Annotated in this window: 56 protein-coding genes and 2 other annotated features (2 of these 58 running past the window's edge); of the genes, 55 read left to right on the top strand and 1 reads right to left on the bottom strand. The window is 28.7% G+C overall.

Features of this window, described 5'->3' with window-relative positions:
• The 55 genes from lgt to ABCP60_RS06060 form a co-directional block, all read left to right on the top strand.
• A protein-coding gene (gene lgt / locus ABCP60_RS06330) for a prolipoprotein diacylglyceryl transferase (RefSeq protein WP_271892706.1) crosses the window boundary here: on the top strand, window positions 1-658 show its 3' portion. It extends 107 nt beyond the left edge of the window; only the last 658 of its 765 coding nucleotides appear in the window; the start codon falls outside the window, past its left edge; its stop codon occupies window positions 656-658.
• A gap of 24 nt (window positions 659-682) precedes the next feature.
• Entirely contained in the window at window positions 683-1618 is a 936-nt protein-coding gene (gene rsmH, locus ABCP60_RS06325; RefSeq protein ID WP_343101476.1) for a 16S rRNA (cytosine(1402)-N(4))-methyltransferase RsmH, read from the top strand.
• A gap of 283 nt (window positions 1619-1901) precedes the next feature.
• The gene (locus ABCP60_RS06320; RefSeq protein ID WP_343101475.1) at window positions 1902-2255 is read left to right on the top strand and encodes a hypothetical protein; all 354 of its coding nucleotides are present in this window, start codon (window positions 1902-1904) and stop codon (window positions 2253-2255) included.
• 15 nt (window positions 2256-2270) lie between these two features.
• Window positions 2271-4250, top strand: coding sequence for a stage V sporulation protein D (locus tag ABCP60_RS06315; protein WP_240275606.1), 1980 nt, complete (start codon window positions 2271-2273; stop codon window positions 4248-4250).
• 221 nt (window positions 4251-4471) lie between these two features.
• Entirely contained in the window at window positions 4472-5845 is a 1374-nt protein-coding gene (gene murF / locus ABCP60_RS06310) for a UDP-N-acetylmuramoyl-tripeptide--D-alanyl-D-alanine ligase (protein ID WP_271892495.1), read from the top strand.
• A gap of 37 nt (window positions 5846-5882) precedes the next feature.
• Window positions 5883-6854 (top strand): phospho-N-acetylmuramoyl-pentapeptide-transferase, encoded by a 972-nt coding sequence (gene mraY / locus ABCP60_RS06305; protein WP_092924153.1) that lies wholly within the window; start codon window positions 5883-5885, stop codon window positions 6852-6854.
• A 16-nt stretch (window positions 6855-6870) separates the two neighbouring features.
• On the top strand, window positions 6871-8232 hold the full coding sequence (gene murD / locus ABCP60_RS06300) for a UDP-N-acetylmuramoyl-L-alanine--D-glutamate ligase (protein ID WP_195581381.1): 1362 nt from the start codon (window positions 6871-6873) through the stop codon (window positions 8230-8232).
• A gap of 33 nt (window positions 8233-8265) precedes the next feature.
• Complete coding sequence (gene spoVE / locus ABCP60_RS06295; protein ID WP_092924157.1) at window positions 8266-9396, top strand: stage V sporulation protein E; 1131 nt, start codon at window positions 8266-8268, stop codon at window positions 9394-9396.
• Between the two features lie 14 nt (window positions 9397-9410).
• On the top strand, window positions 9411-10649 hold the full coding sequence (gene murG / locus ABCP60_RS06290; RefSeq protein ID WP_092924160.1) for an undecaprenyldiphospho-muramoylpentapeptide beta-N-acetylglucosaminyltransferase: 1239 nt from the start codon (window positions 9411-9413) through the stop codon (window positions 10647-10649).
• A 75-nt stretch (window positions 10650-10724) separates the two neighbouring features.
• Window positions 10725-11993: a UDP-N-acetylglucosamine 1-carboxyvinyltransferase gene (murA, locus tag ABCP60_RS06285; RefSeq protein WP_166505899.1), complete on the top strand. Its 1269-nt coding sequence runs from the start codon at window positions 10725-10727 to the stop codon at window positions 11991-11993.
• A gap of 103 nt (window positions 11994-12096) precedes the next feature.
• The gene (locus tag ABCP60_RS06280) at window positions 12097-12819 is read left to right on the top strand and encodes an FtsQ-type POTRA domain-containing protein (RefSeq protein WP_092924166.1); all 723 of its coding nucleotides are present in this window, start codon (window positions 12097-12099) and stop codon (window positions 12817-12819) included.
• 539 nt (window positions 12820-13358) lie between these two features.
• Window positions 13359-14528: a cell division protein FtsZ gene (gene ftsZ, locus ABCP60_RS06275; protein ID WP_092924169.1), complete on the top strand. Its 1170-nt coding sequence runs from the start codon at window positions 13359-13361 to the stop codon at window positions 14526-14528.
• A 405-nt stretch (window positions 14529-14933) separates the two neighbouring features.
• Entirely contained in the window at window positions 14934-15770 is an 837-nt protein-coding gene (locus ABCP60_RS06270; RefSeq protein WP_092924172.1) for a sigma-E processing peptidase SpoIIGA, read from the top strand.
• 28 nt (window positions 15771-15798) lie between these two features.
• The gene (sigE, locus tag ABCP60_RS06265) at window positions 15799-16521 is read left to right on the top strand and encodes an RNA polymerase sporulation sigma factor SigE (RefSeq protein ID WP_092924175.1); all 723 of its coding nucleotides are present in this window, start codon (window positions 15799-15801) and stop codon (window positions 16519-16521) included.
• Between the two features lie 79 nt (window positions 16522-16600).
• Entirely contained in the window at window positions 16601-17374 is a 774-nt protein-coding gene (gene sigG / locus ABCP60_RS06260) for an RNA polymerase sporulation sigma factor SigG (RefSeq protein ID WP_092924178.1), read from the top strand.
• Between the two features lie 118 nt (window positions 17375-17492).
• Window positions 17493-17969, top strand: a complete 477-nt coding sequence (locus ABCP60_RS06255; protein WP_092924181.1) for a hypothetical protein — start codon at window positions 17493-17495, stop codon at window positions 17967-17969.
• 2 nt (window positions 17970-17971) lie between these two features.
• Window positions 17972-18637, top strand: a complete 666-nt coding sequence (locus ABCP60_RS06250; protein WP_092924184.1) for an accessory gene regulator B family protein — start codon at window positions 17972-17974, stop codon at window positions 18635-18637.
• Window positions 18638-18676: 39 nt separating this feature from the next.
• A complete protein-coding gene (locus ABCP60_RS06245; RefSeq protein WP_092924187.1) occupies window positions 18677-18796 on the top strand; it encodes a cyclic lactone autoinducer peptide in 120 nt (39 codons plus the stop codon).
• A gap of 65 nt (window positions 18797-18861) precedes the next feature.
• The gene (locus ABCP60_RS06240) at window positions 18862-20535 is read left to right on the top strand and encodes a diguanylate cyclase (protein ID WP_343101474.1); all 1674 of its coding nucleotides are present in this window, start codon (window positions 18862-18864) and stop codon (window positions 20533-20535) included.
• A gap of 69 nt (window positions 20536-20604) precedes the next feature.
• Window positions 20605-20868, top strand: coding sequence for a YlmC/YmxH family sporulation protein (locus ABCP60_RS06235; RefSeq protein WP_092924192.1), 264 nt, complete (start codon window positions 20605-20607; stop codon window positions 20866-20868).
• A 21-nt stretch (window positions 20869-20889) separates the two neighbouring features.
• Window positions 20890-21348 carry a transcriptional regulator NrdR gene (gene nrdR, locus ABCP60_RS06230; RefSeq protein WP_092924195.1) on the top strand — a complete coding sequence of 153 codons (459 nt, stop codon included), beginning with the start codon at window positions 20890-20892 and terminating at the stop codon, window positions 21346-21348.
• 1 nt (window position 21349) lies between these two features.
• Entirely contained in the window at window positions 21350-22060 is a 711-nt protein-coding gene (gene pgeF / locus ABCP60_RS06225) for a peptidoglycan editing factor PgeF (protein ID WP_092924198.1), read from the top strand.
• A gap of 17 nt (window positions 22061-22077) precedes the next feature.
• On the top strand, window positions 22078-22767 hold the full coding sequence (locus tag ABCP60_RS06220) for a response regulator transcription factor (RefSeq protein WP_092924201.1): 690 nt from the start codon (window positions 22078-22080) through the stop codon (window positions 22765-22767).
• 23 nt (window positions 22768-22790) lie between these two features.
• The gene (locus ABCP60_RS06215) at window positions 22791-24086 is read left to right on the top strand and encodes a HAMP domain-containing sensor histidine kinase (RefSeq protein WP_092924204.1); all 1296 of its coding nucleotides are present in this window, start codon (window positions 22791-22793) and stop codon (window positions 24084-24086) included.
• A gap of 87 nt (window positions 24087-24173) precedes the next feature.
• Complete coding sequence (locus tag ABCP60_RS06210) at window positions 24174-25103, top strand: YIEGIA domain-containing protein (protein ID WP_092924207.1); 930 nt, start codon at window positions 24174-24176, stop codon at window positions 25101-25103.
• An 18-nt stretch (window positions 25104-25121) separates the two neighbouring features.
• Window positions 25122-26051, top strand: coding sequence for a YIEGIA family protein (locus tag ABCP60_RS06205; protein WP_092924210.1), 930 nt, complete (start codon window positions 25122-25124; stop codon window positions 26049-26051).
• Between the two features lies 1 nt (window position 26052).
• Entirely contained in the window at window positions 26053-26253 is a 201-nt protein-coding gene (locus tag ABCP60_RS06200; protein ID WP_092924213.1) for a hypothetical protein, read from the top strand.
• 107 nt (window positions 26254-26360) lie between these two features.
• Window positions 26361-27689, top strand: coding sequence for a DUF512 domain-containing protein (locus tag ABCP60_RS06195; protein WP_092924216.1), 1329 nt, complete (start codon window positions 26361-26363; stop codon window positions 27687-27689).
• Window positions 27690-27704: 15 nt separating this feature from the next.
• A complete protein-coding gene (der, locus tag ABCP60_RS06190; protein WP_092924219.1) occupies window positions 27705-29033 on the top strand; it encodes a ribosome biogenesis GTPase Der in 1329 nt (442 codons plus the stop codon).
• Between the two features lie 24 nt (window positions 29034-29057).
• Window positions 29058-29663 (top strand): glycerol-3-phosphate 1-O-acyltransferase PlsY, encoded by a 606-nt coding sequence (gene plsY, locus ABCP60_RS06185; protein WP_166505897.1) that lies wholly within the window; start codon window positions 29058-29060, stop codon window positions 29661-29663.
• A gap of 24 nt (window positions 29664-29687) precedes the next feature.
• Window positions 29688-30710, top strand: coding sequence for an NAD(P)H-dependent glycerol-3-phosphate dehydrogenase (locus tag ABCP60_RS06180; protein ID WP_166505896.1), 1023 nt, complete (start codon window positions 29688-29690; stop codon window positions 30708-30710).
• A gap of 132 nt (window positions 30711-30842) precedes the next feature.
• Entirely contained in the window at window positions 30843-32315 is a 1473-nt protein-coding gene (gene spoIVA, locus ABCP60_RS06175) for a stage IV sporulation protein A (RefSeq protein WP_092924228.1), read from the top strand.
• A gap of 230 nt (window positions 32316-32545) precedes the next feature.
• The gene (locus ABCP60_RS06170) at window positions 32546-34027 is read left to right on the top strand and encodes an alanine/glycine:cation symporter family protein (RefSeq protein ID WP_343101473.1); all 1482 of its coding nucleotides are present in this window, start codon (window positions 32546-32548) and stop codon (window positions 34025-34027) included.
• 171 nt (window positions 34028-34198) lie between these two features.
• Window positions 34199-35287: an HlyD family efflux transporter periplasmic adaptor subunit gene (locus ABCP60_RS06165; protein ID WP_343101472.1), complete on the top strand. Its 1089-nt coding sequence runs from the start codon at window positions 34199-34201 to the stop codon at window positions 35285-35287.
• An 8-nt stretch (window positions 35288-35295) separates the two neighbouring features.
• Window positions 35296-35997, top strand: a complete 702-nt coding sequence (locus ABCP60_RS06160) for a YggS family pyridoxal phosphate-dependent enzyme (protein WP_166505894.1) — start codon at window positions 35296-35298, stop codon at window positions 35995-35997.
• Between the two features lie 47 nt (window positions 35998-36044).
• On the top strand, window positions 36045-36497 hold the full coding sequence (locus ABCP60_RS06155) for a cell division protein SepF (protein ID WP_092924241.1): 453 nt from the start codon (window positions 36045-36047) through the stop codon (window positions 36495-36497).
• Between the two features lie 25 nt (window positions 36498-36522).
• Window positions 36523-36783 carry a YggT family protein gene (locus tag ABCP60_RS06150; RefSeq protein ID WP_343101471.1) on the top strand — a complete coding sequence of 87 codons (261 nt, stop codon included), beginning with the start codon at window positions 36523-36525 and terminating at the stop codon, window positions 36781-36783.
• Between the two features lie 12 nt (window positions 36784-36795).
• Window positions 36796-37581 (top strand): YlmH/Sll1252 family protein, encoded by a 786-nt coding sequence (locus tag ABCP60_RS06145; RefSeq protein WP_166505892.1) that lies wholly within the window; start codon window positions 36796-36798, stop codon window positions 37579-37581.
• A 13-nt stretch (window positions 37582-37594) separates the two neighbouring features.
• A complete protein-coding gene (locus ABCP60_RS06140; protein ID WP_195237234.1) occupies window positions 37595-38122 on the top strand; it encodes a DivIVA domain-containing protein in 528 nt (175 codons plus the stop codon).
• A 70-nt stretch (window positions 38123-38192) separates the two neighbouring features.
• Window positions 38193-38426: a binding site (T-box leader), on the top strand.
• Window positions 38427-38530: 104 nt separating this feature from the next.
• Window positions 38531-41638 (top strand): isoleucine--tRNA ligase, encoded by a 3108-nt coding sequence (gene ileS, locus ABCP60_RS06135; RefSeq protein WP_166505890.1) that lies wholly within the window; start codon window positions 38531-38533, stop codon window positions 41636-41638.
• Between the two features lie 568 nt (window positions 41639-42206).
• Window positions 42207-43895 (top strand): AbgT family transporter, encoded by a 1689-nt coding sequence (locus tag ABCP60_RS06130; RefSeq protein WP_195581373.1) that lies wholly within the window; start codon window positions 42207-42209, stop codon window positions 43893-43895.
• 528 nt (window positions 43896-44423) lie between these two features.
• The gene (locus tag ABCP60_RS06125; protein ID WP_166505887.1) at window positions 44424-45452 is read left to right on the top strand and encodes an ABC transporter substrate-binding protein; all 1029 of its coding nucleotides are present in this window, start codon (window positions 44424-44426) and stop codon (window positions 45450-45452) included.
• Window positions 45452-46534 carry an iron ABC transporter permease gene (locus tag ABCP60_RS06120; protein ID WP_092924262.1) on the top strand — a complete coding sequence of 361 codons (1083 nt, stop codon included), beginning with the start codon at window positions 45452-45454 and terminating at the stop codon, window positions 46532-46534. Before ABCP60_RS06125 ends, ABCP60_RS06120 begins: the two co-directional genes overlap by 1 nt.
• Window positions 46535-46536: 2 nt before the next feature.
• Window positions 46537-47406, top strand: coding sequence for an ABC transporter ATP-binding protein (locus ABCP60_RS06115; RefSeq protein WP_343101470.1), 870 nt, complete (start codon window positions 46537-46539; stop codon window positions 47404-47406).
• 214 nt (window positions 47407-47620) lie between these two features.
• Entirely contained in the window at window positions 47621-47800 is a 180-nt protein-coding gene (locus ABCP60_RS06110; protein WP_092924268.1) for a hypothetical protein, read from the top strand.
• A 377-nt stretch (window positions 47801-48177) separates the two neighbouring features.
• Window positions 48178-48402, top strand: a binding site (T-box leader).
• 57 nt (window positions 48403-48459) lie between these two features.
• Window positions 48460-49158: a 5'-methylthioadenosine/adenosylhomocysteine nucleosidase gene (locus ABCP60_RS06105; protein ID WP_343101469.1), complete on the top strand. Its 699-nt coding sequence runs from the start codon at window positions 48460-48462 to the stop codon at window positions 49156-49158.
• Between the two features lie 15 nt (window positions 49159-49173).
• Window positions 49174-50184, top strand: a complete 1011-nt coding sequence (gene trpS / locus ABCP60_RS06100) for a tryptophan--tRNA ligase (RefSeq protein WP_166505885.1) — start codon at window positions 49174-49176, stop codon at window positions 50182-50184.
• A gap of 122 nt (window positions 50185-50306) precedes the next feature.
• A complete protein-coding gene (locus ABCP60_RS06095) occupies window positions 50307-50690 on the top strand; it encodes a DUF5665 domain-containing protein (protein ID WP_166505884.1) in 384 nt (127 codons plus the stop codon).
• 3 nt (window positions 50691-50693) lie between these two features.
• Window positions 50694-51194, top strand: a complete 501-nt coding sequence (locus ABCP60_RS06090) for a TraR/DksA C4-type zinc finger protein (protein WP_166505883.1) — start codon at window positions 50694-50696, stop codon at window positions 51192-51194.
• 6 nt (window positions 51195-51200) lie between these two features.
• Entirely contained in the window at window positions 51201-51971 is a 771-nt protein-coding gene (locus ABCP60_RS06085; protein WP_195581370.1) for a polysaccharide deacetylase family protein, read from the top strand.
• A gap of 65 nt (window positions 51972-52036) precedes the next feature.
• The gene (gene lspA, locus ABCP60_RS06080; protein ID WP_195581369.1) at window positions 52037-52492 is read left to right on the top strand and encodes a signal peptidase II; all 456 of its coding nucleotides are present in this window, start codon (window positions 52037-52039) and stop codon (window positions 52490-52492) included.
• Entirely contained in the window at window positions 52492-53403 is a 912-nt protein-coding gene (locus ABCP60_RS06075; protein WP_195581368.1) for an RluA family pseudouridine synthase, read from the top strand. Before lspA ends, ABCP60_RS06075 begins: the two co-directional genes overlap by 1 nt.
• A gap of 228 nt (window positions 53404-53631) precedes the next feature.
• Entirely contained in the window at window positions 53632-54165 is a 534-nt protein-coding gene (pyrR, locus tag ABCP60_RS06070; protein ID WP_092924293.1) for a bifunctional pyr operon transcriptional regulator/uracil phosphoribosyltransferase PyrR, read from the top strand.
• A gap of 104 nt (window positions 54166-54269) precedes the next feature.
• Entirely contained in the window at window positions 54270-55514 is a 1245-nt protein-coding gene (locus tag ABCP60_RS06065) for a uracil-xanthine permease family protein (protein WP_195581367.1), read from the top strand.
• Window positions 55515-55787: 273 nt separating this feature from the next.
• Window positions 55788-56807 (top strand): BMP family ABC transporter substrate-binding protein, encoded by a 1020-nt coding sequence (locus tag ABCP60_RS06060; protein ID WP_166505879.1) that lies wholly within the window; start codon window positions 55788-55790, stop codon window positions 56805-56807.
• Window positions 56808-56886: 79 nt separating this feature from the next.
• On the opposite strand, the gene ABCP60_RS06055 is transcribed toward ABCP60_RS06060, so the two are convergent.
• Window positions 56887-57671 carry the 3' end of an NFACT RNA binding domain-containing protein gene (locus ABCP60_RS06055; RefSeq protein ID WP_195237237.1) on the bottom strand. It continues 988 nt past the right edge of the window, so the window shows 785 of its 1773 coding nt (coding positions 989-1773); the start codon falls outside the window, past its right edge — the gene reads right to left on this strand; its stop codon occupies window positions 56887-56889.

Raw genomic sequence — 57671 nt, 5'->3', positions numbered from 1 at the left:
AGCTTTAAGGGAAGCTAAAAGAGTTGGAATTAAAGAAGATGATGTACTAGATTTAGCCATAGTTGCTATACCAACAGGCTTATTATGTGCAAGGCTGTATTATGTAATATTTAATTGGGAATATTATTCTCAATATCCTTCTCAAATACTAAACTTTAGAGGTGGAGGAATGGCTATACATGGAGCCTTAATAGGTGGAGTATTAGCTGGGTACATATTTACAAAAATAAGAAAAATAAATTTCTTAAAAATGGCAGATACAGTTATAATAGGTATGCCTTTAGCTCAATCTATAGGTAGATGGGGCAATTTTATAAATGGAGAAGCTCATGGAGGACCAACAACGCTACCTTGGGGCATAATGGTAGATGGTGTAAAGGTTCATCCAACATTTTTATATGAATCTATTTGGGATTTAGGTATATTTTTATTCCTATGGTTATTTAGAAAGAAAAAGAAATATGAAGGGCAAATAATAGTATATTATATTATATTATATTCAACAGGAAGATTCTTTATAGAAGGTCTTAGAACGGATAGTTTAATGCTAGGGCCTATAAGAATGGCACAAGCTATTAGTTTAATAGGAATTATAGGTGGTATTATTTGTCATATATACTTATCAAAAAAATCAAAAAAAGAAAACACAGAAGAATAAAGTTAGGTTAAGGAGAATATCAAAATGGAATTTAATCACGTATCAGTACTCTTAAATGAGTGTATAGATAATTTAAATATAAAACCAGATGGAGTGTATGTAGACTGTACAATGGGTGGTGCTGGACACTCAAAGGAAATAGTAAAAAGATTATCAGATAAAGGATTATTTATAGGATTTGACCAAGATAAAAATGCTATAGCTACAGCAAAAGAAAGATTAAGTGAATATAGCGATAGAGTAAGATTTGTTCATAGTAACTTTGAAAATATAAAAGAAGAATTAGAAAAAATCGGTGTAAATAAAATAGATGGAGTTTTAGCTGATTTAGGAGTATCATCTCATCAATTAGATGAAGCTGATAGAGGATTTTCATATATGCAAGATGCACCACTTGATATGAGAATGGACGTAAGATGTGATTTTTCTGCATATGATGTTGTAAATACATATAGTGAAGATGAATTACACAAAATAATAAAAGAATACGGAGAAGAAAATTGGTCAAAGCGTATTGCTAAGTTTATAGTTGAAGAAAGAAAAGAAAAACCTATAGAAACAACAGGTGAACTTGTAGAAGTAATAAAAAAGGCAATACCTAAAAAAGCTAGAATAGATGGACCACATCCAGCTAAAAGAACTTTCCAAGCTATAAGAATAGAAGTAAATAATGAATTAGGTGTAATAACTAAAATGATAGATGATGCAGTATCTATAATGAATAAAGGTGGAAGAGTTTGTATAATAACATTCCATTCATTAGAAGATAGAATAGTAAAAAATGAATTTAGAGACTTAGCATTAGATTGTGTATGTCCATCTCATATACCAATGTGTCAATGTGACAAAGAATCACTTGTAAAAGTAATAACAAGAAAACCAATATTACCAAGTGATGAAGAAATAGAAGTTAACCCAAGAAGTAGAAGTGCAAAACTAAGAGTATGTGAAAGAATATAATATAAAAAGAGTGTGTTGTGATTATAAAATCATAAAACACTCTTTTTTATTTTCATAAAGACAAAATTTTATTAAATAGATTATGTAAATTAATGTAATAAGAAAAAATTATTTTGTTATATATAATCATTTCCTAGTTTTTTTGTTTGTTATTGTATTTATTTTACGATGAAAGTTTAAAGGAAGGTAGTGCATAAACTTGAAATATATAAATAATTTACAAATTTAAACTTAGAAAGAATTTTATATAAAATAAATCAGAAGATAAAGTGAAGGTGGATTAATGGAAAAAAATAATAAAATCAAGGATATAAACGAATATAAAAAGAGAAAAAAGAATAAACATAAAATTATAAGAGTAAAAAAAATAAAAAAAATGATTTTTATTTTTTCATTAGTAGTAGGAGTTTTTATGACATTAATAATAAATATATGTGGCTATTCAGTAATAGGGGAACTTAAATATAGCATAGGTAATCTTAAAAAAGAATTGAGAAAAGAAGAAATAAGGCTAGAGGAAGCAAAAGCTAATGCAGATACTAAAACCTCAATACAGGAAATAGAAAAAAGAGCTAGAGAAGAACTTAATATGGATTATCCTACAAAGAATCAAATAAGATACATACAGATTAAGTAGTAAGGGGGGAAACAATTGAGTAAAAAAGTAAAAAGAATAAGCAAAAAGAGGTTAGTGCTTGTTCTTATGTTAGCATGTATTCTTTTTTTGGGACTAACATTTAGAACAGGATATCTTCAACTCGTAAAAGGGGAGTGGTTAAGTACTAAGGCAATTGAACAACAAACTAGAGAAATTCCTATAGAGCCTAAAAGAGGAACTATATATGATAGAAACATGAAAGAACTAGCCGTAAGTGTTACAAAATACACTGTGTGGTGTAAGCCTGTAGAAGTCAAAGACAAAAAAAGTGCAGCAACACAAGTAGCTGAAATTTTAGACAAAGAATATGAAGACGTATATAAGCAAGTAAATAAAAAAAATATGGCATTAGTTAAAATAGAAAGATGGATAGATGATGAAAAAGCAACAAAAATAAGAGAAGCTAAAATACCTGGTATATGGGTAGCAGAAGACAATCAAAGGTACTATCCATATGGAAACTTTGCTTCTTATGTATTAGGGCATACATCAAGTGATTCCCAAGGAATAGCAGGTATTGAGATGCAATATGATAAGTATTTAAAAGGTCAGGCAGGAAAATTAATAGTAAGTACTGATGCATCAGGAAGAGAAATACCAAGAGGAATGGAACAATACTATGAACCTGTTCAAGGTAAGGGGTTAGTACTTACAATAGATGAAGTAATACAACATTATACTGAAAAAGCTGTTCAAAAAGCTTATGAAATTAATAATGCTAAAAGGGTAACAGTTGTAGCAATGGATCCTAAAACAGGAGATATATTATCTCTAGCATCTAAGCCAGATTATGACCCAAATGACCCAAGAACTCCAATATATCCATACTATCAAGAAGAATTAGATAAATACAGTGAAAAAGATAAGATACAAGGATATTATAAAATGTGGAGAAATCCAGCTATAAGTGATACATATGAACCAGGTTCAACATTTAAACTTATAACATCATCATCAGGATTAGAAGAAAATGTAATAAAAGAAAATGATAAGTTCACATGTACAGGTGGAGTAACTATCAAAGGTCAAAGAATAAAATGTTGGAGACATTATAGACCTCATGGAGAGCAAAGTTTTAAAGAAGGAGTGCAAAATTCTTGCAACCCTGTATTTATAGAAGTTGGTAATAGATTAGGAGTATCAAAGTTATATGATTACATAGAAGGATTTGGATTTATGGATAAAACAAATATAGATCTTCCAGGAGAAGCAAAAGGTATACTATATAATGAAAAAAATGTTGGTCCAGTAGAGTTAGCTACTATATCTTTTGGCCAATCTATATCTGTAACTCCAATACAACTAATAACTGCAATATCATCTATAGCTAATGATGGTAATAGAATGGAGCCTAGATTTGTAAAAGCTTATACAGACAATCAAGGGAATGTAATTGAGGAAATAAAACCTACGAAAGTTAAACAAGTAATATCAGAAGAAACATCAAAGAAGATGATGGACATAGTAGAATCTGTTGTAAGCCAAGGATCAGGTAAAGCTGCATATATCCCAGGGTATAGAATAGGTGGAAAAACAGGTACTGCTCAAAAAGTTATAGATGGAAGGTATGCACAAGGAAAATATATATGTTCATTTATAGGCATAGCTCCAACTGATGATCCACAAATAGTAGTACTTGCAATAGTTGATGAACCAACAGGGGTAAGTGCTTTTGGTAGTACAACAGCAGGACCTATAGTAAAAGAAATAATGAATGATGCACTACCTTATTTAGGAGTAGAGCCAAAATATAGTGAAGAAGAAAAAGAAGAATTTGAAAAAAATAAAGTTACAGTTCCAGACGTAAGGGACTTAGCTATAGAAGATGCTGTTAAGGCATTAGAAGATGTTAACTTAATACCTAACTTAGACACAGATATAGAAATTCCTAAAGGGACTAAGGTTATTGATATGTTTCCAAAACCTGGTATAAAGGTAGATGAAGAATCTAGTATAGCACTTTATTTTAAATAATTAATAGATATAAAAGAACTATAATACTTCTGGAGGGAAATGTAAAAATTTGTAATTGAAAAGCAAAAGATTATTAACATCTGTTAGAAATACCTTCAAAAAAACAATAATATATTATATAATTATAAAGTTAAGAGTAGAAGGGGGGCAATGTATAACACATACATTGCCCTTTATTCAGAAAATTAAGTTAAATTTAATAACTTAAAGGAGGTTGAAAGATGAAAAGTCTAACAGTAGCTGATATAGTTATTGCAACGAAAGGTAAATTAATACTAGGCGATGAAAATTTCTGTATTGAAGATATAGTTATAGACAGTAGAAATGCAAATGACAAAAATGCATTTGTTGCTATAGTAGGTGAAAACTTAGATGGACATAAGTTTATGTGCTCAGCATATGAAAATGGATGCAAAACTTTTATAAAAAATGAAAGTAGTAGCATAAAATTAGATAGTTCGGACATAAATTTAATAGAAGTCAAAGATACTGAGGTAGCACTTGGTGATATAGCGAAATATTATAAAGAGCAATTTGATATACCATATATAGGAATAACAGGTAGTGTTGGTAAAACAACTACAAGGGATATGGTATACTCAGCAGTATCATCAAAGTTTAATACTTTAAAAAACGAAGGTAATTTAAATAATCAATTAGGAGTTCCATTAACATTATTTAAATTAGATGACAGTCATGAATGTGCAGTTATAGAGATGGGGATGTCAGGTTTCAATGAAATAGAATACCTAGCTAATATAGTTAATCCCAAAATAGGAGTAATATCTAATATAGGGTTATCTCATATAGAAAATTTAGGATCTCAAGAAGGTATATTAAAAGCTAAACTTGAAATAGCCACAAATTTTGATTCTTCATGCACATTAATAGTTAATGGAGATGATAAGTTTTTATCAACCTTAAAAAACAAAGAACTTAACTATAATCTAAAAACTTTTGGATTTACAAAAGACAATGATATATATTGTGAGAGCTATGAAATGAATGAAGATAGTATAACATTTACATGTATAATAAATGGTTCTAAAGAAGAAATATTTATACCTACAGTAGGTGAACACAATATATACAATGCAATGGCAGCAGTTTTAGTTGGAATGAGTTTAAATATTTCACTAGATAAGATAAAAGAAGGGTTAAAAAACTTCAAAGCTACAAAAATGAGACTAGACATAATAAAAAATGAAAACCTAACAATCATAAATGATGCATATAATGCTAGTCCAGATTCTATGAAAGCAGCTCTAAAAATATTAGGAAGATATAATAAAAGAAGAGTAGCTATACTTGGAGACATGTTTGAAATGGGTGAACATGCAGAGTATGGACATAGATTAGTAGGAGAAGAAGCAGTTAAAAATACTGACTTATTAATAACTATAGGTAATGATTCAAAGTTTATAAAAGATGAGGCAGTAAAATTAGGATTTAATAGCCAAAATGCATATCATTTTGAAACTAAAGAAGAAGCTATAAGTAAAATAGATAGTTTAGTAAATAAAGAAGATGTAGTTTTAGTTAAAGCATCTAGAGGTATGAAATTAGAAGAAATAGTAGAACATCTTAATAAGTAATTAACAAAAGAAATAGCCAGCAAGGGAGAGGAGATATATTATGTTAGGAATAACAGAACTTACGTATACATCATTGATTTCATTTCTAATAGTAATAATATTAGGACCAATTTTTATACCAATGTTAACAAAATTTAAGTTTGGGCAGACGGTTAGAGATGATGGTCCTCAAACACATTTAGCAAAAAATGGAACACCTACTATGGGTGGAATATTAATGATGGTAGCAATACTAATAACAGGGCTTACTAGAAGTCAAATTGGAAATGATTTAATAATAGGTCTTATATCAATAATAGGATTTGGTATGGTAGGATTTTTAGATGACTTTATAATAATAAAGAAAAGAAGATCTTTAGGTTTAAAGCCTTGGCAAAAAATAGTGCTTCAATTTGCACTTGCTATATATATATCATATTATCAATATAGTGCATCGCCAAGTGCAGCGCAGCTTATAATACCATTTACAGATGCATATATAAACTTAGGACCATTATACGTACCTATAATGACATTTATAATAATAGGTATAGTAAATGCAGTAAACTTAACTGATGGATTAGATGGGTTAGCATCAGGAATAACTTTAATAGTTTCAATATTCTTTATGTTACTTGCATCATACACTACAGTTGCAAATCCTGATGTTGCAGTATTAGCAGCAGCTACAGTAGGAGCATGTTTAGGATTTTTAGGATTTAACTCATACCCAGCTAGAATATTTATGGGTGATACTGGTTCTATGGCATTAGGTGGAGCAGTTGCGGCATTTGCAGTGTTAACTAATTCAATATTATTAATACCATTAGTTGGAGGAGTATACTTTGCAGAAGCATTATCAGTAATACTTCAAGTAGGATCTTTCAAACTAAGAGGAAAAAGAATATTCAAAATGGCACCTATACATCACCACTTTGAACAATGTGGATGGCCTGAAACTAGAGTGGTATTTACATTCTGGATAGTTACTGTAGTTTTAGCATGGATAGGAATAATAGCAATATTCTAATTGTGGGGGTAATAAAATGAACCTTAATGGAAAAAAAGTTCTATTAGTAGGGCTTGCAAAAACTGGTATATCAACAATAAAGCATTTAAATAAATTAGGTGCTAATATAATAGTAAATGATATAAAAGAAAAAGAAAAACTAGAAGATATATTAAATGAATTAAAAGACTTAGACAATATAGAATATATCTTAGGATATCATCCAGAAAATATAGATGATATAGAATTAGTAGTGGTATCTCCTGGAGTTCCTCTAGATTTACCATTTATACTAAAGATAAAAGAGAAAAATATAGAACTAATTGGAGAAGTAGAATTAGCTTATAGACTATCTACTAATAATCCAGTATTTATAGGTATAACAGGAACAAATGGAAAAACTACTACAACAAGTTTAGTAGGAGAAATATTTAAAGCTAATAGCAATGATACATATATCGTTGGAAATATAGGTAATCCTGTTATAGATACAGTGGAGGTTACTACTAAGGATTCTGTATTAGTAACAGAGCTAAGTAGCTTCCAATTAGAAAGTATAGACACTTTTAAACCACGTGTTAGTGCTATATTAAACTTTACAGAAGATCATTTAAATAGACACCATACGATGAAAAACTATATACAAGCAAAATCTAGAATATTTATGAATCAAGGTGAAGAAGACTTTGCTATACTAAATTACGATGATGAAAATGTAAGAGCATTAGAAGATAAAGTTAAAGCTAAGAAAATATTCTTCTCAAGAACTACAGAATTAAAAGAAGGAATATTCTTAGATAAGAATAACAATATAGTTATAAGATTAGATAAAGAAATAGTACTTTTAAACAAAGATGAGCTAAGTTTACCAGGAAATCATAACTTAGAAAACTGTATGGCAGCAGCAATGATTGCATATGTTCTAAAAGTTGACATAGAAGTTATAAGAAAAGTACTAAAAACATTTAAAGCGGTAGAACATAGACAAGAATATGTTAAAACGCTAAATGGAGTAACATTTGTAAATGACTCTAAAGCTACTAATCCAGATTCATCTATAAAGGCAGTACAGTCTTACAAGGAGCCTATAATATTAATAGCAGGTGGTATGGATAAGAAAAGTACTTTTGATGAATTTTTAGAAGTAGCTAAAGAAAATGTAAAAGCATTAGTTCTTTTAGGGGAAACAGCAAATTTAATAAAAGAATGTGCAATTAAAAAAGGATTTAAAGAAATATATCTAGTAAAAGATATGGAAGAAGCAGTTAATACATCTTATAAAATAGCAAAAGAAAATGATGTAGTACTTCTTTCTCCTGCTTGTGCAAGCTGGGATATGTATAAGAGTTATGAAGTAAGGGGTAATGACTTCAAGGATAATGTAAACAAATTAAAGTAACCTCTTAGTCTTGGGAATGGAGGTAAGTCTTTAATGACTAAGGAAGCTTTAAAAAAACAAATTGAAAAAAATGTTAAAACAGAGTTTGATAGTGTGATATTTTACACTACAATGACTTTAGTATTTATAGGAATCATCATGGTGTTTAGTGCGAGCTTTGTTCAATCCTCCTTTAAGCATCATGATGCTTATTATTTTCTAAAGAGAAATGTAATTTATGCAATACTAGGATTTATTTGTATGATTACTATTTCAAATGTAGATTATAAGGTCTGGAAAAAGAATACAAAGCCTATAGGTATAGTATCTATAATACTACTTATATTAGTACTTACTCCACTTGGAATAAAAGCAAACGGAGCTAGAAGATGGTTAGGGGTAGGTGCATTTACAATACAACCTGCTGAAATAGCTAAATTTGCAACTATAATAATTACAGCTAAATTAATAGAGAAAAAATATGAAAATATAAAGTCTTTTAGAAAAGGGCTTATACCACTAATGTTAGTACCACTTTTATTTTTTACACTTATAATGGGTCAACCAAACATGTCAACAGCAGGAACTATAATATTAGTAACATTTGTTATGATATTTGTTGCAGGGATGAGTATGAAAATAGTTGGATTTATGTTTGGTAGTGGTATTGCATTATTCTTAGCACTTGGATTAACTTCAGAGTATAGATTAAAGCGTATATTATCATTTCTAGACCCTTTCCAAGACCCATTAGGTAATGGGTATCAAGTCATTCAAGGGCTTTATGCATTAGGCTCTGGAGGACTATTTGGCATGGGACTAGGAAAGAGCCAGCAAAAGTGGTTTTACATACCAGAGCCCCAAAATGACTTTATATTTGCTATAATAGGAGAAGAGCTAGGTCTTATAGGTTGTGCAGTAGTTATAATGTTATTTGTTATACTAGTGTATAGATGCGTAAGAATAGCATTAAAATGCGACAATATATTTGCTTGTATGGTAGTTATAGGAATTGGTGCACAAATAGGAATACAGGCAGCTTTAAATATTGCTGTAGCAACATCATCAATGCCAGTTACAGGAGTTGCATTACCATTTATAAGTTATGGGGGAACTTCCCTTGTAATATTTATGAGTGCTATAGGAATAGTCCTAAATATCTCAAAACATGTCAAAATTAATTAACAGGAGAGGATAAAATGAGAGTTTTATTATCAGGCGGTGGAACTGGGGGACACGTTTATCCAGCCATAGCCATAGCAAATAAAATAAAAGAGGAGCATCCAGAAGCAGAAATACTTTTTGTAGGAACTCAAAAGGGTATAGAATCAGAAATAGTACCTAAATATGGATATAGATTAGAAACAGTAACAGTACAAGGATTTAAAAGAAAAATAGATTTGGATAATGTAAAAAGAGTATTTAAGTTATTTAAAGGATTAGAGCAATCAAGAAGAGTTGTTAAAAAATTTAAGCCAGATGTTGTAATAGGAACTGGTGGATATGTAAGTGGTCCAGTTTTATTTAACTCAGCTATAAACAAAGTTCCAACAGTAGTACATGAACAAAACTCTTTCCCAGGCGTTACTAATAAAATACTTTCTAAGATGGTTACAAAAGTATTAACAAGCTTTGAAGATTCTCATCAAAGATTCCCTGAAGATAGTAGAGAAAAATTAACACTTACAGGAAATCCAGTAAGAAAAGAAATACTAAATGCTAGAAAAAATATAGCAAGAAGAAATTTAGGGATAACTGAAGATAAGAAAATGGTACTTTGCTACGGAGGTAGTGGAGGAAGTGAAGATATAAACAATGCAATGAGATTAGTCATAGATAATATGGTAAAAGAAGACGTAGCATTTATATTTGCTACAGGAAAGTATTACTATGAAGAATTCTCTCAGACTATAAGTCACTTAAATTTAAAGCCATACCAAAAAGTAGTACCATATTTAGAAGATATGGCTAATGCATTAGCAGCAAGTGATTTAGTTATAGGAAGCGCAGGGGCTATATCTTTAGCTGAAATAACAGCACTTGGAAAACCATCAATAATTATACCAAAAGCATATACAGCTGAAAATCATCAAGAGTATAATGCTAAAAGTATAGAAAATCAAGGTGCTGGAATAGCGATACTTGAAAAAGACTTAACTCCTGAAAAATTAAATGAAACAGTGTTTAGGCTTTTAGGAGATAAAGAAAAATTAATAGATATGGCAAATGCAAGTAAAGAAATAGGAAAGCCTGAGGCTATTGAAATAATATATGATGAAATACTAAAAATTTATAATGCTAATAACAAGCAAAAATCACCATCTAAAAAAGAAAATAAAAAGATAAAAACAAATAATCAAGCAGAAGAAGTACAAAATGCTTGTAATAAAGATACAGAACAAGAACAACCAAAAGTAATTGGAATAAAGAAAAAGTAACATATATCCCCTCTAGTACATAATATTTAAATTATAGACCTTATGATTTAACATACAGCACTAGGGGGGATAATTTTGTCTAAGTATATAATTAAAGGTGGCAACAAAATAGAAGGAAAGCTTAGTATAAGAGGAGCTAAAAATGCTATATTACCAATAATGGCAGCCACCATACTTAATGAAAGTGTGAGTATTATCCATAATGTACCTGATATATCAGATGTACATTTTATGATAAAAATATTAGAAAGCATTGGATGTAAAGTAAGTTATAGCGATGGTACACTTATTGTAGATAGCTCATTTGCTGATCAAGTGGAGATAGAGGAGTGCTACGTTAGAAAAATGAGATCTTCCATAATTATAATGGGAGCAATGATTGGTAGATTTGATTATACTAAAATAAGTTACCCAGGAGGATGTGCAATTGGTTCAAGACCAATAGATTTACACCTTAAGGCTTTAAAAAAATTAGGTATAAGGATAGAAGAGGACGAAGGTTTTATAAAGTGTTATAAGGATAGTTTAGAGGGAAATATAATAAACTTTGAGTTTCCAAGTGTTGGAGCTACCGAAAATGCAATTCTAGCTGCAGTTAAAGCAACAGGAATAACAAAAATATATAATGCAGCTAGAGAACCTGAAATAGAAGATTTACAAAATTTTTTAAATAAAATGGGTGCCAAGGTAAAGGGAGCCGGAACTAATTATATAGAAATTGAAGGTGTAAAAAAACTTCGCAGAGTAGAACATGATGTCATACCAGATAGGATAGCAATAGGAACATATATGATAGCATCGGCATTAACTAATGGTAAACTTGAAGTAGATAATGTAGTAATATCACATATGGAGCCTATAAGTGATAAGCTAAGAAGTGCAGGGTGTGAAATAGAGTATAAAAATGGTGGGTTATTACTTAAACCACCAAGTAAAATAAAATCAATAGATTTAGTTAGGACTTCACCTCATCCAGGATTTCCAACAGATATGCAAGCTCAACTTATGACATTTATGACCCTTTCGGATGGGATAAGTGTATTTCATGAGACTATTTTTGAAAATAGGTTTATGCATTGTGCTGAATTAACTAGGTTAGGAGCTAATATTAAATATATAACAGAAAATATATGTATGATAAAGGGTGTAGAAAAGTTAAGAAGTGCAAAAGTTAAATCTCCAGACCTAAGAGGAGGGGCAGCTTTAGTATTAGCGGCATTGACTATTCCACAGGAAACAGAAATAAGTAATATATATCATATTGAGAGAGGTTATGAAAATATAGAAGATATCCTAACAAGATTAGGTGCAAATATATTAAAAATAGAGGAAATAGAAAAATAAAAGGCTTTTAAGCCTTTTTTTCATGAAGATTATATTGTATAAAGGATAAATTATATTATTAGTTGTATTAATATTATATACGATTTTTAAGGAGATATATTTTATGAAAAGATTAAAAAAGGGAGCTTTAATAAATATTCTAATATTAATACTAATAATTATAGTAATTTTATACACACTACTGAATAGCAAGATTTTCAATAGTAATCAAATAAGAATTGAAGGAAATGAGAAAATTTCAAAGGACTATATAGTTAGAATTCTAGATCTAAGAGAAGATAAAAATATATTTATGTACAACTTAAAAGATATGGAAAAAGAACTTGAGGAAAATAAGTACATAGAAGATGTAAGGGTAAAAAGGGAATTTCCAAATAAGCTACATATAATAATTATAGAAAAAGAAATATCAGGAATAATTCAAGATGATGGTTTAAAATGTTATATTGATAATAAAGGTAAGTTTATAGATAAAGTTAAGAAAGATGAAGAAATAGATAATTATCTTATGATAGATATTGGATATAAGCTAGATAAGAATAATAATATAAAGTTTAAAAAAGAAAGATATAAAAATAATTTATTGGAAGTATTAAAAAATATAAAAAGTTGCACTTTATACAAAAAAATAAATAAGGTTAAAATAGAAGAAGATTCTATAAGAATGTACACTCCAAAAGGTTTAGAAATTATATTTTTAAACAATAAAGAGATAGAAAAAAATATAAAAAAAACAGAAGCAATATTAATAGATTTACAAAGTAGTAAAATAAGTAAAGGAACAGTTGATTTTAGACAGGGTAAAAATCCAATTTACATGCCATAGGTATGAGTGATTTTACCAAAAATAATATAAAAAGGCATAGTGATTTTTAATATGCAATTAAAAGTTATGAATGAGGAAAATAATATAACAAAAAATTCCTACAAAAAATATAAATAAAAAGTATTAAAAAACTTGAAAAATATAAGTGTTTCAAAGTAAAATAAAGAGGGTAAGCATTTATGATATGGATATTAATAAGATTAGCCTTATGTATAGTAGATTGATATTATATAACGTTTACTTATCCTATAGATTATTTTTTATATATCTGTAGAAATACTTATAAGTAAGGATTTTATATTTGGTGCAATAAAGTCTTGGTTTTAAGGTAAATATGTCACTAAACTAGTGTTTAGGTCGAGATTATATGACAACTTATCAGTTATTAGAAGACATATTGTTACAAATTTAAGAAATAAAAAAAGAGGAAATTGAATATTTTTGTGGAATAACTTAGTTAATTATTAACAAAAACAAGAATTAAATGATATAATTAATACATACATTTACTTATAATCATAAAATAGGGAGGTTACGCGATGCTAAACTTTGACGTTGAAACAGATGGACTTGCACAAATCAAAGTAATAGGTGCAGGTGGCGGTGGAAACAATGCTGTTAATAGAATGGTTGAAGCACAGCTTCAAGGTGTTGAGTTTATAGCTGTTAATACTGATAAACAAGCTTTACTTACATCAAAAGCAGAATATAAAATTCAAATAGGTGAAAAATTAACAAGAGGGCTTGGAGCGGGAGCAAATCCTGAAGTAGGAAAAAGAGCCGCTGAAGAAAGTAAGGATGAAATAGTAAAGGTACTTCAAGGTGCTGATATGGTATTCGTTACAGCTGGTATGGGTGGAGGAACAGGAACAGGTGCTGCTCCAGTTATAGCTCAACTTGCTAAAGAAATGGGAATACTTACAGTAGGAGTAGTTACAAAGCCGTTCTTATTTGAAGGTAAAGTAAGAATGAAAAATGCAGAAAATGGGATAGCTGAATTAAAGTCAAAAGTTGATACATTAATAACTATACCTAATGATAGACTTTTACAAATAGTACAAAAGAATACATCTATGCTAGACGCATTCTCTATAGCAGATGACGTATTAAAGCAAGGTATACAATCTATATCTGATTTAATAGCTGTACCAGGACTTATAAACTTAGACTTTGCTGACGTTACTTCTGTAATGAAAGAACAAGGACTAGCTCATATGGGTCTAGGAAGTGCTTCAGGTGAAAATAGAGCTATAGAAGCAGCTAGACTAGCTATACAATCACCACTTCTTGAAACATCAATAAGAGGTGCTAGAGGAGTCTTACTTAACATAACAGGAGGACCTAACCTAGGATTACTTGAAATAAATGAAGCATCAACTCTAGTTAATGAGTCATGTGACCCAGAAGCAAACATAATATTCGGTGCATCTATAAGAGAAGACTTAGGTGAAGAAATAATGATTACTGTTATAGCGACTGGTTTTGATGAAAATAATCATGACTTAGGTTACAAGATAGCTGAAAAACCAAAGGCTACTTCAAGACCTACTTTAAATACACAACCAACACAACCAGCACCACAAATGCAAAAAACATCAATAATAGAAGAGAAAGAAGAGATCATAGCTCCAAAAGAAGAACCTAAAAGATCTAGCTTTATGGAAGAGGATGAAATGGAGATACCAACTTTCTTAAGAAGAAGAAGATAAAGAAGTCTAAATGACTTCTTTTTTTGTATATAAAAAATTTTTATTAAGCTTAAAATATTAAAAAATATATAGATAGCATATATAAATCTAAAAAATACTTGAGAAATTAGCAAATTAAGTAGAGATATGAATAAAGTAAAATTTTTATATAAAAAATTAGTTATTATAATTTTAAGAATAAAGATAGATAACTTTGAATAAATATTAGTATAGAGAATAACAAAGTTAATTAAATAAAAACAATATAACAATACTATATAAATATTAAATAGAAAAGAAAGCAGAATGCTTTCTTTTTTTGTGAATTTTTACACTAAAATAAATGGGTTTCGACCATTAAAAATGACATAAAATTATAAACTATCTAACTTATAATATACACAAAGGTTAAAGGAGGTTAGCTTAATGTATATAGAGTACTACATTATAGAAAACCTATTAATAAATTATATTATTATAAGTTGTACATCTATACTAACAAAAAAATATAATAACAATAAAAAAAAATGGATATGTGCATCTGTAGGTACATTGTATTCAATTGCGTACATTTTTCCACAACTAGATATATTATTTACGCTACCACTAAAGATTATTATCATAGGACTAATAACATTATTTTTATTTGATTATAAAAATAAAAAAGAATACTTTAGAGTATTGTTGGTATTTTTATTAGTTAATATATTTATTTCTGGAACTACATTTTTTATAATTTATTTCACAGGTATAAGTCATTTAAAGATATCATTTTTAATCATTTGTGCATATACAAGTTGTGAACTTTTAAAATATATCTATAATGATATAAGTTTAATGAGGCAAATAAAGGAGAGTACAAAAGAAATTGAAATAACATTGCTTAATAAGACATGTAGTTGCAAGGCATTATTAGATACTGGAAATTTATTAAAAGATCCTTTAAGTAATAATGACATAGTAATAGTAAAATCCAAAGCTTTGAGAAATATAATTCCAAGCTATCTATACGATTATGAATACGATGATATAGATATAGTTGAGATTGAAAGTATAATAGATAATTTAGAAAGTGATATTGCATCTAGGGTAAGAGTTATACCTTATAAGCATGGTGGAAGTAGCAAAAATAATATAATGCTTGGTATAAAAGCTGATTATATAGAAATTGATAAAACAAAAATAGGTAATATAGTGGTTGGAATATCAGATTTTGATGATGATAAATACAATGCTATACTAAATCCTAGTATATTATCGTAAATAAAACAAACAAAAGGGGGAGATTATTATGAAGTCATTAATTGCAAAGTTATCTATCAGAATTAAGAAAATACTAATTAAATTTAAAATCTTAAAACCAAAAGGTGTGTATTACATGGGGGGCGTAAATGTATTACCACCACCATTAAATTCAGATGAAGAAAGTGAGCTATTACAAAGGTTAGAAAAAGATGAAGAAGTAAAAACAATTTTAATAGAGAGAAATTTAAGATTAGTAGTATATATATCTAGAAAATTTGAAAACACTGGAATTGATATTGAGGATTTAATATCAATTGGCACGATAGGACTTATTAAAGCTGTAAATACATTTAAGTTAAATAAAAATATAAAATTAGCTACTTACGCATCAAGATGTATCGAAAATGAAATCCTAATGTATCTTAGAAAAAATAATAAAAAGAAGGTAGAAGTATCCTTTGATGAACCTTTAAATATAGATTTAGATGGAAATGAACTACTACTTTCAGATGTATTAGGAACAGAAAATGATGAAATCTATAAAATAATAGAAGAAGAGATAGATAAAGATTTATTGGTTATGGCTTTAGATAGATTATCAGATAGAGAAAAGCAAATTATGGAATTAAGGTTTGGGTTAATAAATAGGGGAAGGGAGAAAACTCAAAAAGAAGTAGCTAATATACTTGGAATATCTCAATCTTATATATCTAGATTAGAAAAAAAAATAATATCAAGATTAAAAAAAGAAATGAAAAAATTTATATAATTATCTCTTAAAAGTATAAAAAAATATGATGTGTAAATAATTTCATATAGATAAAACTTTTAAGAGAGGACTGAAATTTATGCAAATTAATAAAGTTGAAATCTGTGGTGTAAATACATCTGAACTTCCAGTACTTAAAAATAATCAGATGACCGAACTTCTTCACAAGATAAAAGATGGGGATGAAGAAGCAAGACAGCAATTTGTAAGAGGTAATTTAAGACTAGTTTTAAGTGTAATACAAAAATTCAACAATAGAGGGGAAAATATAGACGATTTATTTCAAATTGGATGTATAGGACTTATAAAGGCTATTGATAACTTCGACTTAAGTCAAAATGTAAGATTCTCAACTTATGCAGTCCCTATGATTATAGGTGAGATAAGAAGATATTTAAGAGATAACAATCCAATAAGAGTAAGTAGGTCATTAAAAGATATTGCATATAAGGCCTTACAAGTAAGAGAAAGACTTGTTAGATCAAATTCAAAGGAACCTACAGTATCTGAGATATCTAAGGAATTAGAATTACCTATTGAAGATGTTGTAATGGCATTAGATGCAATACAGGATCCTATATCATTATTTGATCCAGTTTATCAGGATAATGGAGATGCAATATTTGTTGTGGATCAAGTTCAAGATAAAAAAGATACAGATGAAAATTGGTTACAAGAAATTGCCTTAAAAGAGGCCATAAAAAAATTAAATAGCAGAGAAAGGTTAGTTTTAGATCTTAGGTTTTATAAAGGAAGAACTCAAATAGAAGTAGCTGATGAGATAGGTATATCGCAAGCGCAAGTATCGAGAATAGAAAAAAACGCATTGAAAAATATGAGAAAATATATATAATATATAGTATAAGAAAAATCGTTGGTATATAATGCCAACGATTTTTCTTAGAACTGAGAAAACATTTTTAAAAATTGAAAAATTTTTCTTAATATGTGATAAGAATAGGAGTTAGACCATGTTAACATCATCAATAGGATATATGATCTTGCGTACATTTCCAGAAAGTCTAGTAACTATATTTTGTGGGATGTTGCTTATGGGAATAAAATTAGATAATAAAGAAATCCTAAAAAAAGGATTTTTATTAGGTGTGATAGTAATAGCGATAAGATCTTTACCTATAAATTTTGGAGTACATACAATATTATCTATGATAGCTTTAGGAATAATGTTATACAAAATGTCAAATGGTGATTTATTAAGAACAGTAATATCAACATGCTTATTTTTTATAGCACTTGCCATGAGTGAAGGGATATATATTTTTATAGCAACAAGTTTATTAAATATACCAATAGAAATTTTAACTAATCAAGACGGACCAATTTCAGCTATAAGAACGTTACCGTCACTTTTAATAGCTATAGGAATTGTATTTTTACTAAAAAAAATAGTTATGGAAAATGTGAACCAATATATTAAGAGGGGATAATTATGGGGATAATAGAGGAGTTATCGTTAAAAGCGTCGAATAAGTTAGGGAAGAAGCTTGATAAAAATGATGAAGAAATAGCAGTTATAAACTATGGGCTATTTACAATATTACATACTAGTTTAGCAATAGTTGTAACGATAATAGTAGGTTTATTAACTAAAACATTAATTGAAATTATGACAATATCTATAACATCCGCTATTTTAAAAAGGTATTCTGGAGGTGTGCATGCAACTAGCCCAGAGAGATGCACTTTAATAGGAGTTATATTAGCATATATACTATCTTATATATCAATAAGTATAATGGATATTGATATGAGTATTACTATATTAATGATAATATCTATAATAGGATTTTCTTATTATATTTTATATAAAAAATGTCCAGTACCATCAAAGAATAAACCTTTGAAAAAAGAAAGTACTAGAAAAAAATTAAGAAAAAAAGCCTTTAATCTAATTAATATATATGTAGTTTTAATTATAATATTACTTAGTATATATTCAATAAACAATGTTACAATTGCAAAAAGTATAGCCTTATCAATGGTACTAGGAATAGGACTTCAAGTGTTTGTATTAACTAGCCTAGGGGGCAGACTTATCAACTTGTTAGATAATTTTTTTAATATAAATAAGTTTTTATCTAAAAATATGTCTTAAATATATTTAGGGCAAAATAAAATGTAAGGGGGAAATAAGATGGATTTCTTATTAGGTTCAGTATCTGATTTATTAACTAAAGTTGCAGAAGGAGCATCAACATATTGTATGCTTATATTCTTTGAACCAGAAGTACCAAAGTCATTAAGAGAAGAATAATAAAAAATCATGAGGATTTACTCCTCATGATTTTAATTTAATAAAGACAATTCTAGGTGAAATCTATGCAAAATTTTGATAAAAAAAGAAATAAAAAAGTTTTTGAGATAATAGTTATACTAAAGGTTATATACGTTATATCAAGTTTATTAGCTATAGCAAGTTTTGTAACTTTTGAAGAACAAGCAAAGGATGCAATAACTATTACAATATCAATAAGTATAATATTAACAATATTAATGGGTTACTTTTTATGGATATCTATTTATACTAAAAATAGAATAGATAAGTCTCCTAAATTTTTAGATTACTTAGAAACATCTATACTGATAGGAATGTTTATAATAGTAGTATTTTTCACAGGAAAAGCAGAAAGTGGATATAAATTACTTAGTATATTTATAGTTATAATATCCTCAATACAGTTTGGGAAAAATTATGGTGTAGCATCTTCTATTATTCAAATAGTAGCAATACTAGCTATTAGTATAATGTTTACAAGTGGAAATGAAGAAATGTTAAGGTTATATTTTGAAAGAGATTTAGTTCTTAGTGCAGCCTTATTTGTTATAGCTATTATACTAGGTATGTATGTTGATACAGAAAGAGAACATAGTAAGGAATTAAGAGAATTAGCAAATAAAGATGAATTAACTGGATTATACAATCATAGGTATTTTCAAGAATATCTTAATAATACACTAATAGAAGCAGATAAAAATGATAAAGAAGTTTCTTTATTATTTATGGATATAGATTACTTTAAAAATTATAATGATGTAAATGGGCATCAAGCTGGGGATTTATTACTTGAAAAGATTGGGAAAATATTAAATGAAAATATGAGAGAAAATGATATAGTTGCAAGGTATGGTGGAGAAGAATTTGCAGCAGTACTTCCTGACACAACAGAAGAGGATGCTATAAAAATTGGTGAAAATATAAGAAATGCAATACAACAGACTGAGTTTGAAGGTCAAGAAAATCAACCAAACAAAAATATTACTATATCAATAGGTGTCTCATCTTATCCAAATAGTGCTATTAATAAACATCAGCTTATAAACACAGCAGATGATGCCTTATATAGAGCAAAATCTTTTAATAAAAATAGAGTAGAGTCATACCACAGTATATTATATGACTTATGCAGAGAAATAAATATACCAGAAGAAACAATAAAATCATTAAAAACATTTATAAATATGATAAATATAAAAGATAGATATACATATGGCCATACAGAGAGAGTGGTTATTTATTGTAAGTGGTTTGCACAGTCTATTGGATTAAGTGAACACGACCAAGCACAAATACAGATAGCAGCATATTTACATGATATTGGTAAGCTAGAAATTCCTGAAGAAGTTTTAAATAAAAAAGGTAGACTTACAGACGAAGAACTTAATATGCTTAGAAATCATCCTCAAGCAGGAGTTGACCTTATACACCATATAGTGCCACTAAAGGATTTTAGATCTATAATAAGACACCATCATGAAAGGTATGATGGGAAAGGTTATCCAGATAAACTTCAAAAAGAGGAGATTCCATATTTGGCAAGAATGATTACTATTGCAGATAGTTTTGACGCAATGACATCTAATAGACCATATAACACAAGGAAGAGCCATGAAGAAGGAATACAAGAATTGAGAGCTAATGCTGGTACTCAATTTGATCCATATTTAGTTGAGAAGTTTATAGAGATGTTAGAAAAATATAAAGATAATTTTTAAAAAATAGCCTATAAAGGTTATTTTTTTTTGTACAAGTACATATTTATTTTTGTAAGGGAGGGGATTATAATGTTAAGAGTATCTGATATAATGGAAAAGGAAATCATAAACATTAAAAATGGAAAAAGAATGGGATTTATAACTGATATAAATTTAGATATAAATGAGGGAAAAATAATGTCTTTTACAGTTAGTGGAGATGGAGGAAGAAGTCTATTTTCAAGAGGTGATGAAGGACAAGTTATATTTTTTAATGATATACTAAAGATAGGTTGTGATACTATAATAGTAAATATAGGTTCAGAACTAAATATAGACGATTTTAATATATAGCCAACAAAGGAGGATATAGATATGCAATGCCCTTACTGCAACTATAAAGAATCTAAAGTAGTAGATTCAAGACATACAGACAGAAAGTCTATAAGAAGAAGAAGAGAGTGTGAATCTTGTAAAAAAAGGTTTACTACTTATGAGAAAATAGAGATGACACCTGTAATGGTAGTTAAAAAAGATAATAACAGAGAATATTTTGATAGAGAAAAGTTAAAAAATGGAATACTAAAGTCTTGTGAAAAAAGACCTGTATCAGTAGAGCAAATAGATGACATAGTATACTATATAGAAAACGAAATAAATAAGCTTTATATATCTGAAATAGAAACTGGGGAAATCGGAGAAATGGTAATGGATAGGCTAAAAGAGGTTGACGAAGTAGCTTATGTTAGATTTGCATCTGTATATAGACAATTCAAGGATATAAATACTTTTGTAGCAGAGCTAAAAAATATATTAACAGAGAAAGGTAACTAGCATGGAAAAATTCATAAGAGTAAATGAAATAGATAAAAATTTAGACTTTGTAAATTTAGCTGTAACTCTTAAAAATGTAGATGCAAAGTCAAAAGATGATATGTTAACTGTTTGTAAAGAAGGGAACTTTAATTTTAAAAACTTAACAAGTAATGTACAAATACATTCAGATATAGTTAATGTAGTTGAAAAGTTTGATATAGGATTAAAGAAGGATGGAGATGCACTTATAACAAACTTAACAAATACTCCACTATTAATATTTACAGCAGATTGTGTTCCAATAGCTTTAATAGACAAGAAAAATAAAGCTATTGGGCTTATCCATGCTGGATGGAGAGGGACTTATTCAAAAATAGTTAAAAATACTATAGATAAAATGATAGAAAAATATAACACTAATCCAAAAGATATAGTAAGTGTTATAGGACCATCTATAGGTAGATGTTGTTATGAAGTTTCAGAAGAGCTTATAGAAAAATTTAACACAATTCTTACAAACAAAGATGAAAAATTTTATATAATAAAAGAAGGGAAGTATCATTTAGATTTATGGAATGTTAATGAACAAATATTAAAAGAATGTAATGTTAAAAAAGAAAACATAATAAACTTAAATATTTGCACAAGTTGTGAAAGTGATAGATTCCATTCTTACAGAAAACATGATAAAACAAATGAAAGAATAGGTATGATACTAGAGATAAAATAAAGAGGTGAATTAATACCATGAAAGTAAAAGTACTTGTTATAGATGATGAAATGCATATAGTAGAGCTTTTAAAGTTCAATTTAGAAATGTCAAACTATGAAGTTGACTATGCATACGACGGAATAGATGGATATATAAAGGCAAGAGAATTAAAGCCTGATTTAATATTATTAGACTGGATGTTACCTAATATAAGTGGTATTGATGTACTTAGAAAGATAAGAAGTGACAAAGAATTAGCTAATACACCAGTTATAATGCTTACTGCTAAAAATATGGAAAATGATAAAGTAGAAGGGCTTGAATTTGGTGCTGATGATTATATGACAAAGCCATTTAGTATAAAAGAACTACTTGCTAGAATAGGTACTGTACTTAGGAGGTGTAATATAAAAGTAAAGACTAAAGAATCTACATTATCTACTGGAGACTTAAAAGTTGATTTAAGTAAACATGAGGTATATAAAGGAAGCGAAAAAATAGAACTTACTCTTAAGGAATTTGAATTATTAAAACTTTTACTAGAAAATAAAGGAAAGGTTCTTTCTAGAAATTATTTATTAGATAAAATATGGGGATATGAGTATTATGGTGAGACAAGAACAGTAGATGTTCATATAAGATATCTTAGAAAAAAAATTGAAAGTGAAAATGAATCGGACAAGTATATTCAGACAATTAGAGGTGTTGGATATAAAATAGATTAAAATATAACTTAGGAGATAACAACATGGAACAGTTAAGTACACTAGGGTATTCTATTTTATTAATATCTATAATAATCTCTATATTGTCAATACGATATACTTTAAGATTAAGAAAGTATTTAGAAGAATTTATATATGTTTCTAAAAAAATAAGTAATAAAGAATTTCATTCAAGAATAAGTAGTACAGCTAAAGGTGATTTAGGTGAATTAAGCAGAAACTTTAATGAAATGATAGAAATAATGGACAAAACCATAAGTGATTTGGACTATAGCAATTTACAAAAAACTTCTATACTAAAAAGTATATCTCATGGAATTTTGGCTATAGATATAGATGGAAATATAATGCTTATAAATGAAGAAGCTAAAAGAATGTTAAAATGTGATAATGGTATATTGGTAGAAGGAAAAAATATAAAAAATGTAATAAAAGAAGAAAAGTTATTAGAAGAAATAAATACGTTTAAAGGTTGGAAGCAAAATAAAACCGATGAACTAAAAATTAATGATGATTTAGTATATAAGGTTAGCATAGACCCAATATATCTTGAAAGTATAAAGCACATAATAATAGGTTCTATAATAAATATACAAGATATAACTGAAAAAGTTAAATTAGAACATATGAGAAGTGATTTTGTAGCAAATGTTAGCCATGAATTAAAAACACCTTTAACATCAATAAGTGGTTTTGTAGAGACCTTAAGGCTAAATGAAAATATTGATGTACAAACTAGAAATCGATTTTTAAGTATAATCGAAACTGAATCAGATAGATTAAAAAGATTGATTGATGATATATTATTACTTTCATTTATCGAAAATAATGAAAAGATAGTTTACGAAGGTGTATCCTTATATAATGTCTTTTTAGAAGTATATGAAATGACTAATTATATAGCGAAATCTAAAAATATAAACTTAACTTATGAGTTTGATGATAAATCGATTGTAGTATTTGCAAATAGAGATTATATAAAACAAGTATTTTTAAATCTAATAGATAATGCAATAAAGTATACTCCAGAAAATCAAGGTAAGACAGTAAAGGTAAGTGTAGGTACAAAACAAGATAAAATCATAATAAAAGTAAAAGATGAAGGTATAGGTATACCTAAAGAAGATATAAATCGTATATTTGAGAGATTTTATAGAGTTGATAAAGCAAGAAGTAAAGAAGTAGGCGGTACAGGTTTAGGTCTTGCTATAATAAAGCATATAGTTAAGTCTTTAGGTGGAACAATAGAAGTAAAAAGTGAATTAAGACATGGTAGTGAATTCATAGTTAATATACCTGAGAAAATTTCCTTTAAATAAAGGAAATTTTTTTTTGTTTTTGCACAAACTATTATCATGATATTTTAAATTAGGAACAATAGTTGTAAAAACAAAGGAGTTGATATGATGGAAGAGAGTGTATTAAGGGAAGGTGTTTTTAGACATTCGTTTATGGTAGCATCTATTCTAGGTATATTATGCAGAGCATTAGTTCTTAGGGTTGTAGATAAACAATATCCAAGAAGGCCTCAGGATTATCTAGAACAAATAATAACATCAGCACTAGCTGCATTTTTAGGAGCAATAGCCCTTCCGGCTCTTTTAGAAAATGAATTCTCTGCATTAACATTTTTTGCAATAGCAATACAACAATTTCAAGGCCTGGCAGAGCAAGAAAGAATAACCTTAAAAAATATTGACGAAGCAGAGATAGTGCCAAAAGGATCAGCTTATGTAGAAGAGATAGCTTCGACTTATGAATCTAGATGTTATATAAGTTTACTATCATCATTAATGGCATCAGGCTTATTTATACTATTTAATAACTATTTATTATATGGATTTTTAGTATCAACGATAGCAGCAGCTATAGGTGCTGGAATTATAGGGCTTATAATAAGAAGATATTTAAGAAGAGATAGTATAGCAGATGTAGCAGAAGTTAGAGAAGCTAAGATTCATTTTGATAAATCAGTTCTTAAAGTAAATGGAGTTTATATAGGGAACATAGGTTTAGAAGATACTAGAAATAGATATTTAAATGAAGGATTGGCAATAGAAATAATTCCTAAAAGCTTAGGTGATTTTGGTATAGTAAGTGATATAGGACAAAGACAAGCTATAATACATAATATATTTATTCATATGGGTGTAGATAAAGATGTAGATGAAAAAGACATATTAACTATATCAGAAACAGATTTTGATAAACGTTCAGTAGTAATACCTTTTATTCCAATAATGAAGGATATAGAAACTATGATTGAAATAGCAAGAAGTACTCCTATTATAGAAACAGCAAAAGGCAAAAATAGTGATTACAAAAAAACTATATAAAAATAAAGAGGTGGTATTATGGATACAGCATTTGTAGTGGCCTTATCAATAGGTGTGCTATCTAGGTTAATAATGTTAAATGTAGATAAAAAACAATACCCTACACAACCAAACGTGCTTTTAACACAACTTGTGTTAGCATTTGTAGCTTCAGCATTAGGAGCATTAGTTGTTCCTGCTTTACTAGAGAAGTCATATACATCAATTACATTTTTATCATTGGCAGCAGAACAGTTTAGAAAAGTAAGAGAAAGTAGAAGAAATACACTTCAAAACTTAGAAGATATTCAATTAGTTAAAAGAGGAAGTGCGTTTATAGAAGAAATAGCAAGAACATATGAAGTAAGAAATTATATGTGTATAGTAACATCTTTTTCAACTATATCTTTGTATCATTTTATGATAAAAGAATTTAATATATCTCAAAATAGTAGCTTACTTATAAGTGGGGTATTTGGACTTATATTAGCTATAATACTTAAAAAATTATTAAAAAGAAAGTCTATTGAAGACATAGCAGATGTTCGACAAGTAGAAATAAAATTTGTTGATGAATCAATTCTTCAAGTAGGAGATTTAAAGGGAATAACAAATGTAGGTCTTGAAAGTGATAGACAAAGATATTTAGAAAATGGAATAGGTATAGAAATTATCCCAAAAGACAACAATTATATAAATGCAAGTGTATTATACGATGCAGGACAAAGGCAAGCTATAGTATATAATATATATTCAAGAGTAGGACTTTTTAGAGATGATAATGAACCGGCATTTGTACCTCTTCCAAGAAGACATCCTCAGAAACAAAGTATAATGATAGCTTATGTACCAATAGAGAGAGATGTAGAAAAAGTATTAGAGGCTGTTAGGTCTTGTCCGATATTATCTAGTTCAAAAGGTAGAAATCTATCTATTAATTATAAAATAGGCGAGAAAGGAAGTGTATAATATGGGAGAAAATATGGGTTTAACAGAATATACATTAGCAGTAATAACTACAGATAAAAATATGAAATTTGGTGGAGGATGTCCTATATTTTATGCAGAGGATGATAAAGATCTTCAACATAAAGCAATGCTTATGGCAAAGAGCGTTGGAGGAATGGTTCATGATATGACAAATGGAACATTAATCGTAGTTAAACATTAAAGGTACCTTTTAGGGTACCTTTTAACTTATTGCAAATATTGACTAATTTCAGCAAACCGTGGTATTATAAAACGATGTAATCATATGGAGAAAAGTGGTGAAAGTTCATGGAAGTAAACGTAAAGAAAATGAATAACGTAGTTAGCAAAGTTTATAATAATAGTATTGCAGAGGAACTAGGAATAGAGGTAGGAGACATACTTATTTCTATAAATGGCCAACCAATACAAGATATAATAGAATATAGATTTTTATTAAGTGATGAATACTTAGAAGTTGAGATACAAAAAATAAATGGTGAAATATATGTATATGAGATAGAAAAAGAATATGATGATGATTTAGGTATAGAATTTTCTAACCCTATAATAGACAAAGCTAAAAGTTGTAGAAATAAATGTGTATTTTGCTTTATAGATCAACTTCCAAAAGGAATGAGAGAAACTCTTTATTTTAAAGATGATGACTCAAGATTATCATTTTTACAAGGTAACTTTGTAACTCTTACAAATATGAGTGAAGAAGATATAGATAAAATAATAAGATACAGAATAAGTCCAATAAATATATCAGTTCATACTACAAACCCAGAACTTAGACAGAAGATGATAAAAAATAAGTTTGCAGGTAAATTATATGATATAATGAAAAGATTAGCAGATGCACAGATACAAATGAACTGTCAAATAGTTTTATGTCCTGGATATAATGATAAAGAAGAATTAGAAAGAACAGTATCTGATTTATCTAAATTATATCCATATGTAAATAGTGCAGCAGCAGTTCCAGTAGGTATAACTAAGCATAGGGATCATTTACCTAACTTAGAGATATTTAACGAGAAAACTGCAAGAGAGACTATAGAACAAGTTGAAAAATTACATGAAAAATATCTAAAGGAATTAGGAACAAGATTTATATTCTTATCAGATGAATTTTATGTAATGGCTAATAAAAAATTATTAGACTATGATGAATATGAAGGATTTATACAATTTGAAAATGGAGTAGGAATGATTAGTAAGCTTGAAAGAGAAATACAAGATCAACTAACTACTTTATCTGAAGAAAAGATAAATATAAAAAAGAAAGTTTCTATAGCAACAGGGCATTCTGCATATGAATTTATATGTAAAATGGCAAAAGAAATAATGGATAAGTGTCCTAATATGGAGATTAACGTTTATAAGATAATAAATAATTTCTTTGGAGAGACAATAACTGTTTCTGGACTTATAACAGCAACAGATATAATGGATCAATTAAAAGGTATAGATTTAGGAGAGACTCTTTATATACCAAGAAGTATGCTAAAAGCAGATGAAGATATATTCTTAGATAATATAACTTTAGAAGAATTAAACAATAAAATGGGAATTGAAGTAATACCTTGCTTAAATGAAGGTAAAGACTTTGTTGATAAAATATTAAAGTAGAGAAGGGAGATTATTATGAGCAATAGCAATAATAGACCGATAGTTGCAGTAGTAGGAAGACCTAATGTTGGTAAATCAACATTATTTAATAAACTAGCAGGAAAAAGAATATCTATAGTAGAAGATACTCCAGGAGTAACTAGAGATAGAATATTCACTGAAGTTGAGTGGTTAGACAGATACTTCACATTAATAGATACAGGTGGTATAGAGCCAGATAATGGAGATATAATACTATCTAAAATGAGAAATCAAGCAATGCTTGCTATGGACATGGCTCACGTTATAATGTTTGTAGTTGATGGAAAGGCAGGACTTACAGCAGCAGATAAAGAAGTTGCACAAATACTTAGAAAGACTAGTAAACCAGTTATATTAGTAGTTAACAAAATAGATAATATAAATCAATTTGATAACATATATGACTTTTATGAATTAGGATTAGGAACTCCATTTGCAATATCTAGTGCTAATGGAATGGGACTTGGAGACTTACTAGATGAAGTAATAGCATTTTTCCCTAAAGGATTAAATACAGAGTATGACGAAGATATAATAAAGATAGCTATAACAGGAAAGCCTAATGCAGGAAAGAGTTCTATAGTTAACAAGATGTTAGGAGAAGAAAGAGTTATAGTAAGTCCAATAGCTGGAACTACTAGAGATGCTGTAGATACTTATCTAGAAAGAGATGGACAACAGTTCATGCTTATAGATACGGCAGGTATAAGAAAGAAAAGTAAGATATATGAAACAGTAGAAAAATATAGTGTTATAAGATCTATGGCAGCAGTAGATAGAGCAGATGTTGTAATGATAGTAATAGATGCAGCAGAAGGTATAACTGAACAAGATACAAAAGTTGCAGGTATAGCACATGATGAAGGTAAAGGATGTATATTCGTTGTTAATAAGTGGGACTTAATAGAAAAAGACAACAAGACTTTAGGAAATTACACAAAAGAAATAAGAGAAAAGTTCCCATTTATGATGTATGCACCAGTGCTATTTGTTTCTGCTAAAACTAATCAAAGAATGAATAAAATATTAGAAACTGCAGAATTTGTAGCAAACGAAAATGCTAAGAGAGTATCAACATCAGCATTAAACGATGTAATAGGTGAAGCTGTAATGTTAAATCAACCACCATCAGACAAAGGAAAGAGATTAAAAATATACTATGGTTCTCAAACAGGAGTTAAGCCACCTAAGTTTACGTTATTTATAAATGACAAGCAGTTAACTCACTTCTCATATCAAAGATATCTTGAAAATAAGATAAGAGAGAACTTTGGATTTGAAGGAACTCCTATACACTTTGAATACAGAGAAAAAAGAAGGTAATAAAATTACTTAAGGGGGATTAGTATGCTTAACTATTTAATAATTTTTATAATTGCTTATCTTTTAGGAAATATATCAACATCATATATTATTGCTAGAAGATTAGCAGGAGTGGACATAAGAACTCAGGGATCGGGAAATGCAGGTTCTACTAATGTACTTAGAACTCTTGGAAAAAAGGCAGGTCTTATGACATTTGTAGGAGACTTATTAAAAGGAATAATAGCCGTATTATTAGCAGGTATAATTGCTAAATATATTGGACTAGACCCACTTACAGCTAAGTATATAGCTGTTGTAGGAGTTGTTAGTGGTCATAACTGGCCAGCATTTTTAGGATTTAAAGGTGGAAAAGGAGTTGCTACATCTTTAGGTTCTATGATAGCAGTTAATCCTATAATGGCCTTAAGCTGCTTTTTAGTATTTTTAATAATAGTTTATATAACTAAATACGTATCACTAGGATCAGTACTTAGTATATCACTTTCTCCAGTAATAATGATATTTAGTCAAAATACAAAAGGTGTACTAGTTACATTATTTTTAACTCTATCAGTTATATATACTCATAGAGAAAATATAAAAAGACTTATAAATAAAACAGAAAGAAAAATTGGAGAAAAAAAATAAAATAGTATCTAGGTGGTGTTTTTAATGGAAAAAGTATGTATTTTAGGAGCTGGAAGTTGGGGAAGTGCATTAGGTTTAGTACTAGCTAAAAAAGGCTATGAAGTAAGCATATGGACTTTAAGTCAAGAACAAGCTGATAAAATAAATAAGACAAAAGAAAATATAGATTATTTACCAGGGGTTTTATTCCCAAATAACATAACACTTACAACATCTTTAGAAGAAGCAGTACTAGACAGTAAAATTATAGTATTAGCAGTACCTTCTCAAGCTATAAGAAGTGTTTCAAGTAGCCTAAAGCCATTTGTAAAAGATGAACAAATAGTAGTAGATGTTGCAAAAGGATTAGAAAGAGGAACTGGGCTTAGACTATCAGAGGTTGTAGCTGAGGAGCTTCCAAATAATCCTTATGTAACTTTATCAGGTCCATCTCATGCAGAAGAAGTTGCAAGAGATATACCTACTACAGTAGTAGTTGCATCAGAAAATTTAGAAGTGGCTCAAATAGTTCAAGATATGTTTATGACACCTAAATTTAGAGTGTATACTAACCCTGACATAGTAGGAGTTGAACTTGGTGGAGCTCTTAAAAATATAATTGCATTTGGTGCAGGTATATGTGATGGTTTAGGATATGGAGATAATGCAAAAGCTGCACTTATGACTAGAGGTATAAGAGAAATAGGAAGATTAGGAGTTAAAATGGGTGCTAATTTATCTACTTTCTCAGGACTATCAGGTATAGGTGATTTAATAGTTACTTGTACAAGTATGCATAGTAGAAATAGAAGAGCAGGAATTCTTATAGGGCAAGGAAAAAGTTTAGAAGAAACTCTTGCTGAAGTTAAAATGGTAGTAGAAGGTATAACTGCTACAGAAGTTGCTTATGATGTTTCTAAAAAGCTAGGTATAGATATGCCAATTACAAGTGCAATATATTCTGTACTTCACGAAGGTGCAAATCCAAATGAAGTAGTAGCAGATTTAATGATGAGAAACAAAACACATGAAATAGAAGAAGTAGTGGAAGATAAGCTAGGATTTTAATCCTAGCTTTTTTATTTTAAAAATTAAAAATGACAAGCATGATTTATATATAAATTTAGAAATTATTAGTAATAATAGGGGACAAATAAAAATATACTTTATTAAGAAACTATATGCAGGAGGGGAAAATTAATGAATAACATATATGAAGACATAGCTAAGAGGACTCAAGGAGATATATATATAGGTGTAGTAGGTCCTGTTAGAACGGGTAAATCTACATTTATAAGAAAGTTTATGGAAAAGTTAGTAATACCGAATATAGAAAATGAATTTAAAAAGGAAAGAACAAAGGATGAAATACCTCAAAGTGGTTCAGGTAAGACAATAATGACAGTAGAACCAAAATTTGTTCCAGCAGATGGAGTGGAGATAAAGGTTAGAGATACTGTAAATTTAAAAGTTAGAATGGTTGATTGTGTTGGGTACATAGTAGATGGAGCTTTAGGACATGAAGAAGATGGTAAACAAAGATTAGTATCAACGCCATGGTCACAAGAAGCTATGACATTTGAGCAAGCAGCAGAGATAGGAACTAAAAAAGTTATAAGAGATCATTCAACATTAGGTATAGTAGTTATAACAGATGGTTCAGTAACAGGTATAGATAGAAAGAGTTATTTACAAGCAGAAGAAAGAGTTATAAATGAGTTAAAGTCTTTAAATAAGCCTTTTGCTATTGTATTAAATACACTTGATCCATACAGTGAAGATATAGAATTATTAAGATCTGAATTAGAAGAAAAGTATGAAGCTCCTATAGTACCATTAAATGTATTAGCTATGGATGAAGAAGATATAGAGAGCGTTATGGAAACAGTACTTTATGATTTTCCATTAAATGAAATAAGAATAAATTTACCTCAATGGATAGAAGGATTAGAGAGAAATCATTGGATAAAAAATAATATAATATTCACATTAAAGCAAAGTATAGAAGAAATTGGAAAGATAAGAGATATAGATAGTATTGTAGCAGGATTTTCAGAGTTAGAATTCTTAGAAGATACATCAGTTGATAATGTTGAACTTGGAGAAGGCGTTATAAGTATAGATTTATCTGCTAAGCAAGATTTATTCTACAATGTATTAGAAGAAAAGAGTGGATTTAAAATAGATGGAGACCATCAACTGCTTAGCTTAGTAACTAAGTTATCTAGAGTTAAAAATGAATATGACAAGATAGAATCTGCTTTAATAGATGCAAAAACAAAAGGCTATGGAGTTGTAGCGCCATCTTTAGAAGAATTAAGCTTAGAGGAACCAGAAATAATAAAACAAGGAAAACAATATGGAGTAAAATTAAGAGCAAATGCACCGTCACTTCATATAATAAAAGCTGATATATCTACAGAGATAGCACCTATAGTTGGAAGCCAAAATCAAGGCGAAGAGATGATAAAATATATGCAAGAGGAATTTGAACAAAATCCTAATGAAATATGGTCATCAAATATGTTTGGAAAATCTTTACATGATTTAGTTAAGGAACAATTACAAAGTAAGCTATATACAATGCCTGAAGAAATAAGAGTTAAGATACAAAAAACTTTACAAAAGATAATAAATGAAGGAAGTAGTAATATAATAACTATATTATTATAAAATACACTGATAAAAATTAGATGGCTAATTAAGATAATATTTAAACGTAGGAAAGGTTAAAAACCTTTCCTATTCTTATATAAGCTTATAATAAAGTTAAAATGATTATATGATAATTTTCTAAATTATCAGAAAATACTTGAAATTTAAAGAACATATATCCAAAATTAATAATATAATCTATTAAATCAAAAAATTTATAGAATATATATTAAAAAAGGGGGTATGTTATGGAGCGTATTGTTTATGCAATAAATGATATTATTTGGAGTAACTGGTTAGTATTTTTATGTTTAGGTTCAGGTATTTATTTTTCTTTTAGAACCAAATTCTCTCAAATAAGACACCTTAAAGAAATGGTAGCCTTATTATTTAAAGGAGAAAAATCAGCTCAGGGTATTTCATCATTTCAAGCTCTATGTACAGCGCTAGCAGGGCGTATAGGTACCGGTAATATAGCAGGGGTAGCGACGGCTATAGCAATGGGAGGACCAGGAGCACTATTTTGGATGTGGGCAATAGCATTTTTAGGTGCAGGATCAGCATTTGCAGAATCTACATTAGCCCAAGTTTATAAAGAAGAACATGATGGATTATATCGTGGAGGACCAGCATACTATATTGAAAAGGGACTTGGAAATACTAAGTTTTCTAAATGGTACGGCATATTATTTGCATTAGCAACAGTATTAGCAACAGGATTATTACTACCTGGTGTTCAATCTAACTCTATAACAGTAGCAGTAAATAACGCTTTTAAGATAGACCCAATGATAATAACTGTAGTCCTAGTTATATTACTAGCACTTATAATATTTGGTGGAATAAAAAGAATAAGTTCTGCAGCAGAATTAATAGTTCCATTTATGGGAGGGATTTATATATTAATGTCTCTTGTAATAATAGCTGTTAATATAGAACAATTACCAAGTATTATAGAGTTAGTATTTAAGTCTGCATTTGGAGCAGAGCAAGCATTTGCAGGAATAATAGGTTCAACAATAGCTTGGGGAGTAAAACGTGGAGTTTATTCAAATGAAGCAGGTCAAGGAACTGGGCCACAAGCAGCAGCAGCAGCTGAAGTAAGTCATCCAGCTAAGCAAGGTTTAGTTCAAGCATTTTCAGTATATGTAGATACTTTATTTGTATGTTCAGCAACAGGATTTATGATACTTATGACAGGAATCTATAACGTTCATGGAGTAAATGGAGCTATGATTGTTGAGAATTTACCAGGAGTTGAGATAGGACCTATATATACTCAAACAGCAGTAGACTCGTTGATACCAGGATTTGGGTCAGCCTTTGTATCTATAGCATTATTCTTCTTTGCCTTTACGACTATAATGGCATACTACTATATAGCAGAAGTTAATATTATATATATAAGTAAGAGAATATTTAAAGGAAAAACAACTAAGTTATTTATAAATATACTTAGAGTTATATTATTAGGAGCAGTTGCATTTGGTTGTGTAAAGACAGCATCTCTTGCATGGACTATGGGGGATATAGGTGTTGGAAGTATGGCTTGGTTAAATATAATAGCTATACTTTTATTATCAAATGTAGCCATGAAGTGTTTCAAAGATTATGAAGAACAAATGAAAGCAGGAATACCAAGAGAAGAAAGAACATTTGATCCAATAAAACTTGGGATAAAGAATGCTGATTTCTGGGAAGAAAAAGTTAAAAAGGAATCTAATAAATAAAAAAAAGTGTAGGCTATATAAATTAATAGCCTACACTTTTTTTTATTTATTAGATTGTAAGCAAAATTAAATATATAAGCAAATATTTAAGATTTAGAATCACCACAATAAAAGGAAATATAATATTATTTGAAGAATTAATAAAGTACCTAGATTTAAAGGGGGAAAAGTATGAAAAATAAGAAAATATCTAAAATACTAATACTGGGAATGGTTATATATTTTGTATTTCAAATTAGTATATTTTTAATAGGTAAAAATACCAGGACTATGGCCGTTGAATTAGAAGAAATGGAGCTAAAAATTAATACAAAAGGGCTTGTAATAAAAGATGAGAGTATAATTGTATCAAATGAAGATGGAACGTTTAAAAATCTACATGAAGAAGGAGAAAAAGTACAAAAATCAGAAAATATAGGATATATATATAAGGATATAGATATAGAAAAAATAAATTCAGATATAGAAAACTTAGACAAAGAAATAAACAAGTTAAAGGAACAAATAGATAGCCAAGATAATAGTACATTAAAACATATCACAGCTAATCAGTTAGAAAATAGTAAAAATAAAAAAGCAATTCTAGAAAAAAAGGCAAAAAGTTCTACCTCTTATGTAAAAGCTGATATATCAGGAGTAATATCCTATAAAATAGATGGAAATGAAGGAAAGTATAATACAGATAGTATAGATTATTTAACTAAATATGATATAGAGAATATTAATAATAACTATACAGATATAAATTTAAATGACAAAAAAGTCAAAGAAAATGATCCAGTATTTAAAATAGTCAATCCAAATGATGTATATATAGCAGTATGTATAGAAGAAAAGTATAGGAAATATTTTGAAGTAGGTAATAAGATTGAAATATCTTTTAATGAAGAAATATTAGATGGTAAGGTTAATAAGATTAAAAAAGATAATGATGATATCATAGTAATACTAAAAATAACTAGCCAAAATATAGGAATTTATGATACAAGAGTAGAAGAATTTGATATAATATATAAGCATATAGAAGGTTTTAAGATACCAAAAAAATCTATAAAATCAGTAGACAAGAAAAAAGGGGTATATATAGTAAATCAGCAAACTAACAATATGGAATTTGTTGAATTAAGTGATGTTGCCTATGAAGCTGATGATTATATATTCGTAAAAAATGATAGTAGCGATAAAGAAAAAGTGATTGCATTGCATGATGAGGTTGTATTAAACCCAAATATTATAAATAAGAAAATAAAAATAAAGTAGGTGATAAAGTGTCAAGCGTAAAAGAAAATTTAGATATGGTAAGAGAAAAAATTAAAAATAGTTGTAATGTTTCTAATAGAAAAATTGATGAAGTAACTTTATTAGCAGTAACTAAGACTGTAGATGTAGATAAGGTTTTAGAAGCTATAGAAAATGGAGTTAAAGATGTTGGAGAAAATAAGCCACAAGAACTAGCTAGAAAGTATGAAGTTATAGGCGATAAAGTAAATTGGCATTTAATAGGAAGTTTACAAACTAATAAGGTAAAGTATATAATAGATAAGGTTTATATGATACACTCTTTAGATAGAATAGCTTTATGTGAAGAAATACAAAAAAGGGCAGAAAAAATAGATAAGACTATAAATTGTTTAGTACAAATAAATATATCAAAAGAAGAAAGCAAGCATGGTATATATAAAGAAGGTGCTATAGATTTTATAAAAGAAGTAGCAAATAATTATAATAATATAAAAATTAAAGGTCTTATGACTATGGCGCCTTTTACAGAAAATAAAGATGAAGTTAGAAAAGTATTTAGAGGATTAAAGGAATTAGCTGTAGAAATTGATAAGTTAAATATAAACAATGTTTCTATGGAATATTTATCTATGGGAATGAGCAATGATTATGAAATAGCAATAGAGGAAGGGTCTAATATAGTTAGAGTTGGAACCTCTATATTTGGAGCCAGAAATTACGATAAGTAGATTATATGAATTTAAAATTTGATTAATAAATAAGGAGGAAGTCAATAATGGGAGATAACATGATAACTAAGTTTAAAAATTGGTTTATAGAGGAAGATGAAGATTATATCGAAGAAGAAGAAATAATTGAAGATGAACTAGATATGGAACCAGAAATTGGAACAGCTATAAAAAATACTAACATAGTAAAGTTACATACTAACACTCAAATGAAGGTTGTAATAGTAGAACCTAAAAAATACGATGAAGTTACAACTATAGCGGATCATTTAAAGAGTAAGAGAACTGTAATAGTTAACTTAGAAAATTTAAAAGATCCAGTTGCTAAGAAGTCTATATTTGACTTTATGAATGGAGCTGTATATGTTTTAGAGGGAAGTATACAAAAAGTATCTAAAGCTATATTTATACTTGCACCAAATAATGTAGATATAGATGCAAATTTAAAAAAGGAATTAGAAAACAGCAAGACACTTTTCCCTTGGCAAAATAATAAATAAAATATAAAAGTAAAGGGGTTAAATAATGAGTACTATAGGATTGGCTTTATATTATCTATTTGATATATTATCTTGGATAATAATTATAAAGAGTTTAATGTCTTGGTTTCCTAATGGGATGGGAAGTAAGTTATACTATATATTAAATAATATAACAGCACCAATAGAAGGTCCTATAAGGTCTATAATGTATAAGTACAATAGTGGACCGGTAGATTTTTCACCAATGATAGCAATATTAGTATTAATGCTACTAAAGAGGGTGGCACTAATCGTGTTCTATTAAGAGGAGATAATAGTGGACAGGCTAAAACTAACTAATCATATTAAGGATATAGAATTAAAAAATAAAATGTTTAAGGTTATAGATAAAGCTAATGCCACAATGAAAAATTATGATGTAAGACAAACGGAATTTTTAAATCCTTATGAAATCAAAAATGCTATTGCTATTTTGAATTCTTATAGTGATTTAAAATACTCTGTTGATGGTGGACATAAAGAGGCTGAAAGAAGTAAAATATTTATATATCCATTTTATATGGAATATGAAGATATAGATGATAACCTTAAATTTATACAAGTAGAAGGTAATTTTAAGTTTAAAAGCATATCACATAAGGACTATTTAGGGTCTCTTATGGGTCTTGGTATAAAAAGAGAGATGATAGGAGATATTATTATACACGATAGCTTTTGCCAAATAATTGTAAGTTGTGATATATGTGATTTTATAATTATGAACTTACAAAAAGTTTCGACAAATAGTGTTTCAGTGTATGAAATATCAAGAGAAGATATAATAGAAAGCTCATTAAATTATAAAGATATATCATTTACAGTATCATCAAGTAGGCTAGATTGTATTATAAGTGGATTATATAATATATCAAGACAAGAAAGTTTAAAATACATAAATGCAGAAAGAGTTTTTGTTAATTATGAAAAGATAACATCTGCATCTAAAGAAATAGAAAATAATTCACTAATATCAGTTAGAGGTAAAGGTAGGGCGGTAATATCTAAAATAGGAGATATTACTAAAAAAGGCAGAATAAAAGTTTGTGCTAAGTTAATAATATAGGAGGGAGAAAAGCATGCTTACTCCAATAGAAATAGAAAATAAGGAATTTAAAAAAGGAATAAGAGGATACAGAGAAGAAGAGGTCGATGAATTTTTAGATGCAGTTAAGGAAGATTATGAACATCTATACAGAGAAAATTCAGATCTTAAAGAAAAAGTAAGATTATATCAAGATCAAATAAACAAATATGAAAATATAGAAGAAACATTAAAAGCTACACTTATAAGAGCTGAAAGTGTTGCAGAAGATACTTGTACTGCTGCAAATAAAAAAGCTAAGATAATAGTAGAAGAAGCTGATTTAAAAGCAAGACAAATAATTGAACAAGCTAATAATCAAGTAATAGAAATAAGAAAAGAATATAATGAAATGGTAAAAGAATTTAAAGTATTTAGAAATAAATTTAAATCTTTACTAGAAGATGAAATAAGAAGTATAGATGAAATATTCTATAATGTTGATGAAAATGATATGAGAGCTTTTGAGACAACATTATTTGATATGCCAATAGAAAAAGAGGCAGCAGCTACATTAGATTAATATAAAATAAAAAGTAATTGACTATTTTGACGATTTGTTATAAAATCTCATATTATAAACAAAAATATAAATAAAAGCTATGATGGAGACAGTAAGCTTTAGATAATTTTACAGAGAGTTGGGTTGCTGAGAACCAATAAATTTATAAAGTGGAAAATCACTCCGAAGCTGCAGGCTGAAAAAGTATTTGATTAAGCTGTGCCGGTAAAGTGCCGTTATACTATTTAAGTGCTATACATAAGTAAAGTATATTTTATATATGTATAGAATTAGGGTGGTAACGCGATTAATACTCGTCCCTTGTTTTAGGGGGACGAGTTTTTTAATACAAAAAATTAAAATGTAAATTAGTTAGGTTTAAATATTCTAACAAAATTTAGATAACAATTAATATGAAAGGGTGATACTATGTCAAAGTTTAAGTCATTAGTTGACTCTTCTGTAAAGCAAGCAGAAGCAGAAGTTTCTAAGTATTGGAATGATATAAACATACTTGAGAAAACTTTAGAAAAAGGGAAAAATGATCCAAGTTTCGTATTCTATGAAGGTCCTCCAACAGCAAATGGAAACCCAGGAATACACCATGTTATAGCTAGAACATTAAAAGACTCTGTTTGTAGATACCAAACTATGAATGGAAAGCAAGTAAAAAGAAAAGCTGGTTGGGATACACATGGTCTACCTGTTGAAATACAAGTAGAAAAGGAATTAGGTTTATCTGATAAGCAAGAAATAGAAGCTTACGGAATAGATAAATTTAATCAAAAGTGTAGAGAGTCTGTTTTCACTTATGAAAAACAGTGGAGAGATATGACTGAGAGAATGGCATACGAAATAGACTTAGATAATCCATATATAACTTTAGATAACAACTATATAGAATCTGTATGGTGGATATTAAACAAGTTCAACAAAGAAGGATATGTATACGAAGGTCATAAGATACTTCCATATTGTCCAAGATGTGGAACTGGTCTTGCATCTCATGAGGTTGCACAAGGATATAAAGAAATAAAAAATAATACAGTAATAGCTAAGTTTAAAAGAAAAGATGCTGATGAGTATTTCTTAGCATGGACAACTACACCTTGGACATTACCATCAAACGTTGCATTAACAGTAGGTCCTGAAATAGACTACATAAAAGTTAAGCAAAATGATGAAGTTTATTATGTAGCTAAGGCTTTAGCTAACAAGGTTTTAGGTGAAGACTACGAAGTATTAGAAGAAATGAAAGGTAAAGATTTAGAATACATAGAGTATGAACAATTAATGCCTTTTGTTGAAGCTGATAAAAAAGCATTCTTCTTAACTTGCGGAGACTACGTTACAACTGAAGATGGTACAGGTATAGTACATACTGCACCAGCATTTGGTGAAGATGACTACAACTTAGGTAGAAAGTATGATTTACCAGTACTTCAACCAGTATCTGAAGCAGGTAAATTTACAACTACTCCATGGGAAGGAAAATTCGTTATGGAAGATGGAGTAGATGTTGAAATAATAAAATGGTTACACGGTGAAAATAAATTATTTAGCAAAGAAAAAGTAGCTCATAATTATCCTCACTGCTGGAGATGTCAAACTCCACTTTTATACTATGCTAAGCCAAGCTGGTATATAGAAATGACAAAATTAAAAGACCAATTAATAGCTAACAATAAGACAGTTGAATGGTATCCAAACTTCGTTGGTGAAGGTAGATTTGGAAACTGGTTAGAAAACTTAAATGACTGGGCTATATCAAGAAGTAGATATTGGGGTACTCCACTTAATATATGGAAGTGTGAATGTGGACATAGAGATTCTGTAGGTTCAAGAGAAGAATTAGCTCAAAAAGCTATAGAAGAAGTAGATCCTAAAACAGTAGAACTTCACAGACCATATGTTGATAATATACATCTAAAATGTGAGTGCTGTGGTAAGCCTATGACAAGAGTAACAGATGTTATAGACTGTTGGTTTGACAGTGGTTCAATGCCATTTGCTCAACATCATTACCCATTTGAAAACAAGGAAAACTTTGAAGAATTATTCCCAGCAGATTTCATATGTGAAGGTATAGACCAAACTAGAGGATGGTTCTATTCATTACTTGCTATATCAACATTTGTTATGGGTAAAGCTCCATATAAGAGAGTTTTAGTTAATGACCTTGTTTTAGATAAAGAAGGTAAGAAGATGAGTAAGTCTAGAGGAAATACAGTAAATCCATTTGAGTTATTTGACCAATATGGAGCAGATGCCTTAAGATGGTACTTATTATACGTATCTCCACCATGGACTCCAACAAGATTTGATGTTGATGGATTAAAAGAAGTTCAAAGTAAGTTCTTAGGAACTATGAAAAATGTATATAACTTCTTTGCATTATATGCAAATACTGATAATATAAATCCAACTGACTTCTTTGTAGAATACAAAGATAGACCAGAATTAGATAGATGGATATTATCTAAGTTTAACAACTTAAAGAAAGAAGTAGAAGAAAACTTAGAGATATTTGAATTAAACAAAACAGTTAGAACTATTCAAGAATTTATAAACGAAGATTTATCTAACTGGTATATAAGACGTTCAAGAAGAAGATTCTGGGCGACTGAATTAACTGAAGATAAAAAATCAGTTTACAATACAACTTATGAAATATTAACAGAGCTTTGTAAGCTTATAGCTCCATTTACTCCATATATATCAGAAGAAATATACAGAAACTTAACTAATGAAGTTTCAGTACATTTAAGTACGTATCCAAAAGCTAATTTAGATTTAATAAACAATGAATTAGAAGAGAAGATGGACTTAGTTAAAAACCTAGTTACATTAGGTAGAGCATCAAGAGAAGCTACAAGAATAAAGGTACGTCAACCAATACAAAAAGTATTAGTAGATGGTAAGTTTGAAGCTACTATAAGTGATGTTGTAGACTTAATAAAAGAAGAACTTAACGTTAAAGAAGTTGTATTTGCAAAAGATTTATCTGAATATATGAACTTTAGCTTAAAACCAAACTTTAAAGTTTTAGGACCAATACTTGGTGCTAACATGAAGTTCTTTGCTGGTGCATTAAATAAATTAAATCCAAATGAAGTTGTTCCTAAATTAGAAAATGGTGAAAGTTTTGCTGTTGATATAAACGGAGAAAACTTTGAATTTAACAAAGACCATGTTTTAATAAACATATCAGCTAAAGAAGGATTTAATGTAACTATGGAAAACAACTTATTTGTTATATTAGATACAACATTAACAACACAGTTAATAGAAGAAGGATATGCAAGAGAATTTATATCTAAGATACAACAAATAAGAAAATCTAATAACTTTGATGTTTTAGATAACATAGTTATAGAATTTAATTCAGATGATGAAATAGCTAAAGCTGTAGAAAATTATGATGAATATATAAAATCAGAAACATTAGCTGTAGAAATAAATAGAGTAGAAGATGAAACTTTAGAAAGTCATAACTTAAATGACCATATGACTGGAATAAAAGTTATAAAGAAATAATTTAAAAAGTACCTCTTGATGAAGTATTTCATTAAGAGGTACTTTTTTACATACAAGAAAATTATTATATTAAGCATAAACCTATTGATAATTCATGAAAATAAGATATATCAATAGGTTTAAAAATATAAAAAATAATAATCTTAGCAACGGACAAAGTCGTTGGCAGCATAAGTGAAGCAAATTTTTTATATAAAAGTTAATTAAAAGCTTTTTAGAAATTAATTAGATTAAAAATATTATTAAATTTAGAATATAAAATTATATTGAAAATTCTAATAATATAAAAGAAATTGAAAATATTTAATAATATAAATATAAAGATAAGTATTAGTTAAGAAAAATTTAAAAAATATACAAAAAAACATTAAAAATGAAATTAAGTTAGAAAAAAACACTAAAAGCTGCTTTAAAAGTTAAAGTATAAATCATTAAAAAAATTTTAAAATAAAATGAAAATAAGAGAATAGATTAATAAATTAGAAGTTTCAGAAAAATTATGAAATCGTTGTCGTGATGTGTTAGAATAAGTTAAGTAATCATGGAATATAAAATAGGGAGGGAAAGTATGGATGTAAGTGTAAAATCGCAAAAGAAACAAAAACAAGGCTTCATGGACAAAATAGAGAAGCTTGGTAACAAATTACCACACCCAGTGCTAATGTTTATATACATAGCAGCATTTGTTTTAGTTTTATCAGCAATACTAGGAAGTTTAGGGGTAGTAGCTAAAACTCCTTTAGGTGATTTCCCAATAAATAATTTATTAGGGCAAAAACCAATAGAGGTGTTAAAAGTAGGGGCAACAGGAACAGAAGTAGCAGAAAGATATTCAAATGGTCTTTCTTATGTTATAGGAACTGCAATAGCTAATTTTATGAACATGTATGCAATAGGCACTATACTTATAATAATGTTAGCAATAGGACTTATGGAACAAAGTGGATACTTAACAATGGCAATGAAAAGTATAGTTCAAGCTACGCCTATGAAATTAGTTACTCCAGTTGTAATATTCTTAGGGGTTATGTCTAATATGGCATCAGATGCAGGGTATGTTGTATTAATACCACTTGCTGCATTAATGTATTATACATTAGGAAGAAATCCTATAGCAGGTCTTGCAGCAGGATTTGCAGGGGTTTCTGGAGGATTTAGTGCAAACTTATTTGTTAGTTCAACAGATGCATTATTATTACCATTTACTCAAGCAGCAGCTGAGACTGGTGATGCTATGGCAGGTACTCAATTAGCAGGAACTTTATCAGTTACAAGTAACTGGTTCTTCATGATGGCATCTACATTCTTAATAATATTAATAGGAACTATAGTTGTAGATAAGTATATTGAGCCAAGATTAGGAAAATATAATAAAGCAGAGGCTGAAGTTGAGCCAGAACATGAAATAACTCAAGCAGAAAAAAGTGCTTATAAATTTACAAATAAAATAATGTTATTATTATTTGCTTTAATAATATTAACAGCTTTACCAATAGATAAAAATAACACTATACCTTTAGTAGGTGACTTATCAACTACAGTAGAGTTATGGGGAAAAGATGCAGAAGGGAATGCAGCTTTAGTTGCAGCAGATGGCTTCTTAAACTCTATATTCTTTAAAGGTGATATGGTTATAATGATAATGTTCGTTATATTCGCTGTAAGTGGATTAGTATACGGATTTAAATCAGGTAAGTTTAAAAAAGCAGCGGATATAGTGCCAGCAATGGTTAGAGCGATGGCAGATATGGCTCCAATAATAGTTATATTATTCTTCGTTGCTCAATTTATTAATTACTTTAACGACTCTCACTTAGGAGTGTATGTTGCATCATTAGGAGCTAATTTAGTTTCTAAAATACCAGAAGGTAGTATGTTTATGAATATTGTGTTAATGGTTGCATTTATATTCTTAACTGCATTTGTTAACTTATTCATGGGAGGAGCTTCATCTAAGTGGGGACTTCTTGCTCCAATATTTGTTCCAATGTTAATGGTTGCGGGATTCACTCCAGCAGGTGTTCAGTTAATATACCGTATAGGTGACTCTTCAACAAATGTAATATCTCCATTAATGAGCTATTTAGGGGTTATAGTAGTATTTGGTCAAAAATATAAGAAAGAATTTGGTGTAGGTAACCTAATAAGTACAATGATGCCAATAGCTATAGCATTCTTAATAGGATGGACTATATTTGCTATAATATGGGCTTTAGCAGGAGCACCTATAGGACCAGGAACAGCAATATTTATATAAAGGGTTTAAAATTATAATATTTTATAGAAAGGGGTAAAATTAGGTTATACTTAAATTTACCTCTTTCTTATATTTACTTAAAGTTTTTAGGTTGATTAATTATAAAAAATTATAAAATACTAAATATATAAATTAAAAATTGAATTAAAATAAATATTTTAATCGAATATAAAAGATAAAAACAATGTAAAAATATATAAAAAAAACTAAATAATAATAAAAAGATGTATAAAACTAAATTTTCTGAAAAATAATATTGTGTTTACGTTAAAAAAAATAGAATATATAATTAAACTGTAAGATAAGTTAAAAGAGGTACAGAAGTACCTATTCTATTATAAGGATACAAAACATTAGATATAAAAAATTAAATAACTGATAAAAATAAAGCCATGAAGGTTTAAATTACAAAGATTTATTTGATATATCTTTGTAAAAACTCATGGCTTTTTGTAATGTAATTAGTAAATTTATGTTAAATTAAACAATAGTGTTTATATAAAAAATATACTTAGGGGGAAAATAAAAATGATAAAAAGCAAAAGTTTAAAAAGATTTTTAGCAGTATTAATGGTAGCAGGAATAAGTTTAAGTGTAGTAGGATGTTCGTCAGATAAAAAAGAAACTAGTCAAACGCCAGAAACACAAGTAGCAGAAAGTAATTTCACACCAGTAGAATTTACATACTCAGATGGAGCGAAAGATTATAATGTCAAAGTAGAAAAACCAAGGCAAAAGGCAGTTACATTATCTCAATTTATGACAGAGATGTTACTTGCACTAGATTTAGGAGATAAAATGGTAGGAACAGCACTTTTAGATAACCCAATACTTCCAGAGTTTGAAGAAGCTTATAATAAAATACCAGAACTTAAAGTTGGAGAAGGACACTCTATATCTAAAGAAGGGTTTATAGCAACAGGTGCAGACTTTGTTAGTGGATGGGATTCATCTATAAATGAACAAACAACAGGATCACCAGATGAGTTAATAAAAAAAGATATAACTCCATTTATGGCAAAATCATATAATCCAGATGCAACAGTAGAAACTGTATATGAAGACTTTGAATTATTAGGAAAAATATTTGGAGTAGAAAATAAAGCAAATGAAGTAGTAAATAAAATGAAAAGTGATATAAAAGCTGTAACTGATAAAGTTGGAGATATAAAAGAAGAAGATAAAGTAAAAATGATGGTATATGATTCTGGTGAAAAGGATGCTATGGTAGTAGGAAGTGGTCTTGCAAATAACTTAATAGAATTAGCTGGTGGAAATAACATATTTGGAAAAGATGCAGATAAACCATACATAAATGTTTCTTGGGAAAGTATAGTGGCTAAAAACCCAGAAGTTATATTAGTAACTGATTTCTTAGCTGGTCAACCAGTTAAGGAAAAAATAGATTTCTTAAAGAATCATCCAGCACTTAAAGATGTACCTGCAATAAAGAATGATAAAATATATGTAGTAGGATTAGCTGACTTATCTCCAGGTGTTAGAAATCCTAAGCTTATAGAAGAAATGTATGGATATTTCTTTGAAGGAAACAAATAATGCAAGTTAGTATAGAAAACTCAAGAAACCTTTCAAAAAAGAGAGGTTTCTTATTTTGGACTATAGCTTTAATAATATTATTAGCAGGTACAATAGTCGGAGCAATAGCTATAGGAAGTACATATATAGAACCTGGAGAGGTATATAAAATTTTATTAAACAAATTATCAAATGGAATGTTATTTAGTGGAGTTGGAGAAGTCATGACCCATAATATAATATGGGAAATTAGATTTCCACGAGTTTTATTAGGAGCAATATGTGGAGCTGGTCTTGCAATATGTGGAGTATTAATGCAATGTGTAACTAAAAACCCTATAGCAGAACCGTATATATTAGGAATATCATCTGGTGCATCATGTGGAGCTGTTGCTGTTATTGTTTTAGGAGGGGTGTCATCTATTGGAATAAATAGTATAACATCTGGTGCATTTGTAGGTTCTATTATTTCAGGAGTGTTAGTGTTTGCAATAGGCACGCAGATGGGAAAAACAACATCAACAACAAGATTAGTACTTACTGGTATGGCAATATCTACAATATTTTCAGCGCTTACTAATTTACTTATATATTCAGCAGATAACTCAAACCAAGCTAAAAATGCACTTTTCTGGACTGTTGGAAGTTTAGGAGGAGCTAAATGGGATGTTTTATTAATTCCATTTGTAGCACTAGTAATAGTAATGATAGTAGCTTTTTTAATGTCTAAGTCTTTGGATATATTATTACTTGGAGATGATAGTGCTATAATACTTGGTATAAATGTAAAACTTGTAAAATCAATAATACTTATATTAGCAACGTTTTTAACATCTACCTTAGTTGCGATAACAGGAGCTATTGGGTTTATAGGACTTGTTGTTCCTCATGTATGTAGAACAATAGCTGGCAGTGATCATAAAAAGTTAATAGTACTTTCTGCATTAGTAGGTTCAATATTTTTAATAGCATCAGATATTGCCGCGAGGGGGCTTTTCCCACCAATAGAAATACCAATAGGTATAATAACTTCGTTAGTCGGAGGACCGTTCTTCTTGTATTTAATATCTAAGAAAAACTATTCATTTGGAGGAAAAGAATAATCATGAAGATACAGGTTAAAAATTTAAGGTTTAGTATAGATAAAAAAGAAATATTAAAAGATGTATCTTTTAATGTTCCTAAAGGTTCCTTTATAGGGGTAATAGGCCCAAATGGTTCTGGAAAATCTACATTACTTAAAAATATATATAGGCTTTATAAGCCATCTAGTGGAGAGATACTATTAGATAATAAAGATTTATCTACTATGAAAGATAAAGAGTGTGCAAAAGAGATTGCAGTTCTTGCTCAAGAAAGTAGTTCACAGTTTGATTTTACAGTTGAGCAAATAGTGAAAATGGGTCGCTATCCATACAAATCTATATTTGAAGATTATTCGAAAGAAGATTTAAAAATGGTTGAAGATATGTTAAAAAAAGTTGGATTAGATAACTATAGTGAACGAAGTTTTTCTAATTTATCAGGTGGAGAAAAACAAAGGACTTTAATTGCGAGAGCATTAGTTCAAAATACTGATTTTTTAATATTAGATGAGCCTACAAACCACTTGGACATAGGGTATCAAATACAGCTTATGGACTTGGTGAAAAGCCTTAATATAACTACATTATCTGCAATACATGATATGAATATGGCATCTATGTATTGTGATTATTTAATCGTCATGAAAGATGGACAGATAACAAAATATGGGAAAGTGGAAGAAGTTATAACATCACAAATGTTAAAAGAAGTATTTGGTGTCAATGCATATGTAGGTATAAATCCTATAAATAATAAACTACAAGTATCATTTATGCATAGTCATGAACATGTAAACGGAGTAGGCCATGACCATGTTCACGAAGATGGATTTACAGGTAAGCATTCTCATTACCATAATCATTTAACAAATAAAATGGAGTTAGTTTAAGAAGAAGGTAAAAACCTTCTTTTTTTTACATTCAAGGAAAGATACATGAAGTGTTTTGCCGACAAGTCGCTTAGGTAAAGCTAACTTTTTGTTTAAGAATGTATTATATTAATTTAAAATCTGCTCATAACTTATTAATTAAAACTATATTAGGGAGTTTAGAAAAAGGTAAAAATGGGTATAATTATAAATTATATAAATAGGAGTAATGAACATGGGAAGATTATTAGAATTAGATATGGAATCTGATGCATTAGAACTTGCCAGAAATTATTGCAGACAAGAGGGACTTATACTCATAACTGAAGATATAAAAGATGGAAGTTTGATTGTAATGGACAAAAATTTTAATACAGTTAAAATTTTTATAAAAGATGGTGAGTGGAGCTTATAATGTTATAAACATAGTTAAGTATGATTTATATTTATAGAGAAATCTACCTTATTTAGGTAGATTTTTTTATGACAAGGTGAGCGTATATTTATCAGGTTAAAATAATCACAGTATTCAGGTGATGTACTTTGCTGGTAAGGGTGAATTAATTCCTCAGATTATAATTTGTGTAATAGAATTGCTTAGGTGCTTTGTTATGGCAGATGTGTTAAAAAACTATAAAAATTAAAGATGAAAATGACTTGACAGTATAGAGATAATTCAAACTTATTATAATAAATTGAATAGAATAAATATATATACTAGATAATAATATTAATATATTATACAGTTGACAAAATAAGTTTTAATGAATATCATAGTTTATATATAAATATTTAAATCCATTGATAAGGATTAGTAATCAAAATATCTTTATAACAGAGAGTTAAGGATGCTGAGAGCTTAGCATAAAGTATTTGATGAATGGACCTTTGAGGAGTAAGGTGAAATACAGTAGTAAACTAGCCGATATCGTGACTGCACGTTATAGCAGGTATAAGTGATATGCACTAGGTGCATATAATTTAGGTGGTACCGCGGAAAATATATCCGTCCTATTTATTTAGGACGGATTTTTTATTGCAAATTTATAGAAAAACAACTTAGGAGGAAATGTAATGAACAGAATAGGTATAATAGGTGCAATGGATGAAGAAGTAGATATATTAGTAGAATTAATGGATGTAAAAGAAAAAGTTGAAAAAGCCAGCTTAGTATTCTACAAAGGAAACTTAGAAAATAAAGATGTAGTAGTAGTAAGATGTGGAATAGGTAAAGTAAATGCTGCTTTATGTGCACAAATATTAATAAGTGAATTTGGTGTAGATGCAATAGTAAATACAGGTGTTGCAGGAGCATTAAATGCAGATTTAGATGTATATGATATAGTTATATCAACTGATGCTATACAATATGATTTTGATACAACAGTATTTGGAGACAAAAAAGGTGTAATACCAAGAATGGAAAATTCAACATTTGTTGCAGATGAGAGACTTGTAAATGCGGCGTTTGAATTATCAAAAGAAGAAACTAAAACTCATAAAGTAGTTAAAGGAAGAGTAGTAACAGGAGATAGATTCATAAGCTCTAGAGAATTAAAAGAAGAATTAGTAAAAGAGTTTGAAGCATTCTGTGGAGAAATGGAAGGGGCAGCTATAGCTCATGTTTGTGAGCTAAATAAAGTTCCATTTGTAATAATAAGAGCAATGTCTGATAGAGCTGACGGAAGTGCAGATGTTGTATATGACGAATTTGTTAAGGATGCAGCTCATAACTCTAAAGATATAGTACTTAATATGTTAAGATCAATATAATGAGGGGTGTTATTAATGAGCGAAAAGAAAATAATATTTAGTGGTGCTCAGCCATCTGGGAAAATGACTTTAGGAAATTATCTAGGAGCTATACAAAACTGGACAAAACTTCAAGATGAGTATGATTGTTTTTATAGTGTAGTTGATTTACATGCTATAACAGTTCCACAAGAGGCTAAAAATTTAAGAGCTAATACTATGGAATTACTTGCACAGTACTTAGCTTGTGGATTAGATCCAGAGAAAAATACGATATTCATACAATCTCATGTAAGTGCACATACTGAACTTATGTGGATATTAAATACGATGACTTATATGGGAGAGTTAAGTAGAATGACTCAATTTAAAGATAAGTCACAAAAAAGTGAAGCTAACTTAAATGCAGGATTATTTACTTATCCAGTATTAATGGCAGCAGATATACTTTTATATCAAACAGATTTAGTTCCAGTTGGAGAAGATCAAAAGCAACACTTAGAACTAGCTAGAGATTTAGCAACTAGATTTAACAATAGATATTCACCAACATTTAAAGTACCTGATCCATATATACCAAAAGAAGTTGGTAGAGTAATGAGCTTACAAGAACCAACTAAAAAAATGAGTAAGTCTGATGAAAATGAAAATGCATTTATACTATTAGCTGATGATGCAGATACAATAAGAAGAAAGATAAAAAGAAGTGTTACAGATTCAGTAGGGATTATAAAATATACTGATGAACAACCAGGAATAAAAAATTTACTTGAAATATATTCAAAATTAGACAATAAATCAATAGAAGAACTAGTAAGTATGTATGAAGGTAAAGGTTATGGTGATTTTAAAGGTGATGTAGCTGAAGTTATAGTTGAATCTTTAAGACCTATAAGAGAAAGATATCTTGATTTATTAAAGAACAAAGATTATTTAGAAAATGTTTATGCAATGGGTGCTGATAAAGCTGAAAGACATGCTAGAAAAACATTAAGAAAGGTATACAAAAAAGTAGGATTAATAGAAAGAAAATTCTTACCTAGATAATAATTTAAATTAAAGGATTATGTGTGAATTTAAATATATAAATTTATGCATAATCCTTTTCGTATTTTTAATCAAAAAAATCACATAATAAGTTTATATAAAAGTCATTCATAAAGGATGTGATGCACATTAAGTACAAAGAAGATAATGACCTTGATAAACAAAATCCTATAAATATGAAAGACCTTGATAAAGCTATGAATGAACTTAATATATGTGAAAAAACTACAGAAAATCTAGGGACTATAAGGAGATACCTAGAAAGATTAACTCTTATAATAGAAAGAAGTAGAATAAGAGAATATATGATGCTAACAGATAGTAAAAGAAGATTGTTCACAATAAATTTTATAGCAGGTTTAGGAAAAGGATTTGGTCAAGCAATAGGTCTATCAATACTTGCTGCATTTGTTTTTTACCTATTAAGTAAATCAGTGGATTTACCTGTAATAGGGGAGTATATAGCAAGATTAATGGATATAGTAGATGAATATAGAAGGAGGTAGTATATGAATACCCAAAAGTACAAAGAAGAACTACTAAAAGAAAAGGAGAAGTTATCGAGCCTAATAAATGAAATGCAAGATAATACAGTATTTGGAGATACAAGTGAACACACTAGTGAAAAGTATACATCAGGAGAATTATCTAGTTATGATAATCATTTAGCGGATATAGGGACAGAAGTATATATGCAAGATATGCAAAATAGTTTAACGATTCATGAAAAAGGTAGATTATTTAATGTAGAAAATGCTTTAAATAAAATAGAGAATGGAACTTATGGAATATGTGATATATGCAAAAATAATATTGAGGCTGATAGATTAGATATACTACCAGAAACAAATTTATGTAGCAACTGTGCAAAACATCAACCAGATATGCATCTAACTAGTAGAGAAGAAGGTCAAAATTTAATAAATGAAGGTCCTACATTTTATGATGAAGTATTATTAAAATTATATGAAATGAACAAAATGCCAAAGGAAGAGTCTGATAAAGACTAATATATGATGAAAAAAATACTATATGTTATTTGTATATCTGCAATTTTTATATTTGGTATGTTTAAGCTAGAAAATATAAATACAATAGAAGCTAATAATTTAGTTAGTGATAATTTTAAAGAATATGAAGATATAATAATAAAAAAAGGAAGAGATGATAAAAAAGTAGTGGCTTTAACCTTTGATGATGGGCCAGATGAAGATTTCACTCCTCAAATACTAGATATACTTAAAAAACACAATGTAAAAGGAACTTTCTTCGTAATAGGAGAAAAGGTAGGGTATAATGGTGATATAGTGAAAAGAGCATTTAAAGAAGGGCATGAAATTGCTAACCATACATTTACTCATATAAACGTATCTAAAAAATCTTATGATGAAATAAATAAAGAGATTATAGATACTCAAAATATAATAAAAGAAGCTATAGGTGAGTATCCAACATCATTTAGACCTCCATACAGGGCCGTATCTAAAAATATGTGTGATATAATAAAAAACAATGATATGGATATAATACTATGGTCAAATATAGATCCTAGAGATTGGTCTAACCCAGGAGTAGATTATATAGTTAACACAATTACATCAAAGGTTGAAAATGGAAATATAATACTTTTACATGATTATAATAAAGTGAGAAATAAAACCTCACAAACTATACAGGCATTAGATATGTTTATTCCTAAATTAAAAGAAAAAGGATTTGAGTTTGTTACTATACATGAGCTCAAAGATAGTCTAGATAAAGATCGTGCAACGCAAAAACAACAATAGGCTTCCAATAAGGGAGTCTTTTTTTGTATAATATAATATATATATAATTTTGGGAGGAAAAAATATTGACGTATATATTAATGATAGCTGTATTGATAGGAATAGATCAACTTTCTAAATTATGGGTATTAGGACACCTAAAAGGAATAGGTAGTATACCAATAATAGAAAATGTGTTTCATCTAACTTATGTAGAAAATAGAGGGGCAGCATTTGGAATGTTGCAAAATAATCAAATCATATTTATAATAGTTGCATTAGCAGCATCTATATTTGGATTATACTATTTAAATACTAATAAGAAATTAAATTTATTAGGGAAAGCAAGTATAATACTTATTATATCTGGAGCTATAGGCAATTTAATAGATAGAATAAGACTTGGATTTGTAGTAGATTATTTTGATTTTAGATTTATATGGGAATACGTATTTAATATTGCAGATGTGTTTGTAGTAGTAGGAACTATAATGCTATGCATATATATTTTATTTTTTGAGGAAGAAAAGCAGGTGAAGTAATGGACGAAATAAAAGAATTTTTAGTTCTTGATGAAGAAGAGGGAGATAGATTAGATGTATACCTATCTTCTCAATTAGGAGATATGTCAAGAAGTTACATCCAAAAAATAATAAAAGACAAAAAAGTTAGCGTAAATGGTAAGATTGAAAAAGCTAAATACTTAGTTAAAGAAGAGGATAAAATAGTTATAGAAATACCAGCACCAAAGTTATTAGAGGTATTACCACAAGATATACCTATTGATATAGTTTATGAAGATAGCGATGTAATGATAGTTAACAAACCTCAAAATATGGTAGTTCACCCAGCTCCAGGAAATTATGAAGGAACTTTAGTTAATGCAATACTATATCACTGTAAAGACAATTTATCATCTATAAATGGAGTAATAAGACCTGGTATAGTTCATAGAATAGATAAAGATACATCAGGGCTGTTAATGATAGCTAAAAATAATAATGCTCATAATTTTTTAGCAGAACAATTAAAAGACCATTCTATAACTAGAGAATATGAATTTATATGTCATGGAGTAGTAAAAGAAGATAAAATAACTGTAGATAAACCAATAGGAAGAAATCCTAAAGATAGACTTAAAATGGCAGTGGTTAAAGATGGAAAAAGAGCTGTTACTCATTTTGAAGTTGTTGCTAGATATGAAAACTTCACACATATGAGAGCGAGACTTGAAACAGGAAGAACTCATCAAATAAGAGTTCATGCTTTATCTATAAATCATCCACTTTTAGGAGACACTGTGTATGGTCCTAAAAATAATAAATTCAAAGTAGAAGGTCAAACATTACATGCAAAAAAGATTGGATTTATACACCCAACTACTAAAGAGTATATCGAATTTGACTCAGAATTACCTAAATATTTTAAGAATATAATTAATAAACTTAAATAGGTCTTGAAAAATATATGATATAGATATATAATATAAAAAATAAAAGAAATACCTTTAAGTGATACAGAGATATCATAAGGCAAAAGCTATATAAACATATAATATATCAAATTATATTAGTTGGTTTAATTTATTAACCGTACTTATATTTAATTAGAATATATAAGCTTCTTGTCTTGTGATAAGAAGCTTTTTTAAACAAAAAATCTTATATAATAGGAGGTCACCATGATAGAAAAGGCCCAATTAATGGATGAAAAAGCAATTGGTAGAGCTATAACAAGAATAAGCCATGAAATAATAGAAAGAAACAAAGGTATTGAAGATGTAGTTTTAGTAGGTATAAAAACTAGAGGAGTACCTATAGCTCATAGAATATCTAAAAAAATTGAACAGATAGAAGGAAAAAAAGTTAACACAGGAGAAATCGATATAACTTTATATAGAGATGATTTAAAAGAAGTAGATGTAGATCCTGTAATCAATGGTTCTAACATAGATTTTGATATAAATGATAAGAAAGTTATACTAGTTGACGATGTATTATATACTGGAAGAACTGTAAGAGGTGCGCTAGATGCACTAATGGATATTGGAAGACCAAAATCTATACAACTAGCAGTATTAGTTGATAGAGGACATAGAGAGTTACCTGTAAGAGCAGATTATGTAGGTAAAAATGTGCCAACATCAAATAAAGAAATAATATGCGTTAAGTTAGCAGAAACAGACAAAGAAGATTGTGTAACAATAAACGAATAATTAAATACACTATAATCAATATACAATAGTGCCTTTTAAATCAGTACAGAGAGACTGAAAAAGGGAGAAGTATTTCTCCCTAAAAAATTTATGGGAGGTTTTTTATGAAAAAAACAGTAATGTCATTACAACATCTATTAGCAATGTTTGGAGCAACAGTGTTAGTTCCTATATTGACAGGATTTAATCCTGCAGTAGCAATATTTTGTGCAGGTGTAGGAACTTTAATATTCCATGCTTGTACAGGTGGAAAAGTACCAGTATTTTTAGGTTCAAGCTTTGCGTTTATACCAGTAATATTAGCAGCTAAAGAAGTTTATGGCGGAGACTTAGCTTATGCTCAAGGTGGTATAATGGTAGCGGGACTTATATATGTAATAATGTCTTTTGCAGTTAAAGCGGTAGGAATAGATAAGATAAAAAAATATTTTCCACCACAAGTAACAGGAGCTATGATAGGTGTAATAGGTCTTAACTTATTACCAACAGCATTTAATATGGCCTCATCAAACTTTTTAATAGCAATAATAACTTTAGGAATAGCATTTTGTATAAATAAGTTTGCAAAAGGATTTATAAAGCAATTAGGAATATTAATAGCAGTTATTTCAGGATATGTGATATGTTTAGCGATGGGATTAGTAGATGTATCTACAATCACACAAGCAAGTTTAGTTGAGATACCAAAGTTTACATTACCAAAGTTTAGCTTAGAAGCTATAGTAATAATAGCTCCAGTAGTTCTAGCAGTATTTATGGAACATATAGGAGATATGACTACAAATGGAGCAGTGGTTGGTAAGAATTTCATAGAAAATCCGGGATTAAATAAAACCTTGCTAGGAGATGGATTAGCAACTATGGTAGCTGGATTCTTAGGAGGTCCTGCAAATACTACGTATGGAGAAAATACAGCAGTTTTAGCTATAACTAAAAACTATGATCCTTCTTTATTAAGAAGAACAGCAGTATTTGCTATAATACTTTCTTGCATAGGTAAGTTTGGGGGATTCTTACAAAGTATACCTCAAGCAGTAATGGGTGGAATAAGTATATTATTATTCTCTATGATAACTTTTGTAGGGTTTAAAACTATAAAAGATGGAGAATGTACTCAAAATAAAAATAATATAATAATAATAGCTACGATAATGATAATAGGACTTGGAACAACTTATTTAGGAAATAAGGGTATAGTAATAGGTATACCTATTACTGAAGCTGTATCTATAACAGGGCTTAGTTTATCGGCTATAGTTGGAGTTATATTAAATAGGATATTAAATAATAGTGAATTTAAAGCAAAAGAAGATACTAAAAATGTATCTCCACAAGCTACAATAGTATAATATATAAATAAAAAGCTATAAAGTTTGAATAATCTCAAACTTTATAGCTTTTATTTTTTATAATAAATTTAAAATTTTTTATACTTAATAATAAATACTAAAAAATGAATGATATACAAATAATGATCGTATATATACGAAAAAAATTATAAAAAATAGAAAATAAAAGCAAAAGTATAGACAAATTATAATATGTATTGTAAAATAAAAACCTATTGTCGAACGAAAAATAAAAATTTAAGATTAAAGTTCAATAGCATTTAGGAGGAGTTTATGAAGTTTAAAAAGCTAATATCAATAGCAGCATCAGTAGTATTGTCAGCAACATTGCTAACTGGATGTTCATCAAAAAATGAAAAGGCAAATTCAAATCTTTCAGTAGGGATAGTGTTAGGGGAAGGAAGTATAACTGATCAATCATTTAACCAAGCTACGTGGGAAGGATTACAAAAAGCTAAAGAAGATTTTAATATAGATATAAAATACTTAGAATCACCACAAGAATCTGATTATATACAAAATATAGAGACATTAGTAGACCAAGAAACTGATTTAATAATAGGTGTTGGATACCAATTAAAAGATGCTATAAAAGAATCAGCAGAAAGTTATCCAGACCAAAAATTTGCATTAATGGATGAAACATATGACAAAATTCCAGAAAATGTTGTGCCTGTAATATTTAAAGAAGAAGAAGCAGCATACTTAACAGGAATAATAGCTGCTAAGATGACTAAGACTAATAATGTAGGATTTATAGGAGGAATGCCAACTCCAGCTATAAGTAAATATCAATATGGATACAAGTATGGAGTAGAGACTACTAACAAAGATGTAAAAGTAGCACAGCAATATGCAAACTCATTTAGTGATCAAGCAAAAGGTAAATCAATAGCTAAGCAAATGTATGCTTCAAATGTAGATACAATATTATCAGCAGCAGGGGATACAGGAACAGGTGCTATAGAAGCAGCTAGAGAAAATAATAAATATGCTATAGGTGTTGATAGAGATCAAAGTTATTTAGCTCCAGATAATGTAATAACATCTGCATTAAAGAAATTAAACGTAGCATCTTATGATTTAGCTAAATCATTAGTTGAAGGGAACTACAAAGGTGGAGAAGCTCAAGTTTATGGATTAAAAGAAGGTGCAGTAGGTATACCAGAAAATACTAACAAGCTTGTACCTCAAGAAATAATAGATTATGTAAATAAACAAGCTAAAAAAGTTATAGATGGAGAAATAAACGTTCCAAGAACAGAAAAAGAATATAATGATATGATGAAATAGATAAAAAAGCCTTATGGAAATCCATAAGGCTTTTAATATTATTAATAAAAAGTTTAGATTTAAATGTTTAAAGTTTGTTTTAATTTTCTTTTATTCTAAGCTTTGCAACAAGTTCATCTGTAGGAGTTACATACATTGTGTTGTTAGTTTCATATATTACCATACCAGGTTTTGCTCCATTAGGCTTTTTGACATTTTTCTTTTTTGTATAATCAACAGGAACTTGTGCAGACATTTTTGATTTACTAAAGTATGCAGCAAGCATAGCACCTTCATATAAAGTTGTTTCAGGTATATCTTTAGAATCAGATTTTATAATAACATGAGAACCTGGTATATTTTTAGTATGCATCCATATATCATCATTACTTGCAATCTTTAAAGTAAGATGATCGTTTTGTTTATTATTTTTACCTACCAATATTTTAAATCCATCACTACTTAAAAATTCATGAGGTTTAGTTGTAAGCTTAGTTTCTTTTTTATTTTTACTAGATGATTTTAAATAACCAACTCTACCTAGCTCTTCTCTTATATCAAGTAGCTCTGCTAGGTTTTCACAATTTTCTATACTAAGCATTATATTCTCTAAATATTCTATTTCATCTTTGGTTATATCTATTTGATGAGTTATTTCTATTTTAGCAGTTTTCATCTTAGTATATTTTTTAAAGTACTTCTGAGCATTCTCAGAAGGAGTTAGATTTTTATTAAGTTTTATTTTTATAGTTTTATATTCTGGGTCGTAGAAGTTTTGAACCTCAACACTTTCCATACCTTTTTCTATCATGTAGATATATGAAGTTATAAGTTCTCCATAAATCTTGTATATATCAGCATTCTCAGATGCTATAAGTTCTTCAT

Origin of the sequence: Romboutsia sp. MSSM.1001216sp_RTP31141st1_G3_RTP31141_220114 (assembly GCF_039031195.1) — a bacterium.
Lineage (GTDB): Bacteria > Bacillota > Clostridia > Peptostreptococcales > Peptostreptococcaceae > Romboutsia_C > Romboutsia_C hominis.
Note: the sequence above shows the minus strand (reverse complement) of the source record. Positions and strands in the feature narration are given on the sequence as shown.

Bases quoted from the DNA above. Each gene is read 5' to 3' on its own strand.
- rsmH (WP_343101476.1), top strand. From the start codon at position 683: ATGGAATTTAATCACGTATCAGTACTCTTAAATGAGTGTATAGATAAT.
- ABCP60_RS06320 (WP_343101475.1), top strand. From the start codon at position 1,902: ATGGAAAAAAATAATAAAATCAAGGATATAAACGAATATAAAAAGAGA.
- murF (WP_271892495.1), top strand. From the start codon at position 4,472: ATGAAAAGTCTAACAGTAGCTGATATAGTTATTGCAACGAAAGGTAAA.
- murD (WP_195581381.1), top strand. From the start codon at position 6,871: ATGAACCTTAATGGAAAAAAAGTTCTATTAGTAGGGCTTGCAAAAACT.
- spoVE (WP_092924157.1), top strand. From the start codon at position 8,266: ATGACTAAGGAAGCTTTAAAAAAACAAATTGAAAAAAATGTTAAAACA.
- murG (WP_092924160.1), top strand. From the start codon at position 9,411: ATGAGAGTTTTATTATCAGGCGGTGGAACTGGGGGACACGTTTATCCA.
- ABCP60_RS06280 (WP_092924166.1), top strand. From the start codon at position 12,097: ATGAAAAGATTAAAAAAGGGAGCTTTAATAAATATTCTAATATTAATA.
- ftsZ (WP_092924169.1), top strand. From the start codon at position 13,359: ATGCTAAACTTTGACGTTGAAACAGATGGACTTGCACAAATCAAAGTA.
- ABCP60_RS06270 (WP_092924172.1), top strand. From the start codon at position 14,934: ATGTATATAGAGTACTACATTATAGAAAACCTATTAATAAATTATATT.
- sigE (WP_092924175.1), top strand. From the start codon at position 15,799: ATGAAGTCATTAATTGCAAAGTTATCTATCAGAATTAAGAAAATACTA.
- sigG (WP_092924178.1), top strand. From the start codon at position 16,601: ATGCAAATTAATAAAGTTGAAATCTGTGGTGTAAATACATCTGAACTT.
- ABCP60_RS06255 (WP_092924181.1), top strand. From the start codon at position 17,493: ATGTTAACATCATCAATAGGATATATGATCTTGCGTACATTTCCAGAA.
- ABCP60_RS06250 (WP_092924184.1), top strand. From the start codon at position 17,972: ATGGGGATAATAGAGGAGTTATCGTTAAAAGCGTCGAATAAGTTAGGG.
- ABCP60_RS06245 (WP_092924187.1), top strand. From the start codon at position 18,677: ATGGATTTCTTATTAGGTTCAGTATCTGATTTATTAACTAAAGTTGCA.
- ABCP60_RS06240 (WP_343101474.1), top strand. From the start codon at position 18,862: ATGCAAAATTTTGATAAAAAAAGAAATAAAAAAGTTTTTGAGATAATA.
- ABCP60_RS06235 (WP_092924192.1), top strand. From the start codon at position 20,605: ATGTTAAGAGTATCTGATATAATGGAAAAGGAAATCATAAACATTAAA.
- nrdR (WP_092924195.1), top strand. From the start codon at position 20,890: ATGCAATGCCCTTACTGCAACTATAAAGAATCTAAAGTAGTAGATTCA.
- pgeF (WP_092924198.1), top strand. From the start codon at position 21,350: ATGGAAAAATTCATAAGAGTAAATGAAATAGATAAAAATTTAGACTTT.
- ABCP60_RS06220 (WP_092924201.1), top strand. From the start codon at position 22,078: ATGAAAGTAAAAGTACTTGTTATAGATGATGAAATGCATATAGTAGAG.
- ABCP60_RS06215 (WP_092924204.1), top strand. From the start codon at position 22,791: ATGGAACAGTTAAGTACACTAGGGTATTCTATTTTATTAATATCTATA.
- ABCP60_RS06210 (WP_092924207.1), top strand. From the start codon at position 24,174: ATGGAAGAGAGTGTATTAAGGGAAGGTGTTTTTAGACATTCGTTTATG.
- ABCP60_RS06205 (WP_092924210.1), top strand. From the start codon at position 25,122: ATGGATACAGCATTTGTAGTGGCCTTATCAATAGGTGTGCTATCTAGG.
- ABCP60_RS06200 (WP_092924213.1), top strand. From the start codon at position 26,053: ATGGGAGAAAATATGGGTTTAACAGAATATACATTAGCAGTAATAACT.
- ABCP60_RS06195 (WP_092924216.1), top strand. From the start codon at position 26,361: ATGGAAGTAAACGTAAAGAAAATGAATAACGTAGTTAGCAAAGTTTAT.
- der (WP_092924219.1), top strand. From the start codon at position 27,705: ATGAGCAATAGCAATAATAGACCGATAGTTGCAGTAGTAGGAAGACCT.
- plsY (WP_166505897.1), top strand. From the start codon at position 29,058: ATGCTTAACTATTTAATAATTTTTATAATTGCTTATCTTTTAGGAAAT.
- ABCP60_RS06180 (WP_166505896.1), top strand. From the start codon at position 29,688: ATGGAAAAAGTATGTATTTTAGGAGCTGGAAGTTGGGGAAGTGCATTA.
- spoIVA (WP_092924228.1), top strand. From the start codon at position 30,843: ATGAATAACATATATGAAGACATAGCTAAGAGGACTCAAGGAGATATA.
- ABCP60_RS06170 (WP_343101473.1), top strand. From the start codon at position 32,546: ATGGAGCGTATTGTTTATGCAATAAATGATATTATTTGGAGTAACTGG.
- ABCP60_RS06165 (WP_343101472.1), top strand. From the start codon at position 34,199: ATGAAAAATAAGAAAATATCTAAAATACTAATACTGGGAATGGTTATA.
- ABCP60_RS06155 (WP_092924241.1), top strand. From the start codon at position 36,045: ATGGGAGATAACATGATAACTAAGTTTAAAAATTGGTTTATAGAGGAA.
- ABCP60_RS06150 (WP_343101471.1), top strand. From the start codon at position 36,523: ATGAGTACTATAGGATTGGCTTTATATTATCTATTTGATATATTATCT.
- ABCP60_RS06140 (WP_195237234.1), top strand. From the start codon at position 37,595: ATGCTTACTCCAATAGAAATAGAAAATAAGGAATTTAAAAAAGGAATA.
- ileS (WP_166505890.1), top strand. From the start codon at position 38,531: ATGTCAAAGTTTAAGTCATTAGTTGACTCTTCTGTAAAGCAAGCAGAA.
- ABCP60_RS06130 (WP_195581373.1), top strand. From the start codon at position 42,207: ATGGATGTAAGTGTAAAATCGCAAAAGAAACAAAAACAAGGCTTCATG.
- ABCP60_RS06125 (WP_166505887.1), top strand. From the start codon at position 44,424: ATGATAAAAAGCAAAAGTTTAAAAAGATTTTTAGCAGTATTAATGGTA.
- ABCP60_RS06120 (WP_092924262.1), top strand. From the start codon at position 45,452: ATGCAAGTTAGTATAGAAAACTCAAGAAACCTTTCAAAAAAGAGAGGT.
- ABCP60_RS06115 (WP_343101470.1), top strand. From the start codon at position 46,537: ATGAAGATACAGGTTAAAAATTTAAGGTTTAGTATAGATAAAAAAGAA.
- ABCP60_RS06110 (WP_092924268.1), top strand. From the start codon at position 47,621: ATGGGAAGATTATTAGAATTAGATATGGAATCTGATGCATTAGAACTT.
- ABCP60_RS06105 (WP_343101469.1), top strand. From the start codon at position 48,460: ATGAACAGAATAGGTATAATAGGTGCAATGGATGAAGAAGTAGATATA.
- trpS (WP_166505885.1), top strand. From the start codon at position 49,174: ATGAGCGAAAAGAAAATAATATTTAGTGGTGCTCAGCCATCTGGGAAA.
- ABCP60_RS06095 (WP_166505884.1), top strand. From the start codon at position 50,307: ATGCACATTAAGTACAAAGAAGATAATGACCTTGATAAACAAAATCCT.
- ABCP60_RS06090 (WP_166505883.1), top strand. From the start codon at position 50,694: ATGAATACCCAAAAGTACAAAGAAGAACTACTAAAAGAAAAGGAGAAG.
- ABCP60_RS06085 (WP_195581370.1), top strand. From the start codon at position 51,201: ATGAAAAAAATACTATATGTTATTTGTATATCTGCAATTTTTATATTT.
- ABCP60_RS06075 (WP_195581368.1), top strand. From the start codon at position 52,492: ATGGACGAAATAAAAGAATTTTTAGTTCTTGATGAAGAAGAGGGAGAT.
- pyrR (WP_092924293.1), top strand. From the start codon at position 53,632: ATGATAGAAAAGGCCCAATTAATGGATGAAAAAGCAATTGGTAGAGCT.
- ABCP60_RS06065 (WP_195581367.1), top strand. From the start codon at position 54,270: ATGAAAAAAACAGTAATGTCATTACAACATCTATTAGCAATGTTTGGA.
- ABCP60_RS06060 (WP_166505879.1), top strand. From the start codon at position 55,788: ATGAAGTTTAAAAAGCTAATATCAATAGCAGCATCAGTAGTATTGTCA.